This is a genomic window from Burkholderia sp. PU8-34 (assembly GCF_053427725.1).
The window spans coordinates 113,000-170,670 of the sequence record NZ_JBSAXC010000007.1 but is presented as its reverse complement, the minus strand read 5'-3'; the positions used below and the strand labels follow the sequence as shown (position 1 = coordinate 170,670).

The 57,671-nt window shown below is 68.2% G+C and carries 47 protein-coding genes (2 of these 47 running past the window's edge); 30 read left to right on the top strand and 17 right to left on the bottom strand.

What is annotated here, in order from left to right; translation table 11 throughout:
* The 3 genes from ACV22Z_RS18745 to ACV22Z_RS18735 form a co-directional block, all read right to left on the bottom strand.
* A protein-coding gene (locus ACV22Z_RS18745) for a hydrolase (RefSeq protein WP_448077779.1) crosses the window boundary here: on the bottom strand, positions 1-88 show its start. 566 nt of this gene lie to the left of the window's left edge; only the first 88 of its 654 coding nucleotides appear in the window; its start codon is at positions 86-88; its stop codon lies off the left edge, out of view.
* A gap of 317 nt (positions 89-405) precedes the next feature.
* Positions 406-801, bottom strand: a complete 396-nt coding sequence (locus tag ACV22Z_RS18740; protein ID WP_448077778.1) for a DoxX family protein — start codon at positions 799-801, stop codon at positions 406-408.
* Between the two features lie 58 nt (positions 802-859).
* Positions 860-2,740: an amidohydrolase gene (locus ACV22Z_RS18735; RefSeq protein ID WP_448077777.1), complete on the bottom strand. Its 1,881-nt coding sequence runs from the start codon at positions 2,738-2,740 to the stop codon at positions 860-862.
* Between the two features lie 776 nt (positions 2,741-3,516).
* Between ACV22Z_RS18735 and ACV22Z_RS18730 the strand changes: the two genes are divergently transcribed.
* Positions 3,517-6,213, top strand: coding sequence for an ATP-binding protein (locus tag ACV22Z_RS18730; protein ID WP_448077776.1), 2,697 nt, complete (start codon positions 3,517-3,519; stop codon positions 6,211-6,213).
* A gap of 132 nt (positions 6,214-6,345) precedes the next feature.
* Here ACV22Z_RS18730 and ACV22Z_RS18725 read toward each other — a convergent pair whose 3' ends face one another.
* Complete coding sequence (locus ACV22Z_RS18725; RefSeq protein WP_448077775.1) at positions 6,346-7,254, bottom strand: LysR family transcriptional regulator; 909 nt, start codon at positions 7,252-7,254, stop codon at positions 6,346-6,348.
* Positions 7,255-7,596: 342 nt separating this feature from the next.
* On the opposite strand from ACV22Z_RS18725, the gene ACV22Z_RS18720 reads away from it, so the two are divergent.
* The 7 genes from ACV22Z_RS18720 (at position 7,597) to ACV22Z_RS18690 (ending at position 13,128) form a co-directional block, all read left to right on the top strand.
* Positions 7,597-7,941 (top strand): hypothetical protein, encoded by a 345-nt coding sequence (locus ACV22Z_RS18720; RefSeq protein ID WP_448077774.1) that lies wholly within the window; start codon positions 7,597-7,599, stop codon positions 7,939-7,941.
* A 431-nt stretch (positions 7,942-8,372) separates the two neighbouring features.
* Positions 8,373-9,287: a dioxygenase family protein gene (locus ACV22Z_RS18715; RefSeq protein WP_448077773.1), complete on the top strand. Its 915-nt coding sequence runs from the start codon at positions 8,373-8,375 to the stop codon at positions 9,285-9,287.
* Between the two features lie 13 nt (positions 9,288-9,300).
* Positions 9,301-10,050 carry an SDR family NAD(P)-dependent oxidoreductase gene (locus ACV22Z_RS18710; protein WP_448077772.1) on the top strand — a complete coding sequence of 250 codons (750 nt, stop codon included), beginning with the start codon at positions 9,301-9,303 and terminating at the stop codon, positions 10,048-10,050.
* Between the two features lie 16 nt (positions 10,051-10,066).
* Entirely contained in the window at positions 10,067-10,945 is an 879-nt protein-coding gene (locus ACV22Z_RS18705) for a 3-keto-5-aminohexanoate cleavage protein (RefSeq protein ID WP_448077771.1), read from the top strand.
* Positions 10,946-10,985: 40 nt separating this feature from the next.
* Positions 10,986-11,975: a quinone oxidoreductase family protein gene (locus tag ACV22Z_RS18700; RefSeq protein ID WP_448077770.1), complete on the top strand. Its 990-nt coding sequence runs from the start codon at positions 10,986-10,988 to the stop codon at positions 11,973-11,975.
* Positions 11,972-12,322 (top strand): cupin domain-containing protein, encoded by a 351-nt coding sequence (locus tag ACV22Z_RS18695; RefSeq protein ID WP_448077769.1) that lies wholly within the window; start codon positions 11,972-11,974, stop codon positions 12,320-12,322. The genes ACV22Z_RS18700 and ACV22Z_RS18695 overlap by 4 nt, the downstream gene beginning before the upstream one ends.
* A gap of 14 nt (positions 12,323-12,336) precedes the next feature.
* Complete coding sequence (locus ACV22Z_RS18690) at positions 12,337-13,128, top strand: helix-turn-helix domain-containing protein (protein ID WP_448077768.1); 792 nt, start codon at positions 12,337-12,339, stop codon at positions 13,126-13,128.
* 117 nt (positions 13,129-13,245) lie between these two features.
* On the opposite strand, the gene ACV22Z_RS18685 is transcribed toward ACV22Z_RS18690, so the two are convergent.
* A complete protein-coding gene (locus tag ACV22Z_RS18685) occupies positions 13,246-14,295 on the bottom strand; it encodes a LacI family DNA-binding transcriptional regulator (RefSeq protein ID WP_448077767.1) in 1,050 nt (349 codons plus the stop codon).
* A gap of 508 nt (positions 14,296-14,803) precedes the next feature.
* On the opposite strand from ACV22Z_RS18685, the gene ACV22Z_RS18680 reads away from it, so the two are divergent.
* The 10 genes from ACV22Z_RS18680 (at position 14,804) to ACV22Z_RS18635 (ending at position 27,015) form a co-directional block, all read left to right on the top strand.
* The gene (locus ACV22Z_RS18680; RefSeq protein WP_448077766.1) at positions 14,804-15,802 is read left to right on the top strand and encodes a sugar ABC transporter substrate-binding protein; all 999 of its coding nucleotides are present in this window, start codon (positions 14,804-14,806) and stop codon (positions 15,800-15,802) included.
* A 104-nt stretch (positions 15,803-15,906) separates the two neighbouring features.
* On the top strand, positions 15,907-17,421 hold the full coding sequence (locus ACV22Z_RS18675) for a sugar ABC transporter ATP-binding protein (RefSeq protein ID WP_448077765.1): 1,515 nt from the start codon (positions 15,907-15,909) through the stop codon (positions 17,419-17,421).
* Positions 17,421-18,401, top strand: a complete 981-nt coding sequence (locus ACV22Z_RS18670; RefSeq protein ID WP_448077764.1) for an ABC transporter permease — start codon at positions 17,421-17,423, stop codon at positions 18,399-18,401. The genes ACV22Z_RS18675 and ACV22Z_RS18670 overlap by 1 nt, the downstream gene beginning before the upstream one ends.
* Complete coding sequence (locus ACV22Z_RS18665; protein WP_448077763.1) at positions 18,398-19,405, top strand: ABC transporter permease; 1,008 nt, start codon at positions 18,398-18,400, stop codon at positions 19,403-19,405. The genes ACV22Z_RS18670 and ACV22Z_RS18665 overlap by 4 nt, the downstream gene beginning before the upstream one ends.
* A gap of 346 nt (positions 19,406-19,751) precedes the next feature.
* Positions 19,752-20,858, top strand: coding sequence for a porin (locus tag ACV22Z_RS18660; RefSeq protein ID WP_448077762.1), 1,107 nt, complete (start codon positions 19,752-19,754; stop codon positions 20,856-20,858).
* Between the two features lie 88 nt (positions 20,859-20,946).
* Positions 20,947-22,077: a hypothetical protein gene (locus ACV22Z_RS18655; protein ID WP_448077761.1), complete on the top strand. Its 1,131-nt coding sequence runs from the start codon at positions 20,947-20,949 to the stop codon at positions 22,075-22,077.
* 597 nt (positions 22,078-22,674) lie between these two features.
* On the top strand, positions 22,675-23,232 hold the full coding sequence (locus ACV22Z_RS18650) for a GlcG/HbpS family heme-binding protein (protein WP_448077939.1): 558 nt from the start codon (positions 22,675-22,677) through the stop codon (positions 23,230-23,232).
* A gap of 36 nt (positions 23,233-23,268) precedes the next feature.
* Positions 23,269-24,489, top strand: coding sequence for an acetamidase/formamidase family protein (locus ACV22Z_RS18645; RefSeq protein ID WP_448077760.1), 1,221 nt, complete (start codon positions 23,269-23,271; stop codon positions 24,487-24,489).
* Positions 24,490-24,599: 110 nt separating this feature from the next.
* The gene (locus ACV22Z_RS18640; protein ID WP_448077759.1) at positions 24,600-26,012 is read left to right on the top strand and encodes an MFS transporter; all 1,413 of its coding nucleotides are present in this window, start codon (positions 24,600-24,602) and stop codon (positions 26,010-26,012) included.
* Positions 26,013-26,076: 64 nt separating this feature from the next.
* Positions 26,077-27,015, top strand: a complete 939-nt coding sequence (locus tag ACV22Z_RS18635; protein ID WP_448077758.1) for a fumarylacetoacetate hydrolase family protein — start codon at positions 26,077-26,079, stop codon at positions 27,013-27,015.
* 212 nt (positions 27,016-27,227) lie between these two features.
* On the opposite strand, the gene ACV22Z_RS18630 is transcribed toward ACV22Z_RS18635, so the two are convergent.
* The gene (locus ACV22Z_RS18630) at positions 27,228-28,094 is read right to left on the bottom strand and encodes a helix-turn-helix domain-containing protein (protein WP_448077757.1); all 867 of its coding nucleotides are present in this window, start codon (positions 28,092-28,094) and stop codon (positions 27,228-27,230) included.
* A gap of 379 nt (positions 28,095-28,473) precedes the next feature.
* Between ACV22Z_RS18630 and ACV22Z_RS18625 the strand changes: the two genes are divergently transcribed.
* The 3 genes from ACV22Z_RS18625 (at position 28,474) to ACV22Z_RS18615 (ending at position 31,827) form a co-directional block, all read left to right on the top strand.
* The gene (locus ACV22Z_RS18625; RefSeq protein ID WP_448077756.1) at positions 28,474-29,262 is read left to right on the top strand and encodes an alpha/beta fold hydrolase; all 789 of its coding nucleotides are present in this window, start codon (positions 28,474-28,476) and stop codon (positions 29,260-29,262) included.
* 349 nt (positions 29,263-29,611) lie between these two features.
* The gene (locus tag ACV22Z_RS18620; protein WP_448077755.1) at positions 29,612-30,850 is read left to right on the top strand and encodes a porin; all 1,239 of its coding nucleotides are present in this window, start codon (positions 29,612-29,614) and stop codon (positions 30,848-30,850) included.
* A 182-nt stretch (positions 30,851-31,032) separates the two neighbouring features.
* Positions 31,033-31,827, top strand: coding sequence for an SDR family NAD(P)-dependent oxidoreductase (locus ACV22Z_RS18615; protein WP_448077754.1), 795 nt, complete (start codon positions 31,033-31,035; stop codon positions 31,825-31,827).
* A 64-nt stretch (positions 31,828-31,891) separates the two neighbouring features.
* On the opposite strand, the gene ACV22Z_RS18610 is transcribed toward ACV22Z_RS18615, so the two are convergent.
* Positions 31,892-33,046, bottom strand: a complete 1,155-nt coding sequence (locus tag ACV22Z_RS18610; RefSeq protein WP_448077753.1) for an FAD binding domain-containing protein — start codon at positions 33,044-33,046, stop codon at positions 31,892-31,894.
* A gap of 264 nt (positions 33,047-33,310) precedes the next feature.
* A complete protein-coding gene (locus ACV22Z_RS18605; RefSeq protein WP_448077752.1) occupies positions 33,311-34,033 on the bottom strand; it encodes a TetR/AcrR family transcriptional regulator in 723 nt (240 codons plus the stop codon).
* Between the two features lie 202 nt (positions 34,034-34,235).
* Here ACV22Z_RS18605 and ACV22Z_RS18600 point away from each other — a divergent pair, with 202 nt between their 5' ends.
* The 4 genes from ACV22Z_RS18600 to ACV22Z_RS18585 are packed head-to-tail and all read left to right on the top strand — an operon-like array spanning position 34,236 to position 37,667.
* Positions 34,236-34,472: a DUF1427 family protein gene (locus ACV22Z_RS18600; protein WP_448077751.1), complete on the top strand. Its 237-nt coding sequence runs from the start codon at positions 34,236-34,238 to the stop codon at positions 34,470-34,472.
* The gene (locus ACV22Z_RS18595; RefSeq protein WP_448077750.1) at positions 34,454-35,197 is read left to right on the top strand and encodes a YoaK family protein; all 744 of its coding nucleotides are present in this window, start codon (positions 34,454-34,456) and stop codon (positions 35,195-35,197) included. The genes ACV22Z_RS18600 and ACV22Z_RS18595 overlap by 19 nt, the downstream gene beginning before the upstream one ends.
* Before the next feature lie 47 nt (positions 35,198-35,244).
* Complete coding sequence (locus ACV22Z_RS18590) at positions 35,245-36,192, top strand: VOC family protein (RefSeq protein WP_448077749.1); 948 nt, start codon at positions 35,245-35,247, stop codon at positions 36,190-36,192.
* 14 nt (positions 36,193-36,206) lie between these two features.
* Entirely contained in the window at positions 36,207-37,667 is a 1,461-nt protein-coding gene (locus tag ACV22Z_RS18585) for an alginate export family protein (protein ID WP_448077748.1), read from the top strand.
* Between the two features lie 304 nt (positions 37,668-37,971).
* Here ACV22Z_RS18585 and ACV22Z_RS18580 read toward each other — a convergent pair whose 3' ends face one another.
* Positions 37,972-38,877 carry a LysR family transcriptional regulator gene (locus ACV22Z_RS18580; protein ID WP_448077747.1) on the bottom strand — a complete coding sequence of 302 codons (906 nt, stop codon included), beginning with the start codon at positions 38,875-38,877 and terminating at the stop codon, positions 37,972-37,974.
* A gap of 135 nt (positions 38,878-39,012) precedes the next feature.
* Between ACV22Z_RS18580 and ACV22Z_RS18575 the strand changes: the two genes are divergently transcribed.
* Positions 39,013-39,663: a DsbA family oxidoreductase gene (locus tag ACV22Z_RS18575; protein WP_448077746.1), complete on the top strand. Its 651-nt coding sequence runs from the start codon at positions 39,013-39,015 to the stop codon at positions 39,661-39,663.
* 247 nt (positions 39,664-39,910) lie between these two features.
* Entirely contained in the window at positions 39,911-41,650 is a 1,740-nt protein-coding gene (locus ACV22Z_RS18570; RefSeq protein WP_448077745.1) for an FAD-dependent oxidoreductase, read from the top strand.
* A gap of 105 nt (positions 41,651-41,755) precedes the next feature.
* Here the strand turns inward: ACV22Z_RS18570 and ACV22Z_RS18565 are convergent, their stop codons facing one another.
* Entirely contained in the window at positions 41,756-42,664 is a 909-nt protein-coding gene (locus ACV22Z_RS18565) for a helix-turn-helix domain-containing protein (protein ID WP_448077744.1), read from the bottom strand.
* Positions 42,665-43,065: 401 nt separating this feature from the next.
* Between ACV22Z_RS18565 and ACV22Z_RS18560 the strand changes: the two genes are divergently transcribed.
* The 3 genes from ACV22Z_RS18560 (at position 43,066) to ACV22Z_RS18550 (ending at position 48,691) form a co-directional block, all read left to right on the top strand.
* Positions 43,066-46,023 carry an ATP-binding protein gene (locus tag ACV22Z_RS18560; protein WP_448077938.1) on the top strand — a complete coding sequence of 986 codons (2,958 nt, stop codon included), beginning with the start codon at positions 43,066-43,068 and terminating at the stop codon, positions 46,021-46,023.
* 14 nt (positions 46,024-46,037) lie between these two features.
* Positions 46,038-47,918 (top strand): amidohydrolase, encoded by a 1,881-nt coding sequence (locus ACV22Z_RS18555; RefSeq protein ID WP_448077743.1) that lies wholly within the window; start codon positions 46,038-46,040, stop codon positions 47,916-47,918.
* Positions 47,919-48,016: 98 nt separating this feature from the next.
* On the top strand, positions 48,017-48,691 hold the full coding sequence (locus ACV22Z_RS18550) for a phosphohydrolase (RefSeq protein ID WP_448077742.1): 675 nt from the start codon (positions 48,017-48,019) through the stop codon (positions 48,689-48,691).
* Between the two features lie 300 nt (positions 48,692-48,991).
* On the opposite strand, the gene ACV22Z_RS18545 is transcribed toward ACV22Z_RS18550, so the two are convergent.
* From ACV22Z_RS18545 to ACV22Z_RS18515, 7 genes are all read right to left on the bottom strand, one after another.
* Positions 48,992-50,104, bottom strand: a complete 1,113-nt coding sequence (locus tag ACV22Z_RS18545) for an alkene reductase (protein ID WP_448077741.1) — start codon at positions 50,102-50,104, stop codon at positions 48,992-48,994.
* A gap of 196 nt (positions 50,105-50,300) precedes the next feature.
* Positions 50,301-51,518, bottom strand: a complete 1,218-nt coding sequence (locus tag ACV22Z_RS18540) for an MFS transporter (RefSeq protein ID WP_448077740.1) — start codon at positions 51,516-51,518, stop codon at positions 50,301-50,303.
* Between the two features lie 695 nt (positions 51,519-52,213).
* Positions 52,214-53,131, bottom strand: a complete 918-nt coding sequence (locus ACV22Z_RS18535) for a LysR family transcriptional regulator (protein WP_448077739.1) — start codon at positions 53,129-53,131, stop codon at positions 52,214-52,216.
* 36 nt (positions 53,132-53,167) lie between these two features.
* The gene (locus tag ACV22Z_RS18530; protein ID WP_448077738.1) at positions 53,168-55,429 is read right to left on the bottom strand and encodes a molybdopterin cofactor-binding domain-containing protein; all 2,262 of its coding nucleotides are present in this window, start codon (positions 55,427-55,429) and stop codon (positions 53,168-53,170) included.
* On the bottom strand, positions 55,429-55,929 hold the full coding sequence (locus ACV22Z_RS18525; protein WP_448077737.1) for a (2Fe-2S)-binding protein: 501 nt from the start codon (positions 55,927-55,929) through the stop codon (positions 55,429-55,431). The genes ACV22Z_RS18530 and ACV22Z_RS18525 overlap by 1 nt, the downstream gene beginning before the upstream one ends.
* Positions 55,926-57,206, bottom strand: coding sequence for a c-type cytochrome (locus ACV22Z_RS18520; protein ID WP_448077736.1), 1,281 nt, complete (start codon positions 57,204-57,206; stop codon positions 55,926-55,928). The genes ACV22Z_RS18525 and ACV22Z_RS18520 overlap by 4 nt, the downstream gene beginning before the upstream one ends.
* Before the next feature lie 387 nt (positions 57,207-57,593).
* Positions 57,594-57,671 carry the 3' portion of a hydrolase gene (locus ACV22Z_RS18515; RefSeq protein WP_448077735.1) on the bottom strand. 621 nt of this gene lie beyond the right edge of the window, so the window shows 78 of its 699 coding nt (coding positions 622-699); its start codon lies off the right edge, out of view — the gene reads right to left on this strand; it ends in the stop codon at positions 57,594-57,596.

The window sequence follows — 57,671 nt, the reverse complement described above, 5'->3', positions numbered from 1 at the left end:
ACATCTGCGACTGGAAGTCGATCATGATCAGCGTGTGATTGGTCGGATCGAGCAGCGCCTTGCCGGGTTGGGCTTTTGCGGTGGGCATGTGAATCTCCGTTGCAGGTAGGGTGGACAGTCGGACGTGATTCCCGGATCAGGCGCCGGCGCCCGGCCAGATCGGCCGGCCGTCGGGCTGCCCCGGGGACGAAAGTCGTCGCATGCGGCGCAGGTCGCGATGCCGCGGCGCAGCGACGGTTGGGCGAATCAGTGTCAGTGCAGTGTCAGTGTCGGCAGGTGTCGGCGCGCGTCACTCCTTCCGGCCGGAGCCGGGGATCAGGCCGCTGGCACGCATGCGGCGGCGGGATGCGCCGCATTGCGAATGCCAGCGGCGGTTCGGCTCATCGGCGCGTCCCGGTTCGTCCGCTACAGGCTCAGCCACGCGGCGAGCGAGTACTGGCCCGCACCGGCGATCACGAGCGTGCCGAACATGATGATCAGCATCCACGCGAACTGCGCCTGCTGCGCGGTCCATTCCGGATGCACGCGCAGCAACGCGATCGCCGAGATGACCATCACGGGCAGCGACGCGAGCCGCGTCGCGAAGCCGACGATCACGAGCAGCGGGCACAGCACTTCGGCGAAGATCGCGAAGCCGATCGACAGCAGCTTGCCGAAATGGAACGGATCCTCGATCGCTTCTTCCTCGCTCGTGAAGTGCCGGATCTTCGGCAATCCGTGCACGATCAGCAGCAGCACGCCGGCGCTGACGCGCAGGAACAGCAGTCCGAGGTCCGTCGAGTGCGCGGTGAACTGGGTCATCAAGGTATCGTTCATGGCCGGTGGTGCCGATCGTGCCGATGGTGCATGGAGCCGTGCATCAGAACGCGAAGCAGCTGCAGCCGAGCGCGCCCCAGAAGCCGTTGTCGTCGCTCACGGGCACGTTGCTGCGCCACGCGAACAGGTGGCCGTGACCGTGCACGCCGCACAGCTTCGCGCAACCGTCCACGCACGCGCGCTCGGACGCGGACGCGGCCGGCCGGTAGCGGCTGTAGCCGCCGAATTCGGCCACCGGCGACCACTCGGGGCTGACCGGCAGCGGCGGCGGCGCGAGCGGCGCGAATTCTTCGTCCGCATGCACGACCTTGCCGTTGACCACCGTCAGCACCGACGACAGATACTTGATCTGCGGCTCGTCGACCGTGAAGTAGTCGTCCGTCAGTGCCGCGAAATCCGCGTACTGGCCAGGCACCAGCGCGCCCTTGCGGTCGTCTTCGTTCGAGAACCACGCGCTGCCGACCGTGTAGCGCCGCAGCGCTTCCATCCGGTCGAGCCGGTTGCGCTCGGTGTACAGCTCGGTGCCGCCGACCGTGCGGCCGGACACCATCCAGTACAGCGACACGAACGGGTTGTAGCTCGCGACGCGCGTCGCGTCGGTGCCCGCGCCAACCGGCAGCCCGGCCGCGAGCATCGCGCGGATCGGCGGCGTGCGCGTGGCGGCTTCCGCGCCGTAGCGCGAGATGAAGTACTCGCCCTGGTAAGCCATCCGGTGCTGCACCGCGATGCCGCCGCCGAGCGCGGCGATGCGCGCGATGTTCGCGTCGGAAATCGTCTCGCAATGGTCGAAGAACCAGCGCAGCCCGTTGAACGGGATCTCGCGGTTGACGGCCTCGAACACGTTCAGGAACCGGCTGATCGATTCGTCGTACGTCGCGTGCAGCCGGAACGGCCAGCGGTGCTGCACGAGCAGCCGCACGACCGCGGTGAGTTCCTCTTCGAGCGACGCGGGCAGGTCGGGGCGCGGCTCCAGGAAATCCTCGAAGTCCGCGGCGGAGAACACGAGCATCTCGCCCGCGCCGTTCACGCGCAGGAACTCGTCGCCGTCGCCGGGCTTCGTCATCTTCACCCACTTCGCGAAGTCTTCGATCTCCTGCTTCGCGTTCTGCGTGAACAGGTTGTACGCAATGCGCATCGTCAGTTCGCCGCGCTTCGCGAGATCCATGATCACCGCGTAGTCGTCGGGATACGCCTGATAGCCGCCGCCCGCATCGATCGCGCTCGTGACGCCGAGGCGGTTCAGCTCGCGCATGAAATGCCGGGTCGAGTTGATCTGGTCGTCGTGGCCGAGCTTCGGGCCCTTCGCGAGCGTCGCGTACAGGATCCCCGCGTTCGGGCGCGCGATCAGCATGCCGGTCGGATTGCCGTGCCGGTCGCGCTGGATCTCGCCGCCGGGCGGGTTCGGCGTGTCCTTCGTATAGCCGACCGCGCGCAGCGCGGCCCCGTTGAGCAGCGCGCTGTCGTACAGGTGCAGGATGAAGACGGGCGTGTCCGGCGCGATCGCGTTGATCTCGTCGAGCGTCGGCAGGCGCCGCTCGGCGAACTGCAACTCGTTCCAGCCGCCGACGACGCGCACCCACTGCGGCGCGGGCGTGCGCGCGACCTGGCGGCGCAGCATGCCGAGCGCATCGGCGAGCGACGGCACGCCGTCCCAACGCAGTTCCATGTTGAAGTTCAGGCCGCCGCGAATCACGTGCAAATGCGAATCGTTCAGGCCCGGGATCACCGTGCGGCCCTGCAGGTCGACGCGCGGCGTGCCGTCGCGCGCATGACGCATGATCTCGCGGTCGTTGCCCGACGCAAGGATCCGGCCGTCCTTCACCGCGAGCGCGGTGACGAACGACCGCTTGTCGTCCTGCGTGGCAATCTTGCCGTTGAAAAAGATCGTGTCTGCTACCGCAGCGTCATTCGTCTGGGTTGTCATCTGGCGTTTCCCGTGGGTGCTCGCGATGCGAGCCGTGAGGGCGTGCCGGCACGATGCAACATGCCGGCGTCTTGCCCGCAACATTAGGCAAGCCGGCGATGAAAGTCCTGAGAACCACCTGAAATGTTCTGAAAGGCCGTCTGCGCGGCGTGCAGGCAATGCGCGGCCGCAAACACGCCGGCCGGCGATGCGGGTACGATCGCGCGCGCAAGCGGCCGGCGTTCGCGCGTCGCCAGGAACCGCCGGGATCGTGTCGCCCGCGTGACGGATCGCATTGCGCGGTGCGCAAAGCAATCACGGGCCGGCGAGCTCGCGGGAGCGGAAGCCAGGTCCATGCGCGAGCCGGGCGGGGCGGGAGTGGCCGGCGTATTGCGCGACGCATGCGCTTGTTCGCATATTCAGTTTCATCGCCGCCAACCCGCGGACACCGGATCGGCAATGCCGCTCGTAAAAGAGTCCTTAATTACCATTTTCCGCCGCTCGATAATTGTCATTCGAAACGACAGCCGGCTTTCACGATCCGGCGCCGGCGCGCCCGCCTGTCTTTGCCGAACCGGCGGCGATCGACCGGAAAAAAAGACCGGATTCCGGATCATTCGCATTTCGGACATATGTGACCGCATCGGCTGCATCAATTCAAATAATTCGATCGTTGAATTCCGAATATTTAAATCATCACACGCTGCAATTGACGTAGCATAGGGCTCCCAAACGGAGGCGCCCCGTTGTCCTTGTATCAGGCGTCGCCGATCGACTCTCGGAAACATCGTCTCACCATGATCCGGATTGGGCCCCTAGACGTCCTTCTCGACAAACGCGAGGTTCGCCGCGACGGCGAACCGCTGCGCCTCGGCAGCCGCGCGTTCGATGTCCTCGAACTGCTGATCCAGGCCGAAGGCGGCCTGGTGTCCAAGGACGAACTCATGCGCCACGTGTGGGCGCATACCATCGTCGAGGAAAACAACCTCCAGGTGCAGATTGCTGCGCTGCGCAAGGCGCTCGGCGCGGACCGCGGCCGGATCGTGACCGTTCCGGGGCGCGGCTACCGGCTCGTCGCCGCGCACGACAACGCCGGCACCGACACCGAGGCCGAAACCGCCGCGCCGGCCGCGCCGGCTGCGCCCGTGCCGTTCGCGCTGCGGCCCTGCGTTGCATCCGATGCATCGGAGCTGGTCGGGCGCCAGCGCACGATCGCCGACATCCTCGCCGCACTCGAACGCGCGCGCGTGGTCACGCTGGTCGGCGCGGGCGGCATCGGCAAGACGCGCGCGGCGGTGGAAGCGGCCGCGGCCGCGCACGCGTGCGCGCAGTTCGAGGACGGCATCGTGTTCGTGCCGTTCGCATCGGTATCGAATCCGCGTTTCGCGCTCGATGCGCTCGCGAGCGCACTCGGGATGCCGCAGCCGGCCGGCGGCCTGTCGCTCGATGCGATCGTCGCGCATCTGGCCGGGCGCCGCATGCTGCTCGTGCTCGACAACTGCGAGCACCTGATCGATGCCGCCGCGCAGATCGCCGGCGCCATCACCGACGCGCACCCGGGAATCGGCCTGCTGGCGACCAGCCGCGAGGCGCTGCGCATTCCGGGCGAACGGCTGCAGCCGATCCCGCCGCTCGACGTGCCGGCGGAGCATGACGGCGACGACGCGATCCTGCATGCCGCCGCCGTCCAGCTGTTCGTCGCGCGTGCGCGGGCCAGCGACCCGCGCTTTCCGCTCGACGCGGCGAGCCTGCGGCTGATCGGCTGCGTGTGCCGCCGGCTGGACGGCCTGCCGCTCGCGATCGAACTCGCCGCGGCGCGTGCGGCCGTGCTCGGGATCGAAGTGCTGGCCGCGCATCTCGACGACCATTTCCGGCTGCTGGCAGGCGGCTTCCGGACGGCATTGCCGCGCCACCAGACGCTGAAGGCGATGCTCGACTGGAGCTACCGGCTGCTCGACGAGACCGAGCGCGTGCTGCTGCGCGCGTTGGGCGTGTTCCTCGACGGGTTTTCACTGGATGCGGTCTATCACATCGCCGACGCGCGCGGCGTGTCGCGGACTGCGGCGCTCGATGCGCTCGGCGGGCTCGTTGCGAAGTCGCTCGTGATCCGCGAAAGCGCGCACGGCGCGACGCGCTACCGGCTGCTGGCCGTCACGCGCGCGTACGCGCTGCAGCAGCTCGAGGACAACGGCGAACGCAAGTCCGCCGCGCTAGCGCATGCGCGGTATTTCCGGACGCTGCTCGCGCAGACGCCGCGCGCGCGCGACGCGGCGCAGCCCGGCGCGTGGCTCGACGCGTTCCGGCACGAGCTCGGCAACCTGCGTACCGCGCTCGACTGGGCGTTCTCGCCGAGCGGCGACCGGACGGTCGGCGTCGAACTCGCGACGATGGCGGTGCCGTGCCTGTTCGACCTGTCGCTCGTCGCCGAATGCTGCGAACGTGCGCGCGTCGCGCTCGACGCGACGCTCGATCCGGAAATCGGGCCGGTCTCCGCCGGCACGCGGATGCGGCTGCTCGCGGCCTACGCAGCGTCGCTCGCCTATACGGCCGGGCCGACGCGGGCCGTGCATGACGCGTGGGCCGACGTGCACGCGCTCGCGATGGCCGAGCGCGACACCGAATACGAGCTGCGCGCGCTATGGGGCCACTGGAGCGCCTGCCAGCAGGCGGGCGACGTGCGCGCCGCGCTGCAGTGGGCCGGCCGGCTGACCGAGCGGGCCCGCGTGCTCGATCACCCGGCGTCGCAGGTGCTGGCGCTGCGCAGCGAAGCCGTCGCGCTGCACTATCTGGGCGAGCAGGATGCGGCCCGCGAACAACTCGAACGGATGCTGGATGCGTACGAGCACGGCGCGCATCGCTGGACGAACCTCGGCATGCACATCGAGCAGGGGATCGTCGCGCAGGCGACGCTTGCGCGCGTGCGCTGGTGCCAGGGCAGCAAGGACGACAAGGACGACAAGGACGAAGCGCTGCGGCTCGCGCAGCAGGCGTTCGACAAGGCGTGCGTTTATGCGCACGACCTCGTGACCGGCTATGTGCTGGTCGAAGGGCTGGTGCCGATCGCGCTGCTGTCGGGCGCGCTCGACGTGGCGGCGCAAGGCATCGCCGCGCTGCGCACGTGCGCGGCCCGCGCCGGGTGCTCGACCTGGCTCGCGTGCTGCGATTGCTACGACGAATACCTGCGTGCCGACACCGATGCCGGCACGTCGCGGCTGCCGCAATTCGAGGCGGCACTCGATGCGCTGCGCGCAACCGGGTACCGCGCGCCGCTCGCGCTGCTGCTCGCGCGCTACGCGCGTTGCCTGTACGAAGACGGGCGGCTGATCGAAGCGGCCGACACGTATGCGCTGATGCGGCAGCATGCCGACACCAGCGGGGAGCGCTGGTTCGTGTCGGAACTCGAGCGGTTGCGTGCCGATCTCGCACTGCCGGTGCGCGCGTTGCATGCGGCGCCCGCTACGCGCCAGGTGCTCGACGCGTGGTGGAACGCTTAGGGCACGTTCCGCTGATGTCAGAAATTCATTCATGGGGGCTGGCGGCCAGAATGGCCGATCGCCGCGTCATGCCTGTTGCGCTCGCCCTTCTGGCGGCTCGCGCAAGCCCGTTACCGCGCGAACCATCGCTGATCAGATCAATGCGGTGAAACGGTCGACGAGGTCGGTGCGGTCGAGTTGCTCGACCCACCAGTGCAGCGCGCGTCCGGCCTCGTCGTCGCGCCACGCGAGATAGCAGTGGGTGGTGTCGCGCATGCCCGTCACCTGGCGCGCGACGAGCTTGCCGGTCGCGATCGCGCGCGCCGCCATGCATTCCGGCAGCGTGCCGACCGCGAGCCCTTCGCATTGCGCGGCGAGCTTCGCGGCGAGCGTCGGCACCGCGAGATACGGCTGGCCCGCATCGATCGCGACCGAGCGCGGCTGCGATTCGCGCGACGTATCGCTGATGACCGCGCCGCGATACTGAGTGACCGACGTCATCGACAGCGGCTCGGGCAATTCGGCGAGCGGATGGTTCGGTGCGACCGCGAACACGTGCTTCAGCGTGCCGATCGGCCGCGCGATGATGTTCGGCAACACCGGCGGTTCGCCCGCCGCGCCGACGACGAGATCTGCGCGGCGTGAAATCAGCGCGTCCCAGGTGCCGCCGAGCACTTCGGTCGACAGGCGCAGCCGCGTATCCATGCTGAGCCCGTAGAACGTGTGCACGTACGGCCACAGCGCCTCGAACGGCAGGATTTCGTCGACGCAGATGCGCAACTCCGTTTCCCAGCCGTCCTGAACGCGCTGCGCCTTCAATTCGAGTTCCTCGGCGGCGCGCAGCAGCCGGCGGCCCTCCTCGACGACGACACGGCCCGCGTGCGTGAGCTTCGCGCGCCGGCCGCTGCGATCGAACAGCGCGATGCCGAGGTCGCTCTCGAGCTTCTGCACGAGATAACTCATCGCCGACGGCACGCGGTGCAGGAGTTCGGCGGCCTCGGCGAACGTGCCGGTCCGGTCAATGGCGTCCAGCGCCTCGAGCGCTTCGAATGACAACTTCATCGCGAGTCCAGAAGAGGAAAGTGCATCGGATCGTCATGCTACCGGCACGGGCCTGCATTCTCCCACGTGATTAAGAAGATTTCAGTCGTGAATCCCCGCACGAGCGGTCGCGCGATCGTCGAATGAACGGTTGCGGGATGCGTATCCGGCCGGCGGCGGCACGATCCGTCACTGCGCCATCAGGAAAATTCAGGCCCCATTCAGGACATTCGCGCGGCGTTCGCCTAGCGTGTAGACGCGATGCCGGCCCCCAACGACGCCGGCCGCCGCCGTGCGCCGCGTCGCGTGCGTACGCGCCGTCTTTCGACAATCGACCATTCACGACACAAAGGAGAACTTGCCATGATCCGGATTCGCGTTGTCTCGGCAGTGCTGGCAGTGGCGGCATCGATCGGCCTGACGCTCGTCGATCCGCCGGTCGCCGCCGCGCAGGATACGACGCAAGCGGCGTCCGTGCCGATGAGCGCCTCGTCGGCGAAGCAGATTCGCAAGGCGCAACGCAAGGCGGCCCGCAAGGCCGCGCGGGCAAAGCGCAACGCGGAGCTGAGCACGCTCGAGAAGAACGGCTATCGCATGACCGGCGGCAACCAGAACGACTACCCGGAGAATCTCCAGAACGCCGAGCGCAAGGCCGCGGCGGCCAAGGCTGCCGCCGGCGGCACCGGGGCGACTGCCCCGTCGCAGTGATGGCTTGAATGCCGCGACGGCACGGTGCGCGCTCGCAGCGGCGCCGTGCCGCGCCGCATCGTGCGTGCTTAATGGCCCCACACCGCCCGCGCACCGCCCGCGCACCGCCCGCGCACCGCCCGCGCACCGCCCGCGCACCGACCCCGCACCGACCCCGCACCGACCCCGCACCGACCCCGCACCGACCCCGCACCTGCCGCACCTGCCGCACCTGCCGCGCACCTGCCGCGCACCTGCCGCGCACCTGCCGCGCACCCATTTTCCCGCACGGCGCCGCGTCAGAATGCAAACGATTGCCGATAATTTTGCGCATTCGGCAGATTCTTCACCCCCTTTCTTACCCGAGTTCTAGGGTTAACGATCTGTTCAACGCATCGAGATGGCGTGTATATTTGCATCAACTTATGCAAACGATTGCAAAGAGGGATATCATGTCAACCATGGATCGACCGAACGGAATCATCGACGACGTGGCTTCGGTCACGTCGGTCGTAAAGGCCGCGATGTCCGGCACGCAGGATGCGCGTCTGAAGGAAATCGTCGATGCGCTCGTCGAGCACGGGCACGCGTTCCTGAAGCAGGTGCGATTGACCGACGCGGAATTCGAACAGGGGCTCGCGTTCCTGCGCGAGGTCGGGCAGGCGTGCAACGACCGTCACAACGAAGTCGTGCTGCTTGCCGACGTGCTGGGTTTTTCGACGCTGGTCGCGTTGCAGAACAACGCGGATGCGAGCGGGCGGACGCCGGGCGCGTTGCTCGGGCCGTTCTATCGCGGCGGTGCGCCGGTGTACGAAAGCGGCCATTGCATCGCGTGCGACGGGTCGCCCGGCGCGCCGCTGTTCGTCCGTGCGCGCGTGCTCGATACGCGCGGCCGGCCGGTCGTGAATGCGGAGGTGGACGTGTGGCAGGCGTCGCCGGTCGGCCTGTACGAGAACCAGGACGACAACCAGCCCGACCATAACCTGCGCGGCCGCTTCCGCACGGATGCCGACGGCGTGTTCCGCTTCCGCAGCGTGCGCCCCGCAGGCTATCCGGTGCCGACGGACGGCCCGGTCGGCGCGTTGCTCGCCGCCCAGCAGCGCCATCCTTACCGCCCCGCGCACCTGCATTTCGTGATCGTGGCCGAAGGCTACGCGACGCTCGTGTCGCAGGTGTTCGCCGACGATTCCGACCATCTGGACACCGACGTCGTGTTCGGCGTGAATCGCCGCCTCGTCGGCACGTTCGAGTACTACACCGCAGGCAGCGGCCCGCATGCGGACCAGCACGACGCGTACTACACGCTCGATTTCGATTTCATCCTGGCCGAGGGGACGCCGACGTACCCGACGCCGCCGATCAAGTAACGAGGAACTGTTGATGACCAGCATGCTGCAGGGAAAGGTGGCCGTCGTGTTCGGCGGCACCGGAGGCATCGGCGCCGCGACCGCGATGCGATTCGCGCGGGCCGGCGCGCGCGTGGTCGTGGTCGGCCAGCACGACGCTGAGAAGGCCCGCCAGGTTGCCGCCGGGTTGCCCGGCGACGGGCATCGCGGCGCGGTCGCGTCGATCACGGACAGCGCGGCGCTGAACGCACTGGCCGACGACGTGCGCGAACGCGAAGGGCGCGCCGACATCCTCGTGAACGCATCGGGCTTCACGAAGGCGGTCAGGCATGCAGACCTCGATGCGCTGACCGACGAGCTGATCGACGACATCATGAAGGTGAACTGGCGCGGCCAGTTCGCGGCGATCCGCGCGTTCCGTGCGCTGCTCGATGCGTCCGGCAGCGGCGTTGTCGTCAACGTGTCGTCGATCGCGGCGACGACGGGCGTCGGCAGCAACATTGCGTACTGCGCGGCGAAGGCCGGCCTCGACGTGATGACGGTCGCGCTCGGCCGCGCGCTCGCGCCGCGGATCCGCGTGCTCAACGTGTCGCCGGGCGTCGTCGACACCGGCTTCGTGCCGGGGCGCGGCGACGATTTCAACGACAAGGCAGCCGCGACCACGCCGCTCGGCCGGATCGGCGCACCGGACGACGTCGCCGCGGCGATCGAGGCGTGCGCGACGCAACTCACGTTCAGCACCGGCGTGACGATCGTCGTCGACGGCGGCCGGCGGCTGAACTGACGGACAGGAGACCGACATGCATGCACGCAAGACCCTGATCACCTGCGCGATCACCGGCAACATCACTCGGCCCGACCAGCATCCGCGCCTGCCGGTCACGCCGGAGCAGATCGCCGACGCGTCGCTCGAGGCCGCGCAGGCCGGTGCAGCCGCGGTGCACATCCACGTGCGCGATCCGCACACCGGCCGCCCGTCGATGGACGTGCGCCTGTACCGCGAAGTGATCGAGCGTATTCGCGCGGTCGACCGCGCGCTGATCATCAACCTGACGACCGGCCCCGGCGGACGCTTCATCCCGAGCGACGACGATCCGAAGATCGCCGCGCCCGGCACGACGTTGCTGCCGCCCGAGAAGCGCGTCGAGCACATTCTCGAGCTGAAGCCGGACATCTGCAGCCTCGACCTGAACACGATGAATTCCGGCGCGGAGGTCGTGATCAACACGCCGAAGAACGTCGAGCGGATGGCGAACGTGATTCGCGAAGCGGGCGTGAAGCCGGAGCTCGAGATCTTCGATTCGGGCGACATTCATCTGGCGCGCGACCTGATTGCGTCGGGCGTGCTCGACGGCCCGGGCCTGTGGACGCTCGTGACGGGCGTCAAGTACGGCTTCTCCGCATCGCCCGAGACGCTGCTCTACGCGCGCGACCTGTTGCCGCCCGGTGCGATCTGGTCCGCGTTCGGCATCGGCCGCTACGAGTTTCCGATGGTCGCGCAGGCCTGGCTCGCGGGCGGGCATGTGCGGGTCGGGTTCGAGGACAACCTGTACCTCGAGAAGGGCGTGCTCGCCGACAGCAATGCGGCGCTGGTCGCGCGCGCGAAGGACATCGTGACGATGCTCGGCGGCGAGGTGGCCACCAGCCGCGAAGCGCGCGACATGCTGGGCCTTGCATGAGCGTGCCGTACGAATAAACAGACACCAGGGGAATGAAAACATGAAGAACATCCGCGTTCAGGAAAAAAGTAACGACATCGATTCGCTCTCGCTGGCGATCGAGCCGCAATCGATGCCCGCCTGCGGCGACGCCGATTGCCTCGTCGAGATCGCGAGTGCGGCGGTCAACCCGAGCGACGTGAAGGCCGTGCTCGGCTTCATGCCGCACGCGGTGTGGCCGCGCACGCCGGGCCGCGACTACGCGGGCCGCGTGATCGACGGGCCGGCGGCGCTCGTCGGCAGGGCCGTGTGGGGTAGCGGCGGCGAGCTCGGCATCCGGCGCGACGGCACGCATGCGCGCTACCTCGTCGTGCCCGCGCACAGCGTGCGCGAGAAGCCGGTCAACCTGACGATGGACGAAGCGGGCGCGGTCGGCGTGCCGTTCATCACGGCGTTCGAAGGGCTGCGGCGCGCCGGCGGCGCGAAAGCGGGCGACGTCGTGCTCGTGCTTGGCGCGAACGGCAAGGTCGGGCAGGCGGCGATCCAGCTCGCGACGATGGCGGGCGCGCAGGTGATCGGCGTCGAGCGCGCGGGCCAGCCCGAGGTTCAGTCTTGCATCGGCCACGCGAGCGGCAACGTGCTGATGATCGACGCGTCGGCGCACAACCTCGACGAAGTCGTGCGCGATGTGACGAACGGGCACGGCGCGGACATCGTCTACAACACGGTTGGCAGTCCGTATTTCGAGCGTGCGAACCGCGCGATGGCGGTGGGCGCGACGCAGATCTTCATCTCGACGATCGAGCGGCCGGTGCCGTTCGACATCTTCGCGTTCTATCGCGGCCAGCACACGTATGTCGGGATCGACACGCTCGCGCTCGACGCGCGCCGCGGTGCGGCCATCCTCGACGAGCTGCTGCCCGCGTTCGAGCGCGGCGCGTTGAGGCCGTTTCCGATCGACGACGACTACGTGTTCGATCTCGATGACGCAGCGCACGCTTATCAGGCCGTGTATCGCGGTGCGGCGCAACGCGTGCTGCTCAAACCATGAACGTGACCCGCTTCGGCGACGCGCCGCAGTATTTTCCCAGCCATCACTTCCTGATGCGCTGCGTGCGGTTGCAGGGGCATGAGGCGGGGCCCGCCGACTCGCTGTGGCTCGGCGTGTCGACGCTCGAGCCGGGCGGGCATACGTCGCTGGACGCGTCGCCGGTCGAGAAGCACTACGTGGTGCTCGACGGTGAAGTCTGCGTGGAGTCGAACGGCGGCGAAGTCGTGATGCGCCGCTTCGATTCGTGCCGTCTCGCGCCCGGCGAGCCGCGTGCGCTGCACAATCGCACCGACCGCCCCGCGATGATCCTGCTCGCGATGCCGCTGCTGCGGCCCGCTTCGCAGTGACGGCGGCCGATCGCATGCCGGCGCCGCACGATGCGCGGCCCGACGATGACGATGCCTGCCGGCTGTCGGAGCTCCGGTTCGAGCCGGGCACGCGGCACAACCTCGAAGCGGACGCCGGCGGCCGCTTCGTGCAGGTGCTGAGCGGCGGCGTGTGGATCGGCAGCGCGCGGCGCGCGCATTGCGTGATTCGCGGCGGCGGCGTCTGGCTGCCGCCGTCGATCGCGCACCGGCTCTATGCGCCGTACGGCGCGGCACTGCGCGAACTGCGAGTGGCGCCGGCATCGAGCGCCGCGCATGTGCATTCGCGCCGGATCGCCCGCTGCTCGGACGTGCTGACGTCGCTGCTGTCCGACAGCGGACGCGACGCGCTTGCGCGTTCTCCCGCGGCGTTCGCCGCGTTGCTGCTCGACGAGCTCGATGCGGCGGCGCGGGACGGCGCGTGGGAACTCGCGATCGACATGCCGTCGCCGGTGAGCCGCATCGCGCCGCTATGCGACGCGATGATCCTGGACCCTGGCCGCGACACGCGGCTCGACGCCGTCGCCGCGCGGGCGGGCATCAGCGAACGGACGCTGCACCGGCTCTTTGTCGACGAACTGGGCATCAGCACCGGGCGTTGGCGGCAAGCCGTCCAGGCCGGCGGCGCGATGTGCGCGCTGGCGCTCGGCATGCCGGTCGCGGCGGCCGCGCGTGCGCTCGGCTTCACGCCGAGCGCGTTCTCGACGTTCTTCAAGGCGCGCGTCGGCTGTGCCCCCAACCACTGGCTCGCGCAGCGGGCCGCACGGGACGGCGCGCGCGCCGAATGACGCGCGGCGCGCGAGAGGCGTCTGCGGATTACCCGGATGACACGACGCGGTGCGCTCGCGTGCGACGTTTGCGGATGACCTGCATGACGCGATGCGCTCGCGTGCGACGTTGGCGGATTACCTCGACGCGGCGCGCGGCGGCGCCGTCGAGCCGCGCACCATCAGTTCCGGCGGCAGCGTGATGCGCAGCGGCGCGGCGCCGGGCGTAGCGATCCGCCCGAGCAGCAGCCGGGCCGCCTGGCGGCCCATCTCGCGATGCTGGATCCGCAGCGTCGTCAGCGGCGGATGCAGCATGTCGACGAGCGGCATGTCGTTGTGGCCGATCACCGAGATGTCGGCCGGGCAAGCGATGCCGCGCGCGGCGAACACGTCGTAGCAGCCGAGCGCGATCAGGTCGTTCGCCGCGATGATCGCGGTGACCTGCGGATGCGCGTCGAGCAGCTGCTCGCACGCGGCGCGCCCCGCTTCGCGCGTGAACTCCGCGGCCTCGACGACGACGCTGCCGGTCACGCCGCGCTGATGCGTCGCGATCTGGAAGCCCTGCAGGCGCGACAGGCCGGTGGCGAGCCGCTCGGGGCCGGACAGGTGCGCGATGCACGTGTGGCCGAGCCCGACGAGGTGCTCGACGGCGAGCCGCATCGACAGGAAATCGTCGTTGACCACTTCCGGCACCTGCCCGCCGTCCTCGCCGCGATTGACGAGCACGACCGGCACGCCGTCGAGCAGGCAGCGGCGCACGAGCGGATCCTGCCGCGCGGCCGTCGCCAGCACGAGCCCGTCGACCTGCCGCTCGAGCATCTGCTCGAGCATGCGTTCCTGGTCCTTCGGCTTGCCGACGATGTTCGAGATCAGCACGCCGTACCCGCCGGCCGCAAGTGCTTCCTCGATGCCGCAGACGATCGGCGGAAACACCGGGTTCTCGATATCCGGCAGGCACACGCCGATCACGTGCGACTGCCCGCCGCGCAGCGCCGACGCGAGCCGGTTCTGCCGATAGCCGAGCTGTTTCGCGGCGGCCAGCACGCGGCGCACGACTTCGTCGCCGATCAGGTGGCGCGTTGCAGGATTCAGCACGCGGGAGACGGTCGATGCGTTGACGGAAGCGGCTGCCGCCACTTCGCGGATCGTGACGCGGCCGGCGCCGCGCGTATCGGATGTCGTGGTCATGGAACGGGTCGGTGGATGTGCGCCGATTGTAGCGGTGCAAAGGGTTGCTATCAATGTTGCAGGGATAAACCCTAGTAATTTCAGCGGCAAGTACGCATTGACAACGCATTACGCAACGCTAGTATATGCATACGTTTGCATTGAATCCATCCACAGCTTCGGATCACGAATGGGGCGAGTGGAGACGGGCTTGAAACGTCACGGTGCGGGACTGCGCATTCATCTGGCGCGAAAGATCAGACGAATTGGCGTCAGCGCCTTTTGAAATCGGCGCGGTTGCAGATCCGTCGGGTGCCCGGCGCGTGATGAGGCCGCAGGCCGCACGCGTGATTCACGACCGGTCGAATGTTTGCGTCCGGTTATGCAAACGGTTGCATGAATGCTGGTAAATATCGGGCCGCCGGGCGGACCGGCAGCGCGACAGATGGTGTCGCGCCGGAGCACGCGGGTACGCGAGTACGCGCGGGCAGCCCGGCCGAAGCGAACAAACAGGTGGAAGGAGACGGACTTGAAACGCAGACAGGCAGCTTCAGGCAAGTGGTCGGGCGTGCGTATGGCGCTCGGATGCGTCGTCGCGCTGGGCCTCAGCAACGGCAACAGCGCACTCGCGGCGAACGAGACGCTCGCCGCGTTCTACAAGAACCAGGTCGATCCGCATTTCGCGCTCGTGCATGCGGGCGTCGATTCGGCCGCGAAGCGGCTCGGCGTAGCCGTCACGCACTACGCGCCGACGCGCCCGAACGATCTCGGCGAGCAGTTGAGCGAACTCGAGGACGTGAGCGTCCGCAAGCCCGGCGCGGTGCTGTTCATGGGCGTCAACCCGCGCGGCGTGGTGCCGGCGATCGAGAAGATCAACGGGATCGGCATCCCCGTCGTCAACTACAACGATCGCGTTGCCGGCGGCAAGTTCGCGTCGGTGGTCGTCGCAGACGATTTCAACCTCGGCCACGACGTCGCCCGCTATCTGTTCACGAGCCTGGGCGGCAAGGGCAACGTCGTGATCCTCGAAGGCGTGAAGGGGTCGACGACGAGCGACGAACGCGTGCGCGGCTTCAAGCAGGCGCTCGCCGAATTCCCGAACGTGCACCTGCTCGCGTCGCAGCCCGCGAACTACCAGCGGCTGCAGGCGCTGCAGGTGACCGAAAACCTGATCCAGTCGAATCCGAAGATCGACGGCGTGCTCGCCGCGGCGGACGTGATGGCGATGGGCGCGATCGAGGCGCTCGAAGCGGCCGGCCGCAAGGACACGAAGGTCGTCGGCATCGGCGGCGTGCCGGAATCGGTGAAGGCGATCAAGGACGGGCGCCTGCTCGCGACCGCGGAATTCAACGGCTTCAAGATGGGCTGCATCGCGACGATGGCCGCGGTGCGCACATTGCGCCACGAGCCGGTGCCGCCGACCGTGCTGATCAAGGGCATCGTGATCGACAAGACGAACTACGCGCCGTTCGAGCTGCCGGGCGACCAGCGGCAGTGCCCGGCATGGAGCGACGTCGTCAGCAACTGACGTGACGGCGCAGGGAGCGGCGATGCGCGGCGATGCGCGCATCGTGCAGTGCTTCCGATCGCGCCGTCCACGTCGTCCACTTCGTTCACCTGGCAGAGGGAAACATGGAAACCACGACTTCGGCCCTGACGGTGCCGCGGCTCGAGTTGCGCAAGATCTGCAAGAGCTTTCCGGGCGTGCGCGCGCTGTCGGACGTCGACTTGCAGCTGTATCCGGGCGAAGTGCACATGCTGCTCGGCGAAAACGGCGCCGGCAAATCGTCGCTGATGAAGGTGCTGTTCGGCGCATACCGCGCCGATGAGGGCGAATTCTTCTTCGACGGCGAGCCGGTTGCGATCGGCTCGCCCGCCGATGCGAAGCGGCTCGGCATCGCGGTGATCTTCCAGGAATTCTCGCTGGTCCCGCATCTGTCGATCGCGCAGAACATCTATCTCGGGCGCGAGCCGCGCAACCGGTTCGGCCTTGTCGATCATCGCCGGATGCACGCGGATGCCGCGGCCGTGCTCGGCGAACTCGGGCTCGCGTACGACACGCGCATGCAGGCCGCCGAGCTCGGTGTCGCGCAGCAGCAGATGGTCGAGATCGCAAAGGCGCTGTCGCACGACGCGCGCGTGCTCGTGATGGACGAGCCCACGGCCGCGATCTCGGACCGCGAGGCCGACGCGCTGTTCGCGGTCGTGCACCGGCTGCGCGATGCGGGCGTCGCGATCGTCTACATCTCGCACCGGATGAAGGAAGTGTTCGATCTCGGCGATCGCGTGACCGTGCTGCGCGACGGCCGCCTCGTGAAGTCGATGCCGGCCGCCGACACGACGCCCGACGAACTGATCGCGCTGATGGTCGGCCGCTCGGTCGGCACGGTCTACCAGCGGCGCTACGTCGGCGAGCCGGGCGACATCGCACTCGACGTGCAGCAGCTGACCACCGCGACCGGCGTGAAGGGCGTCGACCTGCACGTGCGGTGCGGCGAGATCGTCGGCCTGTCCGGGCTCGTCGGCGCCGGGCGCTCGGAGGTCGTGCGGGCCGTGTTCGGCGCGGACCCGATCCAGGGCGGGCGCGTCGAGATCTTCGGCGAAGCGGTGACGGGCGGGCCGCACAAGGTCGCCGCGCGCGGCGTCGGCCTGATTCCCGAGAACCGCAAGCACGAAGGGCTCGCGCTCACGCGCTCGGTGCACGAGAACCTGCTCGCCGCGAGCCTGTGGCGGCTGTTTCCAAAGGGCTGGTACCGCGCGGAGCAGGCGCGGCAAGCGACACGCGCGCTGATCGATTCGCTGCGGATCGCGCCGGGCGACCCGGCCAAGCGCGCGCAGTTCCTGAGCGGCGGCAACCAGCAGAAGATCGTGATCGGCAAATGGCTGAGTGCCGGCTGCCGGCTGTTCATCTTCGACGAGCCGACGCGCGGCATCGACATCGGCGCGAAGACCGAGATCTTCGCGCTGATCGAACGCCTCGTCGAAGGGGGCGCGGCAGTGCTGCTGATCAGCTCGGAGTTGTCCGAGATCGTGCACGTGTGCGATCGCGCATACGTGATGCGGGAAGGTGCGATCTCCGGCGTACTGCCGCGAGACCGGTTGAGCGAGCGCAACATCCTCGCGCTCGCGATGCATGAGGAGGCGTGATGACAAGGAATGGACAACAGCAAGGACAGCGCGCGGCCGCGCGCCGGCGGCGGCCGCTGCCGTCGATCGTCTGGGCGAGCGCCGCGCTCGCGGTAGCGGCGGCGCTCGGGGTGCCGGGCTTCGCATCGGGCGGCAACCTGTCGGACATCGGCCTGCAGATCGCGATGCTCGTCGTGATCGCGATGCCGATGACGCTCGTGATCCTCAGCGAAGGGCTCGACCTGTCGGTCGGCGCGGTGCTGAGCCTCGGCGGCGTCGTGTTCGCGCAGACGCTCGCGACGGGCGCCGGCATCGTGCCCGCGCTGCTCGCGGCGGCGGGCGTCGGCGCGCTGGCCGGCGGCGTGAACGGCACGCTCGTCGCGCGGCTCGGCCTGCCGCCGTTCGTCGTCACGCTCGGGATGCTCGGCATCGCGCGCGGCATCGCGCTGGTGCTGACCGACGGCAACGCGGTCGTGGTCGCGACGCCGTCGGTGGCCGGGCTCTACGCGTCGTCGATCGTCGGAATTCCGTTTCCGATCGTCTGCGCGCTCGCCGCGTGGGCGCTCACGCATCTGCTGCTCTATCACACGAAGTTCGGCACCTACGTGTTCGCGATCGGCGGCAACCGCGATGCGCTGACGCTGGCCGGCGTCAACGCGAAGGTGTTCCACGTCGCGATCTACGTGCTGAGCGGGCTGTTCGCCGGGCTCGCCGCGCTGCTGCTCGTCGGCCGGATGAACGCAGCCGAGCCGAACGCGGCGATCGGCATCGAGTTCGACGCGATCGCCGCCGTCGTGCTGGGCGGCACGTCGTTCGAACGCGGCGACGGCTGGCTCGCCGGCACCGTGCTGGGCGTCGTGACGATCGGCATGCTGCGCAACGCGCTCAACCTGCTCGGCGTCGAGTCGTCGCTGCAGGTGGTGTCCGTCGGCGTGCTGGTGCTGCTCGTCATTCTCGTCGACAGCCTTCGCAAATCCCGTTTCCTCGGAGCGCACGCATGAGTATCCAGAATCCTTCCCGGTTCGTGCTGAGCCAAGTCGGCCGGCTCGACGTCCGTCGCCACCTCCGCGACGACACCGCCGCGCTGATCTACCGGCTGCTGCTGGTCGCCGCGATCGCGCTGGCGCTCACGGTCGCAACCGACGGCTTCGCGACGTCGGCGAACCTGCTCAACGTGCTGCGGCAGGCGAGCCTGATGTTCCTGCTGGCGTCAGGCCTCACGCTCGTGATCCTGTCGGGCGGCTTCGACCTGTCGATCGCAGCGAACCTGACGCTGTCCGCGTGCCTCGCGGCGGGGACGATGAAGGCCGGCGGCTCGCCGCTGCTGGCGGTCGCGATCGCGATGGCCTGCGGCACATCGATCGGACTGCTGAACGGCCTGGCCGTTACGCTGCTGCGGCTGCCGCCGTTTCTCGCGACGTACGGGATGCTGTGGATCGTCCAGGGGCTCGCGTTCCACTACATGGGCGGCAACGAAATCTTCGGCTTTCCCGCTGGGTTCCGCGCGCTCGGCACCGGGTTCTGGCTCGGCGTGCCGCTGCCGGTCTACATGATGCTGATCGTGCTGGCCGGCGGCACGATCGTCACCGCGTGCCTCAATTTCGGCCGCGAGATCTATGCGATCGGCGCGAATGCCGAGGCTGCGCGCCTTTCCGGCATTCCGGTGCGCCGGCGACGCATCGCGGTCTACACGATCAGCGGCCTGATGGCCGGCATCGCGGCGATCGTCTATCTGGCGCGCGTCAATGCGGCGGATTCCGCGATGGGCGAGCCGATCCTGCTGCCGGCGATCGCCGCGATCCTGATCGGCGGTGCGTCGTTGTTCGGCGGCACCGGCACGCTGCTCGGCACGCTGTTCGGATGCGTGATCCTGTCGCTCGTGATCGACGGGATGAACCTGCTGAATCTCGACGCGAACTGGCAGCCGATGATGGTCGGAGTGATCCTGCTGCTCGCGGTGCTGGCCGACGCGCTCGCGCGGCGGCAGGGCGGCCGCACGAGCTGAACGCTTCGTTGCGCGACGCGTTTGATTGCGTCCGCGCATCTGTCCGATCCCGCCGCCGCTTCGGGAACGGCCATAACAAAGAGACGATTTGACAAGCGGCGAGACTGATCGACGAGGTGTTCTCGCCGGCCCCTGTCTAACATCAGGTTAACGATGCGGCGTGCAGGTTGCCGAAACGGGCGCGGCGAGAACCGATCGAGCGGATGCGGCGGGTTTGACCGGATTCGATACTTCATCGCGTGACGGTCCGAAACGACAAGAAAACAATTCGCAGTGCAAAGGTATTGGGGTTCGTTTGCGATCAACGTCCGGCCGCTGGCCGGAAACTTGGAGGGGAAAGGTGGAGATGAAGAGAAAAATGATCGCCGCGCTGGTGGGTGCCGCGCTGAGCGGAACCGCGATGGCGCAGAGCAGCGTCACGCTGTCGGGCAAGCTTGACGAAGGCATCACGTACGTGACGAACGAGGGCGGCCACTCGAACACGAAGATGGATAGCGGCGTGCTGTTTCCGAACCTGTGGATTCTGTCCGGCCACGAGGATCTTGGCGGCGGGTACTCGGCACTGTTCAAGCTGTCGTCGCTTTTCAACCTGAGCAACGGCCAGTTGAACCAGCCGAACACGCTGTTCGGGCAACAGTCGTGGGTCGGCATCCAGACGCCGTACGGCACGATCACGCTCGGCAACCAGTTCGATTTCAGCGCCGACTACTTCGGGCAGTTCAACGTCGGCTCGGCAGGCAGCGGCTACGCGATCCACCAGGGCGATTTCGACCACACGAACAACGACCGCCTGAAGAACTCGATCAAGTACACGAGCCCGACGCTGTTCGACAGCGTGACGTTCGGTGCGATGTACGGGTTCAGCAACACGCCGGGCAGCTTCCACGACAACAGCGGCTGGAGCGCCGGCGCGCAGTTCGCGCGCGGGCCGCTGACGATCGCGGCCGCCTATACGTACGTTGCGACGCCGACGATCGACCCGTACGCGCAGATCGGCGTGCATTCGTTCTTCGGCCAGCCGGTCGCGAGCGTGTCCGACAACGTCGCGACCGATCTCGCGCCTGAGTTCCAGATCCGATCGCTCGGCACGCTGGGCGTCGGCGCGTCGTATGCGATCGGCGACGTCACGCTGTACGGCAACTTCAGCAACACGGTGCTGAGGTATCTCGACACGAAATCGGTGATGCATGTCTACGAGGGCGGCGCAACCTGGCAGGTGACGCCCGCGTTCCAGCTCGTCGGCGGCTATCAGCACACGGGGTTCGAAGGGCATGCCTGGAACCAGGTCACGGCAGCCGCGCTGTATGCGCTGTCGAAGCGCACCCAGGTCTACGTGTCGGGCGATTACCTGAAGGCATCGGCCGGCGTGGACGCGGTGATCGGCGCGAGCTTCGCGCCGTCGCTGACCGGCAAGCAGGGGGACGTGCGCGTCGGCATCTATCACACCTTCTGAGCGCATGCGCGGGGCGCACAGCGCAGAACACGGGTTTCCATCCCGGCGCAGGCCGGATATATCAACGCGAGGTTGGAGGAGTCAAAACATGAAACAAGTCATTTACGCGGCCGCACTGGCGGGCGCCGTCGCGGCAGGCGCGATGGCATGGGCGAGCGATGCGCCCGGCAACGGGCCGAAGCTGATCGCGAACATTCCGGTGACGAGCGCGAAGCCGTTCGGCTTCGACATCAGCGCGGCATCGGACGGCAACTACTACCTGGCCGACGGCTCGAACGCGACGCTCGACGTATTCGATGCGAAGACGATGACGCTGCGCGACCGGATCAACGCCGATTTCGCCGGCATCGGGCCGACCCACGACAAGTCGGGGCCGTCGGGCGTGATCCCGATCCCGGGGTCGTCGATCGTCTATGTCGGCGACGTGAATTCGGTCAAGGTCGTCGATGTCGCATCGAAGCAGCTGGTCAAGCGCATCGAAGTCAGCACGTCGGGCGTGCGCGCCGACGAAGGCTGCCTCGACCCCGTTCACCACGTCGTGATGTTCTCGAGCGGCGCCGAGGAGCCGCCGTTCGCGACGTTCATCAACACGGATACGCAGTCGGTCATCGCAAAGCTGCCGCTGAAGGATTCGACCGGCCTCGAGGCCTGCGCGTACGACCCGAAGGAACAGAACTTCATGCTGAACAACGACGGCACGAAGGCGAACCCGAAGGGTGAAGTCGACCTGATTCCGGTGAAGTCGGTGCTCGAAGGCAAGCCGGAAGTGGCGGCCGTGTTCAAGCTGAAGGGCTGCGAAGGGCCGACCGGCCTCGCGATCGGGCCGGGCAACGATGCGCTGATCGGCTGCGATCCGGATGAAGGCGGCAAGCAATCCACCGTGATCATCGATCGCACCAACGGCACGCCGCTCGCCGAGCTGCCGTTCGGCGGCACCGACGAGGCTGTCTACGACCCGGTGTCGAACCGCTACTTCCTGGCCGCCGGCCACCACTCGGCGAACAACGTGTCGCAGGTCGGCAACAAGGCCGCGAAGTTCGATCCGGCGCTCGGCATCGTCGACGCGAGCACGCGCAGCCTCGTCGCCGTCGTGCCGACGGGAACCGGCTCGCACTCGGTGGCGGTGGACGGCGAATCGCACCATGTGTTCGTCCCGTTCGCGAAGGGGCCGTCCCCGCAGTTCGAAGGAACCGGCGTGTCGGTGTTCGCGACGGAGTAACCGGCGTAACGAGTCACGGGCAGCGATCTCCAGTGACGGGCTGCGGCTTTCCCGCGAGGCGCATGAGCGGCCGCCTCGCGGGTTTTTTTCGCCGGAACGGGGCGCGTTGGCGCACCGGGCTCAGGCGAGCTCAGGCCGGTCGCGGCGCGGTGGTTCCCGGTGAAGGCCGCGCGGCATTCCCAGGGGTCTGCTGCTGTCCGGAAGGCGGGTGGTATCGCGGGTACGTGTGTTCGTGATGGACGTGGAAGTGCTCGTGCGCACCCGACGTTGCCGTCGCGAATGCACCGAGCGCAAATGCGGCACCGAGTATCCAGATCTTCATGGCGATTCTCCGGGCGCCCTGTCGAGAGCGCCTGAATCTAGGCTAGGCAGCGCCGGCGGCCCGCATTTATTCGTGAATACCCTGAATCGTGGCCGGAATTGAAATCGTATCGAACATGCGTTCGATTGCCGGCCACGGCGGCCGTGACCGAAACGCGACGCACGTGCCGGGATTTTTCGGACTTGCCGGTAAGCGCCCGGGCTTTACGGTCAACGGAATTCGGCGATCGGCCCGTACGCTGCGATGTAACACGAATGGTTGGAGACAACGAAGTGATGAAGTTGAACGTCAGGTTCCCATTTTGTCGGACGCGTCGAGCGGCATGCGCGGTCGTCGTAGCGGCCAGCTGCGCGGGCGTCGCGCCGGGCACGCATGCGCAGCAGATGGCGCCCGTGCCGACGACGAGCTACGCGCTCAGCTATGCGCAAACGCAGAAGCTGCTCGGCATCGCGGTGGCGGCCGCCAGCGCGCGGCATCTCGCGATGAGTTTCGCCGTGGTCGATCCGGGCGGTCACCTGCTCGCGGCGGTGCGGATGGACGGCGCACCGTTTGCAACGCTCGACTTCGCGCGCGGCAAGGCGTTCGCGTCCGTCGCGCTCGGCGGCCAATCCGGCGCGACGCTCGAGCAGCGTTATCGCGACGACCCGTCGGAGTACAGCAACGTGTCCGGCGCCGCCTATTACGCGCCGTTCCTGCCCGCGCGGGGCGTGTTTCCGGTGTTCCAGGACGGACACCTGCTGGGGGCGGTCGGCGCGGGCGGCGCGCCTTCCGCGATCGACGACGAAGTGCTCAAGGAAGCCATCGAGACGTTCGGCGCGCATGTCGCGCGATGACGGCGTCTCTTCATTGAAATCATGTCAGGACAACCTATGAAAAACACAACGGATCAATCCAGTCTGCACGACGTCGACGCGAACGGCATCGAACCGGCCCGCGCGACGACGCAGGACGGCACCGCGCTCTGCCGGCGCACGATGCTCAAGCTCGGCTTCGGCGCGCTCGCGGCGGGCGCGGCCGGGTTCGCGGGCGCCGCGCGTGCAGCATCGGGCTCGGTAGCGAGCGCGGCGCCGGCCAGCGGCAGCGCGATGCGGCCTTTGCCGGGCGGCAAGGTCGTGCGGCTCGTGCCGTCGTGGGACACGGTGCAGGTCGGCCGGATGGAGCCCGGCACCCCGTCCGCCGTCACGATCCGCTCGGGCGACACGGTGTGGTACGACGGCACGTGGACCAACTGGGGCAACGAAGCGAAGTACGGGATGACGTTCAAGGAGCGCGAGCCGATCCGCAAGAAGTATCCGAACGGTGCGTTCTCGCTGATCGGGCCGGTTGCGATCGACGGCGCGCAGCCCGGCGATCTCGTCGAATGCCGGCTGCTGAAGATGCGGCCGATCGACTGGGGCTGGAACTCGGCGCCGCCCGGAGTCGGCGCGCTGCCGCACGACTTTGCGCCGTACCTGCGCTATCTGAAGTTCGACGAGCAGCGGACTTACGCGTCGTACGTGCCGGGCGTCAACATTCCGCTGAAGCCGTTCCAGGCCTATCTCGGCACGCAGCCGCCCGGCGACCGGCCGACCAGCGCGAACCTCGCGGGCAGCTATGGCGGCAACCTCGACTGCGCGGTGCTGAACGTCGGCAGCTCGGTGTTCCTGCCGGTGCATTCGGCCGGCGCGCGCGTGTGGACGGGCGGCTCGATGGGCGCGTCCGGCGAAGGCAACATCGACCAGACGTCGATCGAAACCGCATTCGAGGAAATGCGGATCCAGTTCGTGCTGCACAAGCAGAAGGGGCTCGACGGCCCGATGGCGGAGACGCCCGAGCACTGGATCGGCTTCGGCTTCTCCGACAGCCTCGAAAGCGCGCTCGTCGCGTGCCTGCGCCAGATGATCGGCTGGCTGTCTTCCGCCACCGGCATCGCGCCGGAAGACTGCTACGGCATCTATAGCGTGGCGGGCAGCTTCCGCGTAACGCAGTACGCGAACCAGACCCATACCGTCTACGCGACCGTGCCGCCGAAGGGCATCCACTGCATGTTGCCGAAGCGGATCTTCTCGGCCGAGCTGCAGCGGCGCATTTCCGCGTACGTGCGTGCCTAGTGCGCGCCGGGTGCACGCGTAGTGCACGACGCATCTTTCGTTTTGTGTGTGCATGCGGCCGCGCCGTCGTTCGTGTTCCGGACGCGCGCGTGCCGCAAGGAGGCAGAGTGATGAATGTGGAAGACGATAAGCCGGTTGCGATCGGTGACGTAAGACTCGACGCCGGCGCCAGCAGCACTAGCGGCACCAGCAGCACCAGCAGCACCAGCACCAGCAGCAGCACCAGCAGCAGCACCAGCAGCAGCACCAGCAGCACCAGCAGCGCTAGCGGCACCGCTGGCACCACCGGATGGCGTTTCGCGCTGTTCGTCTGTTTTCTCGTCGTGGTGCTCGACGGCTTCAACACGACGTCGATTTCGTTCGTCGTGCCGACGCTCGCGCACGACTGGCAGTTGAGCGCCGCCGCATTCACGCCGGTGTTCGTCGCGACGAACGTCGGCGCCGCGCTCGGCTTCATCGTAACGGGGCCGCTTGCGCAGCGCTTCGGCCATCGGCTCGTCGGCTTCGCGAGCGTCGTGCTGTTCGGCGGCGCGACCTGGTTCACGATGTACGCGGGCAACGTTGCCGTGCTGTCGGCGCTGCGCGTGCTCGCGGCGGTCGGCCTGGGTGCTGCGCTGCCGATCGCGATCGCGGCATCGGCATCGATCATCGGCGCGCGGCACAAGGTGGCCGCGTCGCTGCTTGTGACCACCGGCATGTCGGTCGGCGCGGTGATCGGCGGTGTCGTCGGCGGTCCGCTGATGCACCGGTTCGGCTGGCAGGCGGTGTTCATGCTCGGCGGCGCGCTGCCGTTCGTCGTCGTGCCGCTGTTCTACCGGATCCTGCCGGCCGGTGCGCCGTCACGCGCCGAGCGCGCGCCGCAGCAGCGCGGGAACCCGGTCAAGGCGCTGTTCGGCGATGGCTTCGCGGCCTACACGGGCCTGCTCTGGCTGTTCTCGTTCCTGATCTTCATGGACGTCTATGCGCTGCTGTTCTGGCTGCCGACGCTGCTGCTGTCGTTCGGCTTCTCGCTCGACCATGCGCCGGCCGGGATGGCCGCGTTCAGCATCGGCGGGCTCAGCGGCAACCTGCTGATGACGGCAGCCGTCGCGGCGATGACGCTCGCCGGCACCGTGCGCGTGAAATCCGCACTGACGGTCGGCATCGTGGTGGTGATCGCCGGCATCGCGACACTTTCCCATGCGGCCGTTCCGCCGGCGGGCGTGCTGCTGCTGATCGGCGCGATCGGCGCGGGGCTCGTCAACGGGATCATGGGACAGACCGCGCTGGCGGTCGGCTTCTATCCCGAGCACCTGCGCGCAACCGGTGTCGGCTGGGGACATGCGCTCGGGCGCGTCGGCTCGTTCGTCGGCCCCGCGATCGGCGGCGCGCTGCTGTCGCTCGGCTGGGCGCCGCGCAGCATCGTGCTGACCGCGATCATGCCCGCGTGCGCGGCGATCGTCGTGCTCGGCGCGCTGTCGGTGGCCGGGCGCCGGGCTGCCGCTGCCGCTGCGGTCACTGCAGTCACGTCAGCGGGCCGCTGATTCGTGCGTGTCGCTGTCCTGTTCCGTTGACTTCATTTCACTTCACTCGACCTGACCTGAACCGATGAAAATCATTGCCTATCTGGACGCCGGCCGCACCGCGCTCGGCGTCGTCACCAGCCCGACCCACTTCATCGCGGTCGCGGACGTCGCGCCGGATCTGCCGGCGGACCTGATCGCGCTCCTCGAGCGCGACGGCGGCCTCGCGCACCTGCGCGAAGCGACCGAAGGCCGCACCGGCGACCGCGCGCTCGCCGACGTGACGCTCAAGCCGTTTCTCAACCGGCCGAACGCGATGTGGGCGCTCGCGCTGAACTTCAAGAGCCATATCGCAGAGACCGGCCTGCAGACCAACTCCGACTATCCGCACCTGTTCCTGCGCATCCCGGCGTCGTACGTCGGCGCGGGCGAGCCGATCGTCGCGCCGCCGGAACCGGTCGCGCGCGCATTCGACTACGAAGGCGAACTGGGCGTCGTGATCGGCAAGCCGGGGCGTTACATTCCGGTCGAACGCGCGATGGAGCATGTGGCCGGCTATACGTGCCTGAACGAAGGCTCGGTGCGCGAATATCAGATGCACAACCGGCAGTTCGGTCTCGGGAAGAATTTCGAGGCGTCGGGCGCCTACGGTCCGTGGCTGATGACGCCGGAAGAATTCGGCGATCCCGCGCGGCATACCGTGCTGACGCGCGTCAACGGCATCGTCCGGCAGCGCGCGCCGCTCGACGACATGCTGATCGACGTCGCGCACACGATCAGCTACCTGAGCCGCGGCTACCGGCTGCGGCCGGGCGACCTGATCGCGATGGGCACGCCGGGCGCGCTGAAGCCGCAGCCCGACGACGTCGAAGGCCAGGACCTGTCGCGCCAGTACGGCCCGTTTCCGACGCCCGGGCTCGTGCACATGCGGCCGGGCGACTCGGTCGAAGTCGAGATCGACGGCCTCGGCGTGCTGCGCAATCCTGTGGTTGCCGACGCGTCGTTCAAGGAAGGGGGGCGGTAGCTGACACGATAGGCCGGCAACGTGGGTCGGCAACGTGGGCCGGCAACGTGAGCCGGCAACGTGGGCCGACAACGTGGGCCGACAACGTGGGCCGACAACGTGGGCCGACAACGTGGGCCGACAACATGGGCCGACAACATGGGCCGACAACATGGGCCCGGCGCAGCGGCCGGGCCTGCTTGCTTCGGGGCGCGGTCAGCGCCCCGCATCGCTCATTCCTGCGCGTTGCCGAGCACGACCGAATGACGGCGGAATTCGCTCGGCGGCACGCCCATGTGTTGCGAGAAGAAGCGCGTGAAATGGCTGTGCTCTTCGAACCCCAGTTCGTCGGCGATGTCGGCGAGCGGCCGGTCGCTCGAGCCGAGCAACTGAATGGCATGCGACATGCGCACCCAGTCGATGTAGTGCTGCGGCGAGATGCCCATGCAGCGGCGGAACTGCTCGAAGAAGCGCGAGCGTGACAGGCCGACCTGCGCGGCAACCTGCGCGACGCTCGGGTTCGGCACCGGCGAGCGCTTGATGAAGTCGAGCGCCTTGCGGATCCGGAAGTCGACGGGACGCGTGGACGGCGCGATGCCTGTCGTCAGCGCCGGGTCCGCGAAATCGCGTCCGAGCGCGGACACGAGGTCTTCGAGAATCGGCAAGCCGCCGTCATCGTGCGCGACGAGGTGGTGGGTGATCGCGGCGGCCAGGCGCTCGACGTGGTGGCGCACGTCCGGCGTGACGACCACCACCGCCTCCGGGAAGATGCCGGCCGGGCCGGCTTCCGCGAGCTGCAGCCGCGCGCGCAGCCACGACGTCTCGACGACCAGCGACAGGATCAGCGACGGCATGTCGCCGTTGCCGCTCTTCGCATGCTCGATCCACGGATTCATGCAGATCGCGCGGTCGCTCGTCAGCGTGTATTCGTCGGCGCCGATGCGAAAGCCGCAATCGGCGCCGCCGAGCTTGAACAGGAACTGGTACTGCGCGTGCGCATGCGCGACGAGCGGGCGGCTGATGAAATTCACCGTCGCGCGGCCGAAGTCGCCTTGCAGGATCCAGACTGGCTTGTCCGAATCGATCGTCATGGGGGGCATACCCGATTCCTCTCATTGCGGTGCGATGCCACCGTGGCATGCGCATGCCCGTTATGGGTTCGTTGCCGTTCCATCGAACCTTGCAAAGCATAACGAAGCATTCTCAACGCATGTCACTTAATCAAATGAATCGCGGCGCGTCAATCCGTACAAGACACAAGCCGGCCGGAATGGCGAGGGTTCGGCGTCGTGATCGGTTACGCGAAGAACCCGCGAAGCGTCGCGGCGACGCCATTTGGCAGTTTCCGGGCGATTTCCGGACGATGTGGCAAGCGATCGCTTCATTCGGTCAGCACATCGCGCGTCTGTCGCGTCATAGTGAGACCGGCGCGCGGTGTCGCGCGCATGACGGCACTTGGCGAACGAGAAGAGGGGCGATATGGGATGGTTTGAGCGCGAAGGCATCCGCTTTGCATATGAAGAGTCCGGTCCGCCGGGCGGGCCCGTCGTGGTCTTCAGCCACGGCTTCCTGATGGACGGCGAGATGTTCCGGCCGAATGTCGACGCACTGGGGGACGCATTCCGGTGCATCGTGTGGGACCAGCGTGGCTTCGGCGCGACGGGGCCGACCGACCGGGCTTTCAGCTACTGGGATTCCGCGCGCGACCTGATCGGCCTGCTGGATCACCTGGAGATCGCGTCCGCGTCGCTGGTGGGCATGTCGCAGGGCGGGTTCGTATCGATGCGCGCCGCGCTGCTGGAGCCTGACCGGTTCCGCGCGCTCGCGCTGATCGCGACGCGCAGCGATCGCGACGAGCGGTCCGTCGTCGAATCGTTCGAGCAGTTGCGGGCCGAATGGGCGCGCAACGGCGGCACGAACGTCGCCGGCGATCTGGCCGCGTTCCTGCTCGGCCCCGACTATCCGGCATCGGCCTGGACCGAGAAATGGCTGCGCTTGCCGCGTGAACACTTCGATCATCCGGTCGATGCGCTGACGACACGCGACGACATCACGAGCCTGCTCGGCGACATCACGCATGCGTCGATCGTGTTCCACGGCAATGCCGATGCGGCCATCGACCCGCGCTGCGGCGAAGCGCTTGCCGCGCGGCTGCCGAACTGCAAAGGGATGGTGAGCGTGGCGGGGGCCGGGCATACGCCGAACCTGACCCACGCGCATCAGGTCAATCCGCCGCTGAGGGACTTCCTGCTGCGTTATGGACGCTGACGGGGACGCTGACGGATACGCCGTATCGTGCCGAGCAGGCCGGTTCGCTCGGCTCGCGTTGGCGTCCGCACGTCCTGAACGATCCTGAACCGGGTCGGCTCCGGCGCGCCCGGCGTGGCCGGCCCCGGATCGGCCTCGATGTGATCCTGTTTCCGTCACGGCGGGTAAACACCGACCCTAAAGCACGTCATCTCTCGTCGCTTGTCGCCTTATAATTTATCGAACGATCAGCATTGTGGAATTCACGCAATGCCCTGAGCGACCAGGCACGAAAAGCGGCGCGAATCCGGAGCTGATACGGCGCCAGATTCCGGCGAATGATATGTATTCCAAACCAAAAGAGCGAGACATGACGATCAAGAGAAGTGCACGGGTGCTGGCGGCCGCTTTGCCGCTCGGTTGGGCTGGCGGCGCATTCGCGCAAAGCAGCGTGACGCTGTACGGCATCATCGATCCGGACGTGGTGTACGTGAGCAATGCGCAGACGAACAAGGCTGGGGGGACGCTTCATGGCGACCATCAGGTTTCGCTGCAGGACGCCACCACATCCGCCTATGTCGGCAGCCGGTTCGGGCTCCGCGGCAGGGAGGATCTCGGCGGCGGCACGTCGGCGATCTTCACGCTGGAGAATGGTTTCAGCGCGGCGAACGGCTCGCTCGGGCAGGGCGGTGCATTGTTCGGCCGGCAGGCGTTCGTCGGCCTGTCGAGCGACAGCGTCGGCAGCGTGACGCTCGGCCGGCAATATTCGCCGGTGGTGGATTTCCTCGCGCCGCTGACGACGGTCACGCAGTGGGGCGGGTTCATCACCGCGCACCCGGACGATATCGACAATCTCGGCTTGACGGTGCGGCAGAACAACGCGGTGAAGATTGCGTCGCCCGTCTGGCACGGATGGTCGGCGAGCGCGATGTACGGGTTCGGCGGCGTGGCGGGGCACGTGTCGCAGAACCAGATCGTCGCGGCAGGCGCGGGGTACGCGGGCGGGCCGCTGCGCATCGGCATCGGCTATCTGAGCGCCTACGATCCGAACGTTTCAATGTGGGGCGGCCAGCCGAACGGCGGCGGCAGCGCGGTCAACAATATCGGCTCGTTCGGATCGGCGACCACACCGGAGAAAAATCCCGTGATGGCAGGCTACGCGTCCGCCCGCCGCGAGGAGACGGTCGGCGCCGGCGCGAGCTATACGCTCGGCAGAGCGACGCTCGGCGCGGCCTATACGAACACGCGCTTCATCGGGCTCGGCTCCGACGCCGGCCCGAACCCGCGCGGCTATGCGGGTAGCGCGACGTTCAACACGATCGAGGTCAACGGCGCGTACCGGATCGCGACCGCAGTGTCGCTCGGCGCATCGTATTCGTACACGCTCGCGCACGGCCCGGACGCGATCGCCGCGCACTACAACCAGGTCAACGCAGGCGTGCATTACGCACTGTCGAAACGCACGGACGTCTACATGATCGCCGTCTATCAGCGCGCGTCAGGCACCGACTCGCTCGGGCAGCCCGCAGTGGCGTCGATCAACGGGATGACGCCGTCTGCGTCGCGGCAGCAGTTCGTGGATGCGATCGGCCTCGCGCATCGATTCTGACGGGCGTATCGGGCATCACGTTTAAGAACGCTTCAGGCGCGCATCAGGACGCCGCGGGCGGGCGTCGATAAGATCGGATCGCCCATCGCAGCATCGTCCGTGCACGTACGAACTTCGACGCGCGGACGCATCGCCGCACCATGCGGAATCCATTGCTTCGACTACGAGTGAGGACACACGTCATGAATATCGATCTTTCCGGCAAGCTGGCGGTCGTGAGCGGCTCGACCGCCGGCATCGGGCTCGCGATCGCCACAGGGCTCGCCGCGTCCGGCGCGAAGACGGTCGTGAACGGCCGCAAGCAGCAGGCGGTCGACGATGCGCTCGAGGCGATACGCGCAAGCGTCACGCATGCCGACGTCGACGGCTTCGTCGGCGACCTTGGCACGCGCGCCGGCTGCGACGCGCTCGTCGCGGCGTTTCCGGACGCGGACATCCTCGTCAACAACGTCGGCTTCTATGCGCCGGGCACGCTTTTCAGCACCGACGACGAGCAATGGGAGCGCTATTTCGCCGTCAACGTGATGTCGGGCGTGCGGCTGACGCGCGGCTACCTTCAACGGATGATGGCGCGCGGCTGGGGCCGCGTCGTGTTCGTGTCGTCGGAATCGGCGCTCAACGTGCCGCCGGACATGCTGGCCTATGGTTTCTCGAAGACCGCGCAGTTGAGCATCGCGCGGGGCATCGCGAAACAGGCGGCGGGCAGCGGCGTGACCGTCAATGCGGTGGTGCCGGGACCGACGCTGTCGGACGGGTTCCGGGCGATGGTCGAGACGGCCGCGACCAAGCAGGGCAAGACCGTCGAACAGTTCGGCACCGATTTCGTCCGCGCGCACCGCAGCAGCTCGATCATTCGGCGCCCGGCCACGCCGGAGGAAGTCGCGAACATGGTTGTCTACGTCTGCTCCCCGCAGGCGTCGGCGACCACCGGCGCCGCGTTGCGGGTCGACGGCGGCGTGGTGGACACGATCGCGTGAGCGCGACGTGCGTTGTGCGTGCGGCGCGTCGCGCCGCACGCACAACGCACGCAAGCACGCACGATCAGGCCGGCCCCATGATGCGGGTGCCGAGCGAGATCCCGAGTTCCGACAGCGATGCGTTGATGCGTCGCTGCGTGCGTTCCCAGCGCGATAGCGCTGCGTCGAACGCCGTCCTTTCCGCAGCGCCGGGCGCCACATCCCGGAGCGCGTCCGCGAGCCCGACCGCGTTGTCGGCCGCTTTCGCGACGCCGGCCGCCGTATGCGGCCGCACGAGGCAGGCCGCATCGCCGAGCAGGACCGCGCGGCCGAACACCATCCGCTCGACCTCGAGATCCAGGATCGCCTGCGCGAACGGCGCGCGCGTCGCGTCGACGAGCGCCGCGAGCGTCGGGGCGAGCAGCCGGCGGCCCGCATCCACGAGTTCGAGCCGGTTGTCGTCGCGCATCGCGCCGGGCGGCAGTGACCCGTCGCGCTGCGTGCCGTCCTGCGCGAGGAACAGCGCCGGCAGCCGGTCGTGCGCGAGGCGCCGGTACCAGACCCAGTTCACGCGCCGCTTGCCCGGCTCGACGGCACCGTCGCGGCCGGGCACCAGATAGGTCAGGAACAGATGCGCGTCGCCCTGCTGGAACGTGAAGCGGTCGCGCAGCACGCGCAGCACCGGCTCCGGCAGTTCGTGTTCGTCGACGAGCCCGCGCCACGCAACATAGCCGGCGTAGTCGGGCTGCACGTCGGGCAGCAGTTGCGCACGCACGCGGGAGCGGCCCCCGTCGGCGCCGACGAGCAGGTCCGCGTGCTCGATGCGGCCGCTCGCGAAATGCGCGGTCACGCGCGCGTCATCCTGCTCGAGCCGCTCGAAGGTCTCGCCGGTGAACACGACGTCCGCGGGCAGCGCGCGCTTGAGCGCCGTGTAGATCACGTTCCATGCGGTCTGGGTCTGCGGCATGTGAAAGCGCTGCACGATCCGGTCGCTTTCGTCGAGGTAGATCCGGTCGATCGAATCGACGCCCGCGTCGCGCGGCACCGGCACGTGCCCGAACGCGAATGCGTGGACGATCGGCGATTGCAGCACGACGCCGCCGCCGCGGCTGTCCAGCTCGCTCGGCGATTGCTCGAATACCTTGACGCGCCAGCCGGTCGCGCGCAGCGCGTGCGCGGTGAAGAGTCCGCCCACCGACCCGCCGATCACGATGGCTTGCGGTCCCGATGCGTCGTTCATGTTTCGCTCCTGTCTAGGGCCGGGGCAAGCACATCGCGATAACGGTGCGCGATGCAACGCGTGGCGGCGGACATGTGTCGGTGCGCTATCGGGTCCGGACGGCACGCGAATGGGCTTCGAGCATAGGCGAACCGCCGCGCGCGGTGGGATGAATCGTTCTGAATTATTGTGATGCGCGTCACCGCACGCCACGTCGCCACTACACACTTCACCGCTTCACTGCTTCACTGCTTCACCGCTTCACCGCTTCACCGCTTCACCGCTTCACGCGCGCTTGCGGCGCGCGCCCGGCCCGCCGCCGCCGGCGAGCTGCTTCAGCGCGGCCGGCGTGCCGTGCAGGAACGCGTCGATCTGACGCTCGATCTCGGTGTCGAGGTCGTCGGGCACCGGCAGGCCGTAGACCCACTTCCTGACGCCCAGATAGAAGATGCTCGCGTGCAGGCTCCAGATCAGTTCGATTTCCGCTTCGCGCTGCGCGGCCGACGCCGGCGTGACGATGTCGTACGCATGCCGCAGCTCGCGCAGCACGGGCAGGAACACGCGTTCCCGGAGCCGCGACAGGTAGCGCGTGTTGAAGCCTTCGCGGCTCAGCCCCGCGAAGATGAAGGTGCGGATCCATTCGCGCCGCAGGATCGTCTGCGCATAGGAGCGGTAGAACGTGACGAGCCGTTCCTGCAGCGGGATCGCGCGGTCGGCGATCAACTTTTCCCACTCGGGGTTCCACGTGTAGACCTCGTCGTACACGCGATCGATCAGCGCTTCCTTGCTCGGAAAGTAGCGATACAGCAGCGGCTGCGTGATGCCGATCTGGCGCGCGAGTTCGCGCGTGCTGCCGGAGAAGCCGTGCGTCGCGAAATGCTCGACGGCCTTCTCGACGATCTGCCGCTCGCGTGCCTCGGGCGTGAGTCTGCGGCCCGACGGGACGGCGGTGCCGGGGGCGTCTGTCTCCGGTTTGCGGGACGGCGTGCTGCGCTTGCGTTCGCTCATGCATGGGCTCCTGACAACCGGCATTCTTAACTATCGATCGAAAAATAGCAAGGCGCGGCGGAATTCAGCGGATTCAGAAAAATTCAGTGCCGCCACCATGACTTTAAGAATGGCTTTCACTAGTCTGGCTGCCGTACCGCCACATCGGCCCGGCGCGATGCAATCCGGCTCGCCGGGCAGGGTGGCGAAACCGGAGTGGACCATGCCCTATTTGATCTCGCTGGCTGCTGGCATTGTCGTCGGCCTCCTGTATTCCCTGGTGCGGGTGCAATCGCCCGCGCCGCCGCTGATTGCGCTGATGGGCCTGCTCGGCATCGTGCTCGGCGAGCACGCGATCCCGTTCGTGCAGGCGCAGCTCCGGCCGCCGGCCGCGCAGGTGCAGCAGGCACCGGCCGACGTCAGCTGCCAGACCGCCGCACCGTGCAGCAAGGACAAGTAAGCACGGCCAGCGCGGCCGTGGAGAAGTGCGGCCGCGTGCGCGGCGAGGATACGTTCCTCGCATCGATCGCGGGCTACGTCGACACGCTCGGCTTCGTCGCGCTGTTCGGCCTGTTCACCGCGCACGTCACCGGCAATTTCATCCTGATCGGCTCGGGCCTCGCGGGCGCCGGGCACGGTCTCGCGATCAAGTGGCTCGCGTTTCCCGCGTTCATTGCGGGGATCGTCGGCGCGCGCGTGCTGGACCACCGCATGCTTGGGTACGGACACGGCGCGCGCGCCCGTGCGCTGTATGCGCTGCAAGCCGTGCTGCTGGCGGCCTTCATGCTCGCGGGCGCGCTGTCGTCCCCGGTCGGCGACGCCGATGCGCCGCTGACGATCGCATGCGGCCTGCTAGGCGCGGCGGCGATGGGCGTGCAGAACGCGCACGGACGGCTGACCGCCCGCTCGGTCGTCGCGAACACCGTGATGACGGGCAACGTCACGCAGGCCGTCATCGATGCGTTCGACTGGCTCGTGCCGCTTGCCGCGCCAGCCGACCGTGATGCCGCGCGCGCGAGGTTATGGCGCACGCTGCCGCCGGTCGCCGGCTTCGCGCTCGGCGCGCTCGCCGGCGCCACGGGCTATCTGCTCGCGTCGTTCTGGGCGCTGGCGCTGCCGCTTGCGGCGCTGGTGTTTCTCGCGTACCAGTCAGGCAGGCCGGCGGCGCGGCCGGTGCTGCGCTGAATCCCGTGCAGTGTGTCGCTGCACGCATTGAAAAGAAGGAGAACTATATGAATCATGTGAATTTGCGAAGCGTGTTTCGCATTGCACGTGTCGCGGCCGTGTCGATGGCGATGCTCGGCGCGGTGTCGGCCGTGACGCCGGCGCTCGCCGACGTCACGCATCTCGACACTGGCGCCGCGCGCACGCCGGTCGTGTCGGTCGGTGCGCAATACTCGACGACGCACGTGTACGTGCCCGGCGAGCAGATCGACGCATTCGTGGACAGCTTCATCGCGACGTTCGGCGGCAAGGCATCGCAGCGCGCGGTCTTCACGGTCACGCCGACGCCGAGCAAGACGGCATCGCAGTACGTGCAGACGCCGGTCGGGATGCTGTCGGTGTTCGCGTTCGAGACGCCCGTGCCTTATCCGTTCGGCAGCGAGCGCACCGGCTTTCTCGTCACCGACATGGATCAGGCCGTGCGCGCCGCACGCAGCGCGGGGGCCGACGTGATCGTCGACACGTTCGACGATCCGATCGGCAAGGATGCGGTGATCCAGTGGCCGGGCGGTCTCACGATGCAACTGTACTGGCACACGAAGGCGCCGACGTACGGACCGCTCGAGCGGGTGCCGGACAATCGCGTCTATGTGTCGCCGTACATGGCCGACAGCTTCATCAAGCGTTACGTGCGCTTCTCGCACGGCGCCGTCGTGTCCGACAACCGTCGTGCGGACGGCGCCGAAATCGGTCGCCCGGGCGACAAGATCCGGCGCGTACGGATCCGCTCGGGCTTCGGCAACATGCTCGTGTTCGTCACCGACGGACGCCTGCCTTATCCGTACGGCCGCGAGGTGACCGGCTATCAGGTCGCGGACCTCGACGCGACGCTCGAGAAGGCGCGCAGCGCCGGCGTGAAGGTGCTGTCCGAGCCGAATGCGGCCGTCGAAGGCCGCACGGCGATGGTCGAGTTTCCCGGCGGCTATATCGCCGAGATCCACGAGCAGACGAAGTAACGGGGCGCCGGCCGATGTCGAATGCATGGCAACAGACGCTGTCGGGCGTCGTGCTGGCGGGCAGCCTGCTGACGCAGTGCGGCGGTGCGGTCGCCGCGGAGGAGGCCGGCGCGGGCAACGCCGCCAACGCCGCCAACGCAGCCGCGCCGCCGGTGTGCGGCACGAAGCGGCCGTCGGTGATGTTCAACCGCTGGCAGGAAAACTGGTCGGCGCTCGCCGATCCGTGCGTGCCGCACAAGCCGTTCGACGCGCTGAAGTACGTGCCGCTGGGCGGCGATCCGTCCACCTATCTGTCGCTCGGCGCGAACCTGCGCGAGCGCTTCGAGCTGAACAACGCGCCGCTGTTCGGCCTTGGCAGCGCGCGCGACGACAACTACGTGATCCAGCGCACGGAAGTGCATGCAGACGTGCGATACCGCGGACATCTTCAGGCGTTCGTCCAGTTCGCCGATGCGCGGCCGTTCGGCAAGGACACCGTATCGCCGGTGGACCGGAATACGCTCGACATCGAGCAGGCCTTCGTCGCCTATGTCGACCAGATCGGCGGCGGCACGTTCAAGACGCGCGTCGGCCGCCAGCAGATGGCGTTCGACCTGCAGCGTTTCGTGTCGGTGCGGGACGGCCCGAACGTGCGCCAGTCGTTCGATGCGCTGTGGGCCGACTATGAAATCGGCAAGTGGCGCCTGATCGGCTACGTGACGCGCCCGGTGCAGGTTCGCAACGACGCGGTGTTCGACGACGTGTCGAACCGGCACCTGAGATTCGACGGCGTGCGCATCGAGCACTCGGCCGTCGGGCCCGGCGAACTGTCGGGCTACTGGTCCCGCTACACGCGGGACAACGCGCGTTTCATGGGCGCGGCCGGCACCGAGCGGCGCGACGTATTCGACCTGCGCTATGCGGGGAAGGCTGGCGGGTTCGACTGGGACGCCGAGACGATGTTCCAGACAGGGCACGTCGGGCAGGACACGATCGGCGCATGGGCGTTCGGCATCCTGGGCGGCTATACGCTGGCGTCGACTGCGGGCAGGGCGCGCGTCGGCCTGCAGATCGACGGCGCATCCGGCGACACGCATCCCGGCGACGGACGGGTGGGAACCTTCAACCCGCTGTTTCCGAACGGCTACTACTTCACGCTTGCCGGCTACACGGGCTACAGCAACCTGATTCACGTGAAGCCGTCGCTGACGTTCAAGGCCACGCCGACGGTCACGCTGCTTACCGCGGTCGGGTTCCAGTGGCGCGCGACGACCGCGGATTCGATCTACGCGCAGGGGATGATGGCCGTGCCGGGCACGGCCGGAAAGGGCAACGCGTACACCGGCATGTACGCGCAGGTGCGCGCGGACTGGGCCGTCAACGCGAACGTCGCGCTGGCCGTCGAGGCCGTTCACTTCGAGGTCGGCCGTTCGATTCGCGCGCTGGGTGCACGCAACGCCGACTACGTCGGCGTCGAGGCGAAGTTCGGCTGGTGAGGTGCGCCCGCGCAGCGGCGGGCGTGACGGGCACAACGGGTGTGACGACCTCGACAGGCGTGACGGCCTCGACAGGCGTGACGGGCAAGACAGGCGCGACAGGCGCGACAGGCGCGACAGGCACGACAGGCACGACAGGCACGACAGGCACGAAAGGCACGACAGGCACGACAGGCACGACAGGCAACACAGGCGCGACGGGCGCGACGGGCGCGACGGGCGCGACGGGCGCGACGGCCCAGAACCGGCGCGCGTTCTGCCGGCAGCGCGGCGCGGCCGGGCTGTCGCACGCGCGCTGCGGCCATCAGCCCGGCGCGCTCGCAAGCGATGCGACGAAATCGATGAAGGCAGTCACGCGCTTCGAGCCGCGCTGGTTCGGCAGATACAGCGCGGTGATGACCGAGCGCGCCGTGTCGGGCGTCACGTCGTAGTGCTCGAACAGCTTGCGCAGCCGGCCCGCCTGGATGTCCGCGTCGACGAGCCAGTCGGGCAGCAGCGCGATGCCGGCGCCGTCGAGCGCGGCGTCGCGCAGCACTTCGCTGTGATTCGACTTGAGGCGCCCCGTCACGATCACCTTCGTCGTGTCGTGCGCATCCGCAAACGTCCACACCTGCTGATCGCCGCCGAACTGAAAGCGCAGGCATGAATGATCGACCAGTTCGGCCGGTGTGGCCGGCGTGCCGTTCGCGTCCAGATAGTCGTGGCTCGCGACCACGTAGCGCCGGAACGTGCACAGCTGCCGCGCGACGACGTCCGCCGACGGCGCCGCTTCGCCGAGCCGGATCGCGACGTCGATCCGGTCGACGACGAGATCGACGCGCTGGTCGGTGAGCTGGATATCGAGGTCGAGCTTCGGGTAGCGTTCGAGGAACGCTGACACGTGCGGCGTGATGCGGCGCATGCCGTACACGACCGGTACGGACACGCGCAGCGGCCCGGACGGCTCGTCGCCGCGGTCGGCGACGAGCGAGTCGGCATCGGCCAGATCCTCGAGCAGCTGCTTCGCCCGCGCGTAGTAGACCGCGCCCGCATCGGACAGCGTCACTTGCCGGGTCGTCCGGTTCAGCAGCACGGTGCCGAGCGACGCCTCGAGCGCGTCCACCGCCCGCACGACGGACGACGCCGCGAGGTCGAGACGCCGCCCCGCGCTCGAGAAGCCGCCGGCTTCCGCCACTTCCACGAATGCGCGCAGCGCGGAAAACTTGTCCATGTCGTTGCCCTTGTTCGCCTGTATCCGCCGTTGTTCGCCTTTGTTCCGGCCGCAATGTTGCGTTGCATGCGGTTCGCATTCTATCGCCGGGCCGCGAGCGCTATCTTGTCATACGTGAATGCACAGGAGATCGCGATGAATACGCTCGACATTGCAGTGACCTATGACCTCATCTGCCCATGGTGCTGGATTGCCGAACGCAGGCTGTCCGAGGTCATCGACGAAGCCGGTCTCGCCGATGCGGTGAACGTCCGCTTCGTTCCGTTCGAACTGAACCCGTCGATGCCGGCGGCCGGCATGGACCGCAAGGCGTACCGGAGCGCGAAGTTCGGCAGCTGGGCGCGTTCGCAGGCGCTTGACGCGCAGGTCGCGGAAGCCGGCCGCGCCGCCGGCCTCGTGTTCGACCACGCGCGGATCGCGCGCACGCCGAATACGCAGCTCGCGCACCGGCTCGTCTGGTTCGCGCAGCAGCACGGCAACGCGGTTGCGCTGGTCGATGCGCTATTCGCCGGGTATTTTCGGGACGGTCTTGATATTGGCGACGCGGACGTGCTGGCCGGCATCGCGGCCGGCGTCGGCATGGATGGCGACGCCGTTCGCGCGTTCCTCGCGTCGAATGCCGGGGTCGATGCCGTGCGCTCGCTCGAGGCGGACGCGTTGCGCGACGGCATCGCGTCGGTGCCGTCGACCCGGATCGGCCCGGTCGTGATCAGCGGCGCGCAGCCCGCGTCGGTGTTTCGGGACGCGCTGGCCGGGATGCGGGATACGGCCGACCGGGCCGCCTGACGCACCGGGTGCGCGCGCCTGGGCCGGATCTTCAGGACGTTTCATATCCGGCTCAGGATTTTTGGGCCGGGGCCGACTATGCTCGGTATCGTGACGAACCGCGCCCGCCGACCGGCGGCGCGGTTCGTCGACCTGTGGGGCAGCACGCTGCCGGCGTGCGTGGGCGTTTGGGCCGGACGCGTACCGCGACCCCGCGCCGTCGCGCGATCGAACCGAACGCGTATCGCCGTGCAACGAGGACGAGGCCATGACCGACCATTCCGCGCCTGACGCGCCTGATCTCTCAACACCTGACGGCCCAGACGCCCCCGCGTCATCCGCTCTGGACGCGCCGTATTCGTCGCTCGAATTCCGGCGGCACCAGATGTTTCCGCGCCTGTCGCCGGAGGAGATCCGCAGCCTGCAGCGCTTCGCGCGGCCGATGTCGTTCGCGGCCGGCGACCGCATCTTCGAAACGGGCCGTGTCGCGCTGGGGCTGTTCGTGCTGCTGCGCGGCAAGGTCCGGATCTGCACGCGCGACCGGCTCGGGCGCTCGACGCTCGTCATCGAGCACGAAGCGGGGAATTTCATGGCCGAGATGGCGCAGCTGTCCGGCAAGCCGTCGCTGGTCGACGCCATCGCACTGACGGATTGCGACACGCTCGTCGTCGAGCCCGGGCAGTTGCGCGCGCTGATCGTCGCCGACGCGCAGCTCGGCGAGCACATCATGCGCGCGCTGATCCTGCGCCGCCTCGGCCTGATCGAGAAGGGGATCGGGCCGATCATCGTTGGCGACAGCACCGATGCCCGGCTGGTCAGGCTTCAAGGGTTTCTGCGCCGCAATGCGCACCCGGCGGCCGTGCTCGACGTGCGGCACGACAGCGCGGCGGTCAAGCTGCTGGCCGGCATCGCGGCGGGGCCGGCGGATTTTCCGATCGTGTTCTGCCCGAACGGCTCCGTGCTGCGCGCGCCCGACGAGGTGCAGCTCGCCACGTGCCTCGGGCTCGTGCCGACCTTCGAGCCCGGCCGCCACTACGACGTCGCGATCGTCGGCGCCGGCCCGGCGGGGCTTGCCGCGGCCGTCTATGCGGCGACGGAGGGGCTGGCCGTCGCCGTGTTCGACCTGCGCGCGCCCGGCGGGCAAGCCGGCGCGAGTGCGCGCATCGAAAACTATCTCGGCTTTCCGACCGGCATCTCGGGGCAGGCGCTCGCGGCGCGCGCGTTCCAGCAGGCGCTGAAATTCGGTGCGCATCTGGCGATTCCGGTGCGCGTCGAAGCGGTGCGCCGGCAAGCCACGCATCTGGAGCTGACGCTGTCCGACGGACAGCGGATCGGCGCGCGCACCGTGGTGATTGCAAGCGGCGCGGCCTATCGCCGGCCAGCGGTGCCCGAGCTCGCGCATTTCGACGGGCGGGGCACGTATTACTGGGCGTCCCCGATCGAGGGCCGGCTTGTGAGAGGGCAGGACATCGTGCTGATCGGCGGCGGCAATTCGGCCGGCCAGGCGATCGTGTTCCTCGCCAATTTCGCACGCAGCATCCGCGTGCTGATTCGCGGCGACGATCTCGGCGCGAGCATGTCCCGCTACCTCGTCGACCGGATCGGCGCGCTGCCGAACGTGCAGGTCTGCCGGGGCTGCACGCTCGAAGGGCTCGACGGCGACGACTGCGGGCTGACCGGCATCCGGATCCGCCGCGACGGCGGCGTCGAAGCGATCGCGACGCGCCATCTGTTCCTGTTCATCGGCGCCGACCCGAAGACCGACTGGCTCGCGTCGAGCGGCGTCGAACTCGACGACCGGGGCTTCGTGATAACGGGCGCCGCGCGTGACGGCGGGCGGCTGCCGCTCGAAACCAGCGTGCCGGGCATCTTCGCGATCGGCGACGTGCGGTCCGAGTCGGCCAAGCGCGTCGCGTCCGCGGTCGGCGATGGCGCGGCCGTCGTCAGCCAGATCCACGCGACGCTTGCGTGCTTGGACGCGAGTGCAGATGAACGCAGGACGACATGACGCGTCGCTACGGGTGGACGATCACGAATCGCATCGGGTTCGCACGCCTGATCGCATGGGGCATCGGCGCGCCGCCGCGGCCCTGACGGCGCCGCGGCCGTCCGTTCAGCGCGACACGCTGCGCCGCCACGCGCCGGGCGAGCACCCGAGCATCTTGACGAACATGCGGCTCAGATGGCTCTGGTCCGCGAAGCCGCATGCCGCGGCGATTTCGACGAGCGACATGGCGGTCGTCTCGATCAGCTGCCGCGCCTGCGTCACGCGCTGCTCAAGCAGCCACTGGTGCGGCGTGCGGCCCGTCGTCCGCGAAAACGCGCGGATGAAATAGCCGCGCGACAGGTCGCATTCGTTCGCGACTTCCGCGATCGACACGCCGAGGCTGGCCTTTTCCATCAGCAGTTCCTTCGCGCGCGCCGTCTTCGCCGGCGACAGCACGCCCTTGCGGTGCAGCTCGCATTCGAGCGCATTGCCATAGCGCCGCACGAGATGCGAGCCGATCGCGAGCCCCATCTGCTCGACGAACAGCGTCGTCAGCGGGCCCGGTTCTTCAAGGCTGCCGGCAACCGCATGCGCGAGATGGCCGAGCACCGGATCCTGCTGCTCGACCGCGCAGGTCAGGCCGCCGATCAGCGTGTCGCCGTATTCTTCGCCGAGCCGGTCGAGATACGGACGCGACAGCTCCACGAGCACGAAATCGAATTCGCCGTACAGGTCGGCGCGGAAGTCTTCGGAAAAATCCCGGATGTAGATCGAGTCGTGCTGGAACCGCTTTTCCGTTTGTCGCGCGCCGCGGAACAGCGTGCGGTGGTGTCCGCCGTTCAGCGAAATGCCGATCAGGAAGCCGCGATCGCACGCGGGCATCGCGATGCGCTCGAAATGCGCGTCGCGCATGCATTTGCGATAGAGCTTCAGGCCGCCCGTATGTCTTTCGATATCCTTGCTGAGCATGCTCGGCGCGCATCCGAGCGTGTCTTTCGACGACGGCATGGCGGGCGCGATGAGGGATTGGGGCATGTCGAAAGATCCTTGTAAGTCATGGCACGCGAAATGTAAGGCGTGGCGCGCGAAATAATTGGTAATCAGTTTATACGGCGCTTGTGACTGCCCCAAGCCGATTGAACGAATTTCCGCTCCTTATCTGGCGAATTGTTCGCGCGGCGGCCACCGCGCCGCGCGCACCGGACGGAGCACCGCGACGTACCGCACCGGCTGCCGCCGCGTGGAATCGGTTTCGCCGCGCAGCATCGCGTGAATGCGCTGCGCATTTTCCTTCAAGACACGCGTTTATACGGTGTTTACACTCCGCTCATATTTTGGGAATTGCGCGTCCGGCCCGCGTGGGCACGGGCGCCGACTTCGGCCACGTGAACCGCAGCGTTCGCATGGCCGCCATCAAGGGACGCCTGGAGGCAGCCATGATCCAGATCGGGACATTGTCAGTCGACTTCGAGCAACGCGACATTCGCCGGCAAGGCCTGTCGCTGCACGTCGGCGCGCGCGCGTTCGACATTCTCGAAGTGCTGCACCGCGCGAACGGTGCGGTCGTGTCGAAGGACGACATCATGGATGCCGTGTGGCCCGGCACGATCGTCGAGGAGAACCGCCTTCAGGTTCATGTCGCGGCATTGCGCAAGCTGCTCGGCGCGAGCCGGGATCTGATCAAGACCGTGCCGGGCAGGGGTTATGTGCTGGTGGGCGGCGCGCCTGCCGGCCGCCGCGCCGCCGCTCAGCCGGCGGCGCCGGCCGAGCCGTCGCCTGACGTGGCGCCGGCCGCGCCGTCGACGCAGCTCATCGGGCGGCACGCCGAAACCCGGCAGATCGTCGACATGATCGACCGGACGCCCGTCGTCACGCTGGTCGGCGCCGGCGGCATCGGCAAGACGAGCCTCGCCGTCCAGGTCGCGCACGACATCGGGCGCCGCACCGGCGAGACCGTCCATGTCGTCGAGCTGGCGCGCGCGTCGACACGCGACGACGTGTTGCGCACGCTGGCGAACGCGATCGGCATGGCGGCGGACGATGCACCCGCGATCGACGGTCTTGCCGACGCGATCGAGGCGTCGCCGTGCCTGCTCGTGCTCGACAACGCCGAGCACGTGATCGACCTGATCGCGAGCCTCGTGGAAACGCTCGCGGCGCGCACCGGCCGGCTGCGCGTGCTCGTGACGAGCCGCGAGCCGCTCCATATCTCGGCCGAATGCGTGTTTCGCGTCAACCCGCTCGCCGTGCCCGGCACCGGTGCCACGATCGATGAGATCGCCGGCTGCTCCGCCGTCGAGCTGTTCCTGTGCCGCACGTGCGCGGCGGCGGCGGATTGCGCGATTGACGACAGCGGCATCCGGCTGATCGGCGATATCTGCCGGCGCCTCGACGGTCTGCCGCTCGCGATCGAACTCGCCGCCGCGCGAGTGGCGACGCTCGGCATCGACGGCGTCGCGTCGCGTCTCGACGACCGGCTGAACCTGCTGACGGGCGGGCTGCGCTCCGCGCCCCCGCGCCATCAGGCGCTGCGCGCAACCTTCGACTGGAGCTACGTGCTGCTGGATCCCGCTGCACGGTCGCTGTTTCGCCGGATGGGATGCTTCATCGGCCCGTTCACGTTCGACGCGGTGCGCGCCGTGGCGCTGGAGCCCGGTGCGTCGATCGCCGAGATGGTTGCCGGGCTTGGCGAGCTGGTCGCGAAGTCGCTGCTGAATGTCGAATTCAGTGGCGCGAACGCGCAGTATCGGCTGACCGAATCGACGCGCGCGTATGCGCAGGAGAAGCTGCGCGACGAGGGCGAGCTCGAACGCGTCGCCGCGCGCCACGCGCACTATGAGTACGTTGGGCGCGAGCAGGCTGGCGCGACCGCGCCGCTCGCGCAGCCGGGGATGGACGCGTACGTTCGGCCGGTGGCGGCCGATGATCGCGAACAGAATCGAGCGCAGATTCCGGAACCGACGGTTCGCGACGCATCGGTGCAGGACATCGAGCCGGCGGGCACGCTCGCACACGAATGGCTGGCGCCGTCGCGGATGGACGAATGGTGTGCGCAGGCGAAACGCGCGCTCGACGAAATCGACGCGGGGGCGCCGGGCGGCTTCGATGCGGAAGGCGAAATGCGCTTGCGTGCCGCGTATGCGTCGGCGCTGCTGCATACGTCAGGCGACGTGCACACGGCCACCGCGATGTGGGATCGCACGCTCGGACGGGCTCGCGCGGCCGGCAACGACGCGCTCGAGGCCTCCGCCTTGGCCGGACAGTGGAACACGACGCTCGCGATGTCCGACATTCACGAGTCGCTCCGCTACGCGACGCGCTTCGAGCGGGCGGCCGAACGCAGCGGCAAGCGATCGCAGCGGCTGCTCGCGACCGCGATGGTCGCGACGTCGCTCCATTATTTCGGCGAGCATGCGCAGGCGCGCGAGCGGCTGGAAACGGCCACGGACGCGCTCGCCGACACCGGCGAGCCGATGCGCGCGGAGCCTGCGCTCGGCATCGACGCGGCGACGCTCGGCCGCACGATGCTCACGCGGCTCGTGTGGATGCAGGGTGAACCGGAGCACGCGATGCGTCTGGCCGCGCAGACGGTCGAGTTCGCGCGGCGACGCAAGTCCGGATTGTCGCTATGCATCGTGCTCGGCGCCGCCGCCGTGCCGATCGCGCTGCGCTACGGCGATCACGATGCGATCTCCGATTATCTCGCGACGATGCTGTCGGAGGCCGATGCGAACGGGTTCGACATCTGGCGCAGTCACGCGGCATGTCTCGCCGGCCAATTCGACATCCAGACCGGACATCCCGGTGCGGGGCTGGCGAGGCTGGAACCTGCGTTGCGGCGCGTCGAGGCAAGCGGATTCCATCGCCTGCTCGCGCCGCTGGTCGTTGCATATGCGGAAGGGCTCGCGCGGACCGGGCGGGCGGCCGAGGCTTGCGCGAAGCTGGATGCGACGCTCGCGCGCTGCCGGGCGAGCGGCGAGCATCTGTTCCTGCCGGAGCTGCTGCGCGCGAAGGGGCTGGCGATGCTCGAGCGGGCACGTAATGCGGACGAGAACCTGGCCGTTGCGTACGAAGCGGAAGCGCGCCGCCATCTGCACAGCGCGATCCATACCGCGAACGACCAGGGGGCCGGCATGTGGGCGCTGCGCGCGACGCTGGATCTTGCCGACTACCTGATCGAGCGCGGGCGAACCTGCCAGGCGTCGTCGATGATCGCGAACCTGGCCGGACGCTTCGATCTCCAGTCGCGCGCGTACGACATTCGCCGGCTGGTGCGTCTGCGCAACTTCGTTCGCGCGGATGATGCGCCGCCCGCGCATCGGCCGCGCGTGCGGATCGACGCCGCGCACGACACGGTATCGGCTTGGGCCGGCGCTGCGCAGCAAGTCGCGTGAGCGGAGGCGTGCCGATGCATGACACGGTGGAACCTGCGCGGACGGCGGACCTCGTCGTCTACAACGGCAAGATCACGACACAGGACGACAAGCGGTCGTTCGTCACCGCGCTCGCGGTGAAGGACGGCTGGATCGTCGCGTCGGGCAACGACCGCGAGGTTCTGCGGCATGCGCGCGACGGCGCGTTGCGCATCGACCTGCGCGGGCGCACGGTGATTCCGGGGCTGAACGATTCGCATCTGCACGTGATTCGCGGCGGGCTGAACTTCAACCTGGAACTGCGCTGGGACGGCGTGCCGTCGCTCGCCGACGCGCTCGACATGCTGCGCCGCCAGGTCGCGCGCACGCCCGCGCCGCAATGGGTGCGCGTCGTCGGCGGCTGGAGCGAATTCCAGTTCGCCGAAAAGCGCGGCCCCACGCTTGCCGAGCTCAACGACATTGCGCCGCGCACGCCGGTCTTCATCCTGCACCTGTACGACAGCGCGCTGCTCAACGCCGCCGCGCTGCGCGCGCTCGGCTACGACCGGGACACGCCGAGCCCGCCCGGCGGCGAGATCCAGCGCGACCGGCACGGCAAGCCGACCGGCATGCTGATCGCGCGGCCGGACACGGCGATCCTGAACGCGACGCTCGCGAACGTGCCGAAGCTCGGCCACGACGACCAGATCAACTCGACCCGGCATTTCATGCGCGAGCTGAACCGCTTGGGCATCACGAGCGCGATCGATGCGGGCGGCGGCTATCAGGCGTATCCCGACGACTACGCGGTGATCATGGATCTCGCGAAGCGTGGCGAACTGACGATGCGCATTGCGTACAACCTGTTCACGCAGAACGCGAAGCAGGAGATCGAAGACTTCGCGAAGTGGGTGAAGATGACGAAACCCGGCGACGGCGACGAGTTCCTGCGCGTGAACGGCGCGGGCGAGATGCTCGTGTTCTCCGCCGCGGACTTCGAGGATTTCCTGGAGCCGCGCCCCGACCTGCCCGCGTCGCTCGAAGAGGAACTCACCGCGGTCGTGCGGCTGCTCGTGCAGCACCGCTGGCCGTTCCGGCTGCACGCGACGTATGACGAATCGATCAGCCGGTTCCTGAACGTGTTCGAGGCCGTCAACCGCGAGATCCCGTTCAACGGGCTGCGCTGGTTCTTCGACCATTGCGAGACGATTTCCGACGCGAACATCGCGCGCATCGCCGCGCTCGGCGGCGGCATCGCGGTGCAGCACCGGATGGCTTACCAGGGCGAGTACTTCATTGCCCGTTACGGCGTGGAAGCCGCCACGCGCACGCCGCCGATCCGCGCGATGCTTGCGGCCGGGTTGCCGGTCGGCGCGGGCACCGATGCGACGCATGTCGCGAGCTACAATCCGTTCGTGTCGCTGTACTGGATGGTGTCCGGCCGCACGGTCGGCGGCACCGCACTGTATCCGGCGCGCAACCGGCTCGACCGGATGGAAGCGCTGCGGCGCTACACGGTCGGCAGCGCGTGGTTCTCGAACGAGGACGACCGCAAGGGTGCGCTGGTGCCGGGCCAATACGCGGATTTCGCGGCGCTGACGGACGACTACTTCACGATCGACGAGCCGCAGATCAAGGCCCTGTCGTCGGTGCTGACGGTGGTCAACGGCAAGGTCGTGCATGCAGACGAAGAGTTCGCGCCGCTCGCGCCACCGCCGCTGCCGGTCAGCCCCGCGTGGTCGCCGGTGGCCGAATTCGGCGGCTACAGCCGTTACCGGCCGGTCGCGTCCGCGTCCGAGCTCGCGTGCATGGACGGTTGCGCGAACCCGTGTGGCGTGGACAGTCGCGGCCACCTGCCCGCGTCGCGCAACACCGTGCACGCGAGCGACAACAACAGCTTTCGGGGCTCGCTTGGCTGCAGTTGTATCGCACGCTAGCGACCCGAGCCAACGTGCGCGGCGGCCACAAGGACGTGCGTGTCGACGTTGTATCAGATGATCATTCGCCATGCCTCGCCGGCACGGAAGGAGACACGATGAACGATGCGCAACAGCGCACACGGGCAGACCAGGACGACGTGGCCGGCGTGCGCATCCCGCGCACGCCCGTGGCGATCGCTGCCGTCGACGCGGCGCGCGCGTCGTTGCCGGGCAGCGTCGTCGATCACGCGAGCAGGGTGTTCGTGCTCGCGTCGCTCGCCGCGCGGCGGGAAGCGTACACGTGCGATGCGGACGCGCTGTATGTCGCGGCGATGTACGCGAACATGGGGCTGAGCGCCGCGTACTGCCGGTCGACCGCGCGCTACGAGCTCGACAGCGCGGATGCCGCGAGCGCGCTGCTGCTGCGTTATCGTGCGTCGCAGCGCATGCGGGACGACGTGTGGCGCGCGGTGGCGCTGCATACGACACCCGGCGTGGCGGCCCGGCTGTCGCCGCTTGCGCGCGTGCTGGCGTCTGCGGTGTCGACCGACCTCATGGCCACGGGGCTCGACGCGTACACGGCAGCCGAACGCGACGCATTGCTTGCCGCCTATCCGCGCGGCCGCGAATTCCGGGAAGCGATCCTCGAAGCGATCGCGCGGGGTGTCGCGCACCGTCCGGAGTCGACGTTCGGTACGTGGAGCGCCGACGTGCTCGCGCGGAGCGATCCGGATTTCCACCGGGCGAATTTCTGCGGGCGGGTGCTGGGTGCTCGCTGGGAAGATGGGTAGGGGCGCGGGGACGTGTAGGGACGCGAGGTACGCGACGTAGGCGACGTAGGTGAGGGGCGCGAGGGACGCGAGGGACGTATAGGGCAGGTGCCGCGATTGCCGTGAACCTGGTCGCGTCGCGCGCGGGCCGTCCATACGCGCGGCCGGCGCCCGGGTAATCGGGTACCGGCCATACTGCCTGCATGCGCTGCAACCCCTGCAACCCCTGCAACCGCTGCAACCCCTGCAACCGCTGTAACCGCTGTAACCGCGATAAGCGACGAAATGCGTCGAAATGCGTCGAAATCGCGGCCGGAATGCTTATGCCGCGGCCCCCGCTTCGTCATGACGCGCATAGTCGACGTAGCCGGCATGGTCGCCGCCATACCAGCCCACCGCCTGCGGCGCCGCGAGCGGCGCGCTCTTCGCGATGCGCTCGACGAGATCCGGGTTCGCGATGTACGCGCGCGCGAACGCGACGAGATCCGCGTCGCCTGCCGCGATCAGCGTGTTCGCGGCGTCGGGTGAAATGCCGCCGTTGACGATCAGCGTGCCGCCGAAGGACTTGCGTACGTTCTCGACGATGCGCGGCAGGTCCGGCTCGCCGCTCCAGCCGTTGGTGTCCGCCGCGTGCACATACGCGACGCCGGCTTCATCGAGCAGGCGGCCGACATACGCGTAGGTCGCGTCCGGATCCGCATCGCGCACGTTGTTGTATTTCGCGTACGGCGAAATGCGCACGCCGACCTGGCTCAACGGCATCACGCCGCCGACCGCAGCGACGATTTCCTCGAGAAAGCGCGCGCGGTTCGCGAGCGTGCCGCCGTAGCGGTCGTCGCGGCGGTTCAGTGTCGACGACAGGAACTGGTGCGGCAGATAGCCGTTGGCCGCGTGGATCTCGACGCCGTCGAAGCCGGCCGCCTTCGCGTGCACGGCGCCGCGCCGGAATTCGTCGACGGCTCCGGCCACCTCGTCCGTCGTCATCGCGCGCGACGGCGTCGCATGGATCTTCGTGTAGTACCCGTTCTGCAACTGTGCCCAGACCTGCAGCTGTTCGAGATCGTCGTTCACGCCGGACGGCGACAGCGGCGCCTGGCCGCCGAGCAGCGCCATCGAGCTGACCCGGCCGCCGTGCCAGAGCTGCGCGAAGATCCGGCCGCCCTTGGCGTGCACCGCGTCGGTGATCTTCTTCCAGCCGGCCACCTGTTCGTCGGTGATCAGGCCCGGCGTGAGTTCGAACGACGCGGAGACAGGGCTCACGTTGGTCGCCTCGGTGACGATCAGGCCGGCCGACGCGCGCTGCGCGTAGTACGTCGCCATCAGGTCGGTCGGCTGGCCGCGGTGCGGCGCGCGCGAGCGGGTCATCGGTCCCATCACGACGCGGTTCGGCAATGCGAGGCCGCGCAGGTCGTAGTCGCTGAGCAGGGTGGACATGGTGATATTCCTTTCAAGTGAGGCAGGGCCGCGTTGCACTTTCGTCCGGCAGCGTGCGGGACGCGGCGGCAAGCCCTGCGGAAACATGGATCGAGTCAGACGTGCCGGCAGCGTTCTCTGGCGCGCATGAATCCGGCCGACCTCGCCGGCCGAACCCCCGGGTCGAACCCGTGCGCGAACCGGTGCCGGCCCCGGTTCAAGCTTGTGCGTGACGCTGGGCGTGCGGGCGTCCGATCGCGAGGTAGTGGACGAGCGCGACGACCGGGAAGGCTGCGGCGACCGCCGCGACGAGCGGCCAGCCGCCATGCTCGTAGAGCGGGCTCGCGAGGGCCGAGCCGATCGCGCCGCCGACGAAGATGCTCGTCATGTAGAGCGCGTTCAGGCGATTGCGGCTTGCCGCGTGCAGCGCATAGATCTCGCGCTGGCCGAGCACCATGTTCATCTGCACCGCGAAGTCGAGCACGATGCCGGTGACAACGAGGCCATACAGGCCCGCGCCGTGAACCAGCCCGACCGCATAGGACAGCGCGCCCGCGACCAGCGCGATCAGCGTCGCGCGCACCGTGTGGCCGGCATCCGCGAGACGGCCCGCTACCGGCGCCGACGTCGCGCCGATCGCGCCGACGAGTGCGAACACCGCGATGGCCGACTGCGACAGCCCGTAATGACGCATCAGTTCGACCGGCACCGCCGTCCAGAACAGGCTGAACGACGCGAACATCAGGCCCTGGTAGAACGCGCGATGACGCAGCACCGGCATCGTGCGCACGAGATGCAGCAGCGAGCCGATCAGCTCGAAATAGGTCGCGCGGTGATCCGGCTGGCGCGGCGGAATCGTCAGCGCAAGCACGGCCGTGACGAGCGTCATCAGCACGGCGGCGGCCGCGAACACGAAGCGCCAGCCGAACGCGTCGGCGACCACGCTCGAGATCGGGCGGGCCAGCAGGATGCCGAGCAGCAGCCCGCTCATGATCGTGCCGACCACGCGGCCGCGCGAGTGATCCGGCGCGAGGTGTGCGGCGAGCGGGATCAGGATCTGCACGGCCACCGAGCTGAAGCCGATCAGCAGCGAGATCCCGAGGAACACGCCCGGCGTGTGCACGACCGCCGCGGCCGCGAGGCTCGCGATCGACAGCGCGGCCGTCGTGATCATCAGCTTGCGGTTCTCGAGCAGGTCGCCGAGCGGCACGATGAAGAACAGGCCGATCGCATAGCCGATCTGCGTCAGCGACACGATGAGGCTCGCCATGTCGCTGGACATGTGCAGGCCGGGTGCGATCAGCTCGGTGATCGGCTGCGCGTAGTACAGGTTGGCGACGATCGCGCCGCAACTGAACGCGAACAGCGCGATGAGCCCTTGGGTGAGCTTCGCGGTGTGACCGTGCGCCGCGAGCCGGGTTGAATCTGCTGACATGGTCGACTCCTTCGATGATGGGTTGTCTGGATGCCTGCCCGTCCGCCGGTGCGTGCCGACCGGCGCGGAACTGGCTTGGCGTTGCGGCGCGCGTCGCGCGTCTGCCGCATTGACGACAATCTTATTGATCGTTCGATAACATCGGAATACCTCCGTTGCGCAATCGAGCGTTGCGTTCCGTGCAAAGGGGCCGGATCGGCCACCTGTCCATCCCTCATGCCCCCTCGTACAACCGTGCCGCCGAGGCGCGACCGTCGGCGAATGCGGGGCTGAGCACGTTGAAGATCGCCTGCCCGAACGGCGCTGCGGTCGCGTCGACCCGATGCGACAGGAGGACAGGCAGGCACTCGCGCGCGTTCCGCGAACTCGGCCGCCGCTTCGGCCGACGGCCGGCCGGATCCGGGTGGCGCATGACATCGATGGTGCGCGGCGCCGGTCATTTCGACGCCACGGGCGATGCGGCGCAATATGTTCCAGTCTGTCGGGCACCGACTGAAAAGTCATTTAGGTTGCCTTAATTGAGTTGAGATTCGTTGCCGGCAGGTGGCGGCGTGCGTTCGCACGCGCATGGGCCGCACGGGCGGCCGGTGCTTCGTCAGGAAGTGGGGATGGGCAGGACATGCGAGTGCGGGTTATCTCGCCAAGAGGATTGCGGCGGCGGGCGAGGCGCCCTTCTCGGGCGTTGCCGCCGCCGCTCAGCCGCGCTTGCCCTGCAGCGTCGGGATCTGCGCGTACAGCTCGGCGAGCCAGTCGACGAACAGTTTCAGCTTCGCCGGGATGTGGCGGTTGGGCGGATACAGCACGGAGATCGGCCGCGGCGGCACGTTGAAGTCGGCCAGCACCTCGCGCAGTTCGCCGGACTTCAGGTACGGCTCGACCAGGTACAGCGACGTCTTGATCAATCCGATGCCCGCGACACCGCAAGCGATGTAAGTATCGGCATCGTTGACTGCGACCTTGCCGCACATCTGCATGACGCGCGTCTCGCCGTCGACGACGAAATCCCAGATCCGCGGCCGGCCCGTATCGGCCGACACGTGACTGACCGCAACGTGTTGCGGCAGGTCGTCGACGGTCTCCGGCTCGCCATATTGCGCGATGTACGACGGCGCCGCGCAGGTGCAGGTGGTGAGGCTGCCGATCCGCTTCGCGATCATCCCGGAATCGTCGAGCGCGCCGACCCGCACGACGCAGTCGACGCCCTCGCCGACGAGGTCGATCTGACGGTCGGTCACGCCGAGCTCTACCGTGATGTCCGGATGGGCGGCCAGGAAGCCGGACAGCCTGGGCACGACGATCTGCTTGGCCATCGCCGGCGGAAGGTTCACCTTCAGGCAGCCGCGCGGCGCGTTGCGCGCGTGCGATACCGACGCCTCCATGTCGTCGATCTCGCGCAACACGGCGACACAGCGCTCGTAGTACGCGCGCCCGTCCTCGGTCAGCGACAGCCGGCGGGTCGTGCGGTTCAGCAGCCGGGCGCCGAGATGCTGTTCGAGCGTACGCAGCAGCGCGGACACGCGCGGCGTCGTCAGGCCCGTCGTGTCGGATGCGCGCGTGAGACTGCCCGTTTCGACGATACGGGCAAAGACGCGCATCGATTGAAGTATGTCCATCAGTTCGTATTCCTTCCCGGTGAAGCGCCGGCGCCGCTACGCGTCGATGCGTTTCCGGAGTCCTTCGCCGCCAAACGGCATCTCCCGCATGCGCTGCCCGGTCGCATCGAAAATCGCATTCGCGAGCGCGCCTGCGGTCGGCCCCATCGATGCCTCGGCCGCGCCGAGGAACGGCGCGCCGGGGCGGTTGATCAGGTGCACCCTGACGCTGCGCGGCGCCGCCGAGAAACGCAGGATCGGATAGCTGCTCCAGTCGAAGCTGCGAATCCGCTGCGTATCGTATTTCAGTTCCTCGTACAGCGTCCAGCTTGCCGCCTGGACGATGCCGCCTTCGATCTGGTTGCGGATGCCGTCCGGCGACACGACCTGCCCGGCGTCGACGGCCGCGTCCGCATGCTCGAGTATCACCTGGCCGGTTTCGGGCACGACCGAGATCTCGACCGCCATCGCGACATACGCCATCAGGTTCTTGTACTTGCCGAACGCGAAGCCGACGCCGCGATTGCGCGCGCGTGACGGCCGCGGCCAGCCGAAGCGTGATGCCGCCAGCTGGATCACATGCCGCGCGCGCGTGTCCTGCATGTGGCGCAGCCGGAACTCGACCGGATCGACGCCGGCCGCGTGCGCGAGTTCATCCATGAGGCTCTCGATCGCCCACACGTTCGTATGCGCGCCGAGCGAACGCATCGCCGACGTCTGCAGCGGCATCGTCGGCGAGAAGTGGTTGACGATGTGCATCTTCGGGAGCGCGTACAGCGGAATCGCGTTGCGGTCGGCGCCGCCCTCGGGCTGCAGCATCGGCGTCGACGGCGCGGACACGAACGGCGGCTCGAGCATCCGCGCGGGCAGCAGCCGGCCGGCGTTGACGATCCGCTCGTTGTGCGAGCTGCTCCACAGCGCATACTGCCAGTCGACGATGTGGCCGCTCGCGTCGAGCGATGCGCTGATCTCGGTGACCATCGCGGGCGTGAAGTGATCCCACGTGTGTTCCTGCTCGCGCATCCACTGGACCCGGACCGGCTGGCCCGGCATCGCGGCCGCGATCAGCGCCGCGTGCGCGGCCGCGTCGTCCGCGCCATTGTGTCCGTAGCAGCCGGAACCCTCGGTGTGAATGCAGCGGATGCTCGGCTTCGGCATCGACAGCATCTCCGCGAGCGCATCGCGCAGCGGATAGACGCCCTGCGAGTGGGTCCACACGGTCAGCACGCCATTCTCGAGCTGCGCGACCGAGCACGACGGCCCGATGGAGCCGTGCAGCAGGTAGTTCTTCCGGAAGCTTGCGGTCAGCGTCTTCGCCGCCGGCGCCGTATCCGCATGCGTGTTGGCGATTTCGATGGGCTGCGTCGCGATGCGCTTCAGGTCCTCGTGAACCTTGTCGCGATCGGGCAGCGCCCGGCCGGTCGACCATTTGCAACTTGCCGCGAGCGCACGTTGCGCGACGACAGCCTGCCATTCGCCGCGTGCGACGACCGCGAGCATGCTGCCGTTGCGGACGATCCGCACGACGCCGGGCATCTTCAGGATCGCGGCCTCGTCGAACGACAGCAGCTTCGCGTCGTAGACGGGCGGCATCGCGACGCGCGCATGCAGCATGCCGGGCAGCTGCATGTCCTGCACGTAGCTGGCGCCGCCCGTGACCTTGTTAGGAATGTCGACGCGGGGCAGCGACGTGCCGATCACGGTGAACGTGGCCGGATCCTTCAGCGGCGACGTCGGCTCGGCCTTGCGATGCAGGTCGACGATCCGCACCGCATCGCCATAGGTCATCGTGCGGCCGTCCTTTGCCTTGATCACCGCGTCGCTGACGGTCAGCGTGCGCGGATCGACGCCGAAGTGCTTCGCGGCGCCGTCGACCAGTAGCCCGCGCACCTGCGCGGCCGCGTTCAGCAGCGCGCTGCCGCTGTCGGCCATCGTGTGGCTGCCGGCGGTCAGGCCTTCGTCGGGCGACGCGCCGGTGTCGGCCGTCAGGAACGTGATCAGCGACGGCTTCATGTCCAGCTCTTCGGCCGCCACCTGCAACAGCGCGGTGCGCACGCCGGTGCCGAGTTCGACCTTCCCGGTGAACACGGTGACCTTGCCTTCGGGCGTGATCCTGATCCACGCGTCCAGCAGCGGATTGGTCTTCAGGCTGCCGGCCAGGGTCTGCGTCGCCTTCGACACGTGGACGGCGGCCCCTTCGTCGGCGATCACTTCCTGCGCGATCGCGCGGGCGGCCGGCGCGAGGCTGAACGCGACGAACAGCGCGCCCGAGACCATGAAATGCCGACGGCCTTCATCGATTTCGTCTTGGTGGGTCATCAGAGCGCCTTGTTGACGGTGACGGGTTCGGGTGCGGCGTCCGGCTCCTGCAGGCCGGCGACCTGCCGCACGGCCGCGAGGATCCGCATGTGGGTGCCGCAACGGCACAGGTTCGGCTCCATGTGCGCACGCAGCTCGGCTTCGGTCGGCTTAGGCTTGCGTTCGAGCAGCGCCTGCGCGCGCATGATCATGCCCGCGATGCAGTAGCCACACTGCGCGGCCTGATGCTCGATGAACGCGCGCTGGAGCGGCCCCGGATGCTCGGCCGTACCGAGACTCTCGATGGTCCGCACGCGGCGCTGCCCGATCGCGGCGACGGGGATCAGGCACGAGAACGTCGGCTTGTCGTCGACGATCACCGTGCACGCGCCGCATTGTCCGAGGCCGCAGCCGAACTTCGCGCCGTGCAGGTGCAGGTCGTTGCGCAGCACGTACAGCAACGGCGTGGACGGGTCGACGTCCAGCGCATGCTGGGCGCCGTTGACGGTCAGCGTAATCATCGCGCGGCGTCCTCCTTTCTGAGCTTCGCGGCCATTGTGTCGATGCCGGACCAGGCCGGCCGGCTGGAATACGCGCCGCGGATGTACGCGGCGAGATCCGCGATCTGCTGGTCGTCGTACTGGTCGATGAACGACGGCATGTAGTTCAGCGTGTCCTCGCCGTGCCAGCCGATCCCGTTGAACATCATCTGGATCGCGTTGCGCGGCGTGTCCGCGTTGACGGCCGTGCTGAACGCGAGCGTCGGCCGCTCGCCGATCGACTGCATCGGCGACGCCGGCCCGTGGCATTGCGCGCACGATGCCTGGAACAGCACCGCGCCGCGCTGCTCGGCCGGCGTCGCCGCTTTGTCGCTGACGGCGGTAAGCGCGGGCTGGACAGTGCCCGGCTTCTGGATCGACACGATGTACGACGCGATCGCCTCGACGTCCTCGACCGGCACCGTCGCGAGGTCGCGCGTGACCGGCAGCATCGGTCCGGCGGCCGCGCCGTGTTCGCTCGCGCGGCCGGTGCGCAGGTACGTGACGAGCTGCGCCTGCGTCCACGGATGCACGGCGTTGCCGAGCGCATTGAGCGGCGGCGCGTCCCAACCGTCGACGATGCCGCCGTCGAACGCCTTGCCGGCCTGCTCGCCGCCGATCGCGTTCAGCGGCGAATGGCAGGACGCGCAGTGCCCGAGACCGTCGACCAGCAGCTTGCCGCGATTCCACTGGGCGGATTGGCCCGGATCGGCCTGGTACTCGCCCTTGCGCAGGAACAGGATGTTCCAGAAGGCGAGCGGCGGCCGGAAGTTGAGCGGGAAGATCAGGTCGTTCGCGGGCGTCGACGCATGAACGGGCTCGCGGGTCATCAGGTACGCATAGGCGGCGGCGATGTCCTGGTCGGAGATCCGCGTGAAGTGGATGTACGGGAACGCCGGATAGAGCAGATGGCCGTCGCGTGCGATCCCGCTGCGCAACGCGCGGGCGAACGCGTCCTGCGACCAGCGGCCGATCCCGGTGTCGGGGTCCGGCGTGATGTTGGTCGCGTAGATCGTGCCGAACGGCGTCGCGAGCGGCAGGCCGCCCGCGAACGGCTTGCCGTCCTTCGCCGTGTGGCAGACGATGCAGTCGCCGAGTGCAACGATGCGCGCGCCGGCGCGAACGAGCTGCGGATCGAACGCGGTGGGCGCGGGTGGTTCGATCGGGGCGATCGACGGCTCGACCATGATGCCGATCGCGATCGCCAGGCCGACGATCGCGATCCCGGCGGCGCCGAACCAGAGTCGTTTGTGTTTCATGCGTGCTCCACTCCAGGCAGATCGATGCGCACGACGCGTCGGGCGATGCGCACGGCGGATCATGCGCGCAGTCTATGGCGCGTCCGGCCGCCAAGTCCTGAAGTGACGCTGAAACGTTCTTAACCCGTTTGTTTGCGTGCGCCCGCGGGCGTCTGAAGGTCGCGCAGATCCTTTCAATCTGCTGTCGATGTGATGGGCATTCCTGAACTTTCTGTCGTCGGTGCGCCGCGCTCGCGGCGGCGGGAAGCAGACGATCGCGGCGCGCGTGACGCGCGGCCATGCATTGCCTGCCGGGAATCCGCCGGAAATTTCAGGACGTTTAAGCCCGCGCTCGGGCGGGGCGGAAGCGGGCGCCCGGCATCCGGCGCCCGCCCCGTCGCGTGACGGTTACTTCTTCGAGATCGGCGCCGGCACCGGCGCGAGCATCTCGTGCTGCTGCTTCGCACGCTGAGGCCCCTTGTGGAC

Bases quoted from the DNA above. Each gene is read 5' to 3' on its own strand.
- ACV22Z_RS18740 (WP_448077778.1), bottom strand. From the start codon at position 801: ATGACCCAGTTCACCGCGCACTCGACGGACCTCGGACTGCTGTTCCTG.
- ACV22Z_RS18735 (WP_448077777.1), bottom strand. From the start codon at position 2,740: ATGACAACCCAGACGAATGACGCTGCGGTAGCAGACACGATCTTTTTC.
- ACV22Z_RS18730 (WP_448077776.1), top strand. From the start codon at position 3,517: ATGATCCGGATTGGGCCCCTAGACGTCCTTCTCGACAAACGCGAGGTT.
- ACV22Z_RS18725 (WP_448077775.1), bottom strand. From the start codon at position 7,254: ATGAAGTTGTCATTCGAAGCGCTCGAGGCGCTGGACGCCATTGACCGG.
- ACV22Z_RS18720 (WP_448077774.1), top strand. From the start codon at position 7,597: ATGATCCGGATTCGCGTTGTCTCGGCAGTGCTGGCAGTGGCGGCATCG.
- ACV22Z_RS18715 (WP_448077773.1), top strand. From the start codon at position 8,373: ATGTCAACCATGGATCGACCGAACGGAATCATCGACGACGTGGCTTCG.
- ACV22Z_RS18710 (WP_448077772.1), top strand. From the start codon at position 9,301: ATGACCAGCATGCTGCAGGGAAAGGTGGCCGTCGTGTTCGGCGGCACC.
- ACV22Z_RS18705 (WP_448077771.1), top strand. From the start codon at position 10,067: ATGCATGCACGCAAGACCCTGATCACCTGCGCGATCACCGGCAACATC.
- ACV22Z_RS18700 (WP_448077770.1), top strand. From the start codon at position 10,986: ATGAAGAACATCCGCGTTCAGGAAAAAAGTAACGACATCGATTCGCTC.
- ACV22Z_RS18695 (WP_448077769.1), top strand. From the start codon at position 11,972: ATGAACGTGACCCGCTTCGGCGACGCGCCGCAGTATTTTCCCAGCCAT.
- ACV22Z_RS18690 (WP_448077768.1), top strand. From the start codon at position 12,337: ATGCCGGCGCCGCACGATGCGCGGCCCGACGATGACGATGCCTGCCGG.
- ACV22Z_RS18685 (WP_448077767.1), bottom strand. From the start codon at position 14,295: ATGACCACGACATCCGATACGCGCGGCGCCGGCCGCGTCACGATCCGC.
- ACV22Z_RS18675 (WP_448077765.1), top strand. From the start codon at position 15,907: ATGGAAACCACGACTTCGGCCCTGACGGTGCCGCGGCTCGAGTTGCGC.
- ACV22Z_RS18670 (WP_448077764.1), top strand. From the start codon at position 17,421: ATGACAAGGAATGGACAACAGCAAGGACAGCGCGCGGCCGCGCGCCGG.
- ACV22Z_RS18665 (WP_448077763.1), top strand. From the start codon at position 18,398: ATGAGTATCCAGAATCCTTCCCGGTTCGTGCTGAGCCAAGTCGGCCGG.
- ACV22Z_RS18660 (WP_448077762.1), top strand. From the start codon at position 19,752: ATGAAGAGAAAAATGATCGCCGCGCTGGTGGGTGCCGCGCTGAGCGGA.
- ACV22Z_RS18655 (WP_448077761.1), top strand. From the start codon at position 20,947: ATGAAACAAGTCATTTACGCGGCCGCACTGGCGGGCGCCGTCGCGGCA.
- ACV22Z_RS18650 (WP_448077939.1), top strand. From the start codon at position 22,675: ATGAAGTTGAACGTCAGGTTCCCATTTTGTCGGACGCGTCGAGCGGCA.
- ACV22Z_RS18645 (WP_448077760.1), top strand. From the start codon at position 23,269: ATGAAAAACACAACGGATCAATCCAGTCTGCACGACGTCGACGCGAAC.
- ACV22Z_RS18640 (WP_448077759.1), top strand. From the start codon at position 24,600: ATGAATGTGGAAGACGATAAGCCGGTTGCGATCGGTGACGTAAGACTC.
- ACV22Z_RS18635 (WP_448077758.1), top strand. From the start codon at position 26,077: ATGAAAATCATTGCCTATCTGGACGCCGGCCGCACCGCGCTCGGCGTC.
- ACV22Z_RS18630 (WP_448077757.1), bottom strand. From the start codon at position 28,094: ATGCCCCCCATGACGATCGATTCGGACAAGCCAGTCTGGATCCTGCAA.
- ACV22Z_RS18625 (WP_448077756.1), top strand. From the start codon at position 28,474: ATGGGATGGTTTGAGCGCGAAGGCATCCGCTTTGCATATGAAGAGTCC.
- ACV22Z_RS18620 (WP_448077755.1), top strand. From the start codon at position 29,612: ATGACGATCAAGAGAAGTGCACGGGTGCTGGCGGCCGCTTTGCCGCTC.
- ACV22Z_RS18615 (WP_448077754.1), top strand. From the start codon at position 31,033: ATGAATATCGATCTTTCCGGCAAGCTGGCGGTCGTGAGCGGCTCGACC.
- ACV22Z_RS18610 (WP_448077753.1), bottom strand. From the start codon at position 33,046: ATGAACGACGCATCGGGACCGCAAGCCATCGTGATCGGCGGGTCGGTG.
- ACV22Z_RS18605 (WP_448077752.1), bottom strand. From the start codon at position 34,033: ATGAGCGAACGCAAGCGCAGCACGCCGTCCCGCAAACCGGAGACAGAC.
- ACV22Z_RS18600 (WP_448077751.1), top strand. From the start codon at position 34,236: ATGCCCTATTTGATCTCGCTGGCTGCTGGCATTGTCGTCGGCCTCCTG.
- ACV22Z_RS18590 (WP_448077749.1), top strand. From the start codon at position 35,245: ATGAATCATGTGAATTTGCGAAGCGTGTTTCGCATTGCACGTGTCGCG.
- ACV22Z_RS18585 (WP_448077748.1), top strand. From the start codon at position 36,207: ATGTCGAATGCATGGCAACAGACGCTGTCGGGCGTCGTGCTGGCGGGC.
- ACV22Z_RS18580 (WP_448077747.1), bottom strand. From the start codon at position 38,877: ATGGACAAGTTTTCCGCGCTGCGCGCATTCGTGGAAGTGGCGGAAGCC.
- ACV22Z_RS18575 (WP_448077746.1), top strand. From the start codon at position 39,013: ATGAATACGCTCGACATTGCAGTGACCTATGACCTCATCTGCCCATGG.
- ACV22Z_RS18570 (WP_448077745.1), top strand. From the start codon at position 39,911: ATGACCGACCATTCCGCGCCTGACGCGCCTGATCTCTCAACACCTGAC.
- ACV22Z_RS18565 (WP_448077744.1), bottom strand. From the start codon at position 42,664: ATGCCCCAATCCCTCATCGCGCCCGCCATGCCGTCGTCGAAAGACACG.
- ACV22Z_RS18560 (WP_448077938.1), top strand. From the start codon at position 43,066: ATGATCCAGATCGGGACATTGTCAGTCGACTTCGAGCAACGCGACATT.
- ACV22Z_RS18555 (WP_448077743.1), top strand. From the start codon at position 46,038: ATGCATGACACGGTGGAACCTGCGCGGACGGCGGACCTCGTCGTCTAC.
- ACV22Z_RS18550 (WP_448077742.1), top strand. From the start codon at position 48,017: ATGAACGATGCGCAACAGCGCACACGGGCAGACCAGGACGACGTGGCC.
- ACV22Z_RS18545 (WP_448077741.1), bottom strand. From the start codon at position 50,104: ATGTCCACCCTGCTCAGCGACTACGACCTGCGCGGCCTCGCATTGCCG.
- ACV22Z_RS18540 (WP_448077740.1), bottom strand. From the start codon at position 51,518: ATGTCAGCAGATTCAACCCGGCTCGCGGCGCACGGTCACACCGCGAAG.
- ACV22Z_RS18535 (WP_448077739.1), bottom strand. From the start codon at position 53,131: ATGGACATACTTCAATCGATGCGCGTCTTTGCCCGTATCGTCGAAACG.
- ACV22Z_RS18530 (WP_448077738.1), bottom strand. From the start codon at position 55,429: ATGACCCACCAAGACGAAATCGATGAAGGCCGTCGGCATTTCATGGTC.
- ACV22Z_RS18525 (WP_448077737.1), bottom strand. From the start codon at position 55,929: ATGATTACGCTGACCGTCAACGGCGCCCAGCATGCGCTGGACGTCGAC.
- ACV22Z_RS18520 (WP_448077736.1), bottom strand. From the start codon at position 57,206: ATGAAACACAAACGACTCTGGTTCGGCGCCGCCGGGATCGCGATCGTC.